At 58.1% G+C, this 56905-nt stretch carries 55 protein-coding genes and 1 rRNA gene; 13 read left to right on the top strand and 43 right to left on the bottom strand.

Annotated elements, in window-relative coordinates; genetic code table 11:
* The first annotated feature begins 56 nt into the window (after window positions 1-56).
* From hemN to bfr, 5 genes are all read left to right on the top strand, one after another.
* Window positions 57-1439 (top strand): oxygen-independent coproporphyrinogen III oxidase, encoded by a 1383-nt coding sequence (gene hemN / locus BMX80_RS05920; protein WP_074866250.1) that lies wholly within the window; start codon window positions 57-59, stop codon window positions 1437-1439.
* An 81-nt stretch (window positions 1440-1520) separates the two neighbouring features.
* Window positions 1521-2264 carry a fumarate/nitrate reduction transcriptional regulator Fnr gene (gene fnr / locus BMX80_RS05915; protein ID WP_074866247.1) on the top strand — a complete coding sequence of 248 codons (744 nt, stop codon included), beginning with the start codon at window positions 1521-1523 and terminating at the stop codon, window positions 2262-2264.
* 9 nt (window positions 2265-2273) lie between these two features.
* A complete protein-coding gene (locus BMX80_RS05910; RefSeq protein WP_074866243.1) occupies window positions 2274-2822 on the top strand; it encodes an adenine phosphoribosyltransferase in 549 nt (182 codons plus the stop codon).
* A gap of 21 nt (window positions 2823-2843) precedes the next feature.
* Window positions 2844-3965, top strand: a complete 1122-nt coding sequence (locus BMX80_RS05905) for an L-dopachrome tautomerase-related protein (RefSeq protein WP_074866240.1) — start codon at window positions 2844-2846, stop codon at window positions 3963-3965.
* 71 nt (window positions 3966-4036) lie between these two features.
* Window positions 4037-4501 carry a bacterioferritin gene (gene bfr / locus BMX80_RS05900; RefSeq protein ID WP_074866237.1) on the top strand — a complete coding sequence of 155 codons (465 nt, stop codon included), beginning with the start codon at window positions 4037-4039 and terminating at the stop codon, window positions 4499-4501.
* Here bfr and BMX80_RS05895 read toward each other — a convergent pair whose 3' ends face one another.
* Both BMX80_RS05895 and BMX80_RS05890 read right to left on the bottom strand, forming a co-directional pair.
* A complete protein-coding gene (locus BMX80_RS05895) occupies window positions 4502-4864 on the bottom strand; it encodes a hypothetical protein (RefSeq protein WP_074866233.1) in 363 nt (120 codons plus the stop codon).
* A complete protein-coding gene (locus BMX80_RS05890; protein WP_074866230.1) occupies window positions 4861-5241 on the bottom strand; it encodes a winged helix-turn-helix transcriptional regulator in 381 nt (126 codons plus the stop codon). Before BMX80_RS05890 ends, BMX80_RS05895 begins: the two co-directional genes overlap by 4 nt.
* Window positions 5242-5383: 142 nt before the next feature.
* Here BMX80_RS05890 and BMX80_RS05885 point away from each other — a divergent pair, with 142 nt between their 5' ends.
* On the top strand, window positions 5384-6487 hold the full coding sequence (locus tag BMX80_RS05885; RefSeq protein ID WP_074866227.1) for an alkene reductase: 1104 nt from the start codon (window positions 5384-5386) through the stop codon (window positions 6485-6487).
* Between the two features lie 115 nt (window positions 6488-6602).
* Window positions 6603-8081, top strand: coding sequence for a SulP family inorganic anion transporter (locus BMX80_RS05880; protein ID WP_074866224.1), 1479 nt, complete (start codon window positions 6603-6605; stop codon window positions 8079-8081).
* A 200-nt stretch (window positions 8082-8281) separates the two neighbouring features.
* Here BMX80_RS05880 and der read toward each other — a convergent pair whose 3' ends face one another.
* From der to BMX80_RS05785, 19 genes are all read right to left on the bottom strand, one after another.
* Window positions 8282-9754 carry a ribosome biogenesis GTPase Der gene (gene der, locus BMX80_RS05875; protein WP_074866222.1) on the bottom strand — a complete coding sequence of 491 codons (1473 nt, stop codon included), beginning with the start codon at window positions 9752-9754 and terminating at the stop codon, window positions 8282-8284.
* Window positions 9755-9833: 79 nt separating this feature from the next.
* Window positions 9834-10985: an outer membrane protein assembly factor BamB gene (bamB, locus tag BMX80_RS05870; protein ID WP_074866219.1), complete on the bottom strand. Its 1152-nt coding sequence runs from the start codon at window positions 10983-10985 to the stop codon at window positions 9834-9836.
* Window positions 10978-11613 carry a YfgM family protein gene (locus BMX80_RS05865; RefSeq protein ID WP_071870678.1) on the bottom strand — a complete coding sequence of 212 codons (636 nt, stop codon included), beginning with the start codon at window positions 11611-11613 and terminating at the stop codon, window positions 10978-10980. The genes bamB and BMX80_RS05865 overlap by 8 nt, the downstream gene beginning before the upstream one ends.
* An 18-nt stretch (window positions 11614-11631) precedes the next feature.
* Window positions 11632-12921, bottom strand: coding sequence for a histidine--tRNA ligase (hisS, locus tag BMX80_RS05860; protein WP_074866217.1), 1290 nt, complete (start codon window positions 12919-12921; stop codon window positions 11632-11634).
* A gap of 9 nt (window positions 12922-12930) precedes the next feature.
* Complete coding sequence (gene ispG / locus BMX80_RS05855) at window positions 12931-14043, bottom strand: flavodoxin-dependent (E)-4-hydroxy-3-methylbut-2-enyl-diphosphate synthase (protein ID WP_071870680.1); 1113 nt, start codon at window positions 14041-14043, stop codon at window positions 12931-12933.
* Between the two features lie 23 nt (window positions 14044-14066).
* Window positions 14067-15101: a RodZ domain-containing protein gene (locus BMX80_RS05850; RefSeq protein ID WP_074866214.1), complete on the bottom strand. Its 1035-nt coding sequence runs from the start codon at window positions 15099-15101 to the stop codon at window positions 14067-14069.
* Window positions 15098-15868, bottom strand: a complete 771-nt coding sequence (pilW, locus tag BMX80_RS05845) for a type IV pilus biogenesis/stability protein PilW (RefSeq protein WP_074866212.1) — start codon at window positions 15866-15868, stop codon at window positions 15098-15100. The genes BMX80_RS05850 and pilW overlap by 4 nt, the downstream gene beginning before the upstream one ends.
* 13 nt (window positions 15869-15881) lie before the next feature.
* Window positions 15882-17018: a dual-specificity RNA methyltransferase RlmN gene (gene rlmN / locus BMX80_RS05840; RefSeq protein WP_074866210.1), complete on the bottom strand. Its 1137-nt coding sequence runs from the start codon at window positions 17016-17018 to the stop codon at window positions 15882-15884.
* Between the two features lie 21 nt (window positions 17019-17039).
* Window positions 17040-17471, bottom strand: coding sequence for a nucleoside-diphosphate kinase (ndk, locus tag BMX80_RS05835; protein WP_071870684.1), 432 nt, complete (start codon window positions 17469-17471; stop codon window positions 17040-17042).
* Window positions 17472-17569: 98 nt separating this feature from the next.
* The gene (iscX, locus tag BMX80_RS05830; RefSeq protein WP_071870685.1) at window positions 17570-17770 is read right to left on the bottom strand and encodes a Fe-S cluster assembly protein IscX; all 201 of its coding nucleotides are present in this window, start codon (window positions 17768-17770) and stop codon (window positions 17570-17572) included.
* 3 nt (window positions 17771-17773) lie between these two features.
* A complete protein-coding gene (fdx, locus tag BMX80_RS05825; protein ID WP_071870686.1) occupies window positions 17774-18112 on the bottom strand; it encodes an ISC system 2Fe-2S type ferredoxin in 339 nt (112 codons plus the stop codon).
* A gap of 3 nt (window positions 18113-18115) precedes the next feature.
* Entirely contained in the window at window positions 18116-19978 is a 1863-nt protein-coding gene (hscA, locus tag BMX80_RS05820) for a Fe-S protein assembly chaperone HscA (RefSeq protein ID WP_074866207.1), read from the bottom strand.
* Window positions 19979-20017: 39 nt separating this feature from the next.
* Entirely contained in the window at window positions 20018-20527 is a 510-nt protein-coding gene (gene hscB / locus BMX80_RS05815) for a co-chaperone HscB (protein ID WP_074866204.1), read from the bottom strand.
* On the bottom strand, window positions 20520-20843 hold the full coding sequence (gene iscA / locus BMX80_RS05810; protein ID WP_071870689.1) for an iron-sulfur cluster assembly protein IscA: 324 nt from the start codon (window positions 20841-20843) through the stop codon (window positions 20520-20522). Before iscA ends, hscB begins: the two co-directional genes overlap by 8 nt.
* Before the next feature lie 10 nt (window positions 20844-20853).
* Complete coding sequence (iscU, locus tag BMX80_RS05805; protein ID WP_071870690.1) at window positions 20854-21240, bottom strand: Fe-S cluster assembly scaffold IscU; 387 nt, start codon at window positions 21238-21240, stop codon at window positions 20854-20856.
* Between the two features lie 28 nt (window positions 21241-21268).
* Complete coding sequence (locus BMX80_RS05800) at window positions 21269-22483, bottom strand: IscS subfamily cysteine desulfurase (RefSeq protein ID WP_074866202.1); 1215 nt, start codon at window positions 22481-22483, stop codon at window positions 21269-21271.
* Window positions 22484-22515: 32 nt separating this feature from the next.
* On the bottom strand, window positions 22516-23004 hold the full coding sequence (gene iscR / locus BMX80_RS05795; protein WP_071870692.1) for a Fe-S cluster assembly transcriptional regulator IscR: 489 nt from the start codon (window positions 23002-23004) through the stop codon (window positions 22516-22518).
* A 139-nt stretch (window positions 23005-23143) separates the two neighbouring features.
* Window positions 23144-23944 (bottom strand): serine O-acetyltransferase, encoded by an 801-nt coding sequence (cysE, locus tag BMX80_RS05790; protein ID WP_074866199.1) that lies wholly within the window; start codon window positions 23942-23944, stop codon window positions 23144-23146.
* Window positions 23937-24719, bottom strand: a complete 783-nt coding sequence (locus BMX80_RS05785) for an RNA methyltransferase (protein WP_071870694.1) — start codon at window positions 24717-24719, stop codon at window positions 23937-23939. The genes cysE and BMX80_RS05785 overlap by 8 nt, the downstream gene beginning before the upstream one ends.
* A 159-nt stretch (window positions 24720-24878) precedes the next feature.
* On the opposite strand from BMX80_RS05785, the gene suhB reads away from it, so the two are divergent.
* Window positions 24879-25694: a type III secretion system regulator SuhB gene (gene suhB, locus BMX80_RS05780; protein ID WP_074866196.1), complete on the top strand. Its 816-nt coding sequence runs from the start codon at window positions 24879-24881 to the stop codon at window positions 25692-25694.
* Window positions 25695-25760: 66 nt separating this feature from the next.
* Here the strand turns inward: suhB and BMX80_RS05775 are convergent, their stop codons facing one another.
* From BMX80_RS05775 to trhO, 5 genes are all read right to left on the bottom strand, one after another.
* Window positions 25761-25994: a hypothetical protein gene (locus BMX80_RS05775; protein ID WP_071870696.1), complete on the bottom strand. Its 234-nt coding sequence runs from the start codon at window positions 25992-25994 to the stop codon at window positions 25761-25763.
* 37 nt (window positions 25995-26031) lie between these two features.
* The gene (locus tag BMX80_RS05770) at window positions 26032-26550 is read right to left on the bottom strand and encodes a DUF6586 family protein (RefSeq protein WP_071870697.1); all 519 of its coding nucleotides are present in this window, start codon (window positions 26548-26550) and stop codon (window positions 26032-26034) included.
* Window positions 26551-26606: 56 nt separating this feature from the next.
* On the bottom strand, window positions 26607-29189 hold the full coding sequence (gene topA / locus BMX80_RS05765; protein WP_074866194.1) for a type I DNA topoisomerase: 2583 nt from the start codon (window positions 29187-29189) through the stop codon (window positions 26607-26609).
* A gap of 121 nt (window positions 29190-29310) precedes the next feature.
* Window positions 29311-29556: a DUF1653 domain-containing protein gene (locus BMX80_RS05760; RefSeq protein WP_071870699.1), complete on the bottom strand. Its 246-nt coding sequence runs from the start codon at window positions 29554-29556 to the stop codon at window positions 29311-29313.
* Window positions 29557-29679: 123 nt separating this feature from the next.
* Window positions 29680-30663 (bottom strand): oxygen-dependent tRNA uridine(34) hydroxylase TrhO, encoded by a 984-nt coding sequence (gene trhO / locus BMX80_RS05755; protein ID WP_074866191.1) that lies wholly within the window; start codon window positions 30661-30663, stop codon window positions 29680-29682.
* Window positions 30664-30920: 257 nt separating this feature from the next.
* On the opposite strand from trhO, the gene BMX80_RS05750 reads away from it, so the two are divergent.
* Entirely contained in the window at window positions 30921-31874 is a 954-nt protein-coding gene (locus tag BMX80_RS05750) for an alpha/beta fold hydrolase (protein ID WP_235821613.1), read from the top strand.
* A gap of 76 nt (window positions 31875-31950) precedes the next feature.
* On the opposite strand, the gene BMX80_RS05745 is transcribed toward BMX80_RS05750, so the two are convergent.
* The 4 genes from BMX80_RS05745 to zwf form a co-directional block, all read right to left on the bottom strand.
* A complete protein-coding gene (locus BMX80_RS05745; protein WP_074866639.1) occupies window positions 31951-33609 on the bottom strand; it encodes a glucan 1,4-alpha-maltotetraohydrolase domain-containing protein in 1659 nt (552 codons plus the stop codon).
* Window positions 33610-34020: 411 nt separating this feature from the next.
* A complete protein-coding gene (locus BMX80_RS05740; RefSeq protein ID WP_071870701.1) occupies window positions 34021-34665 on the bottom strand; it encodes a bifunctional 4-hydroxy-2-oxoglutarate aldolase/2-dehydro-3-deoxy-phosphogluconate aldolase in 645 nt (214 codons plus the stop codon).
* A 36-nt stretch (window positions 34666-34701) separates the two neighbouring features.
* On the bottom strand, window positions 34702-35406 hold the full coding sequence (gene pgl, locus BMX80_RS05735) for a 6-phosphogluconolactonase (protein WP_074866188.1): 705 nt from the start codon (window positions 35404-35406) through the stop codon (window positions 34702-34704).
* Window positions 35393-36862, bottom strand: a complete 1470-nt coding sequence (gene zwf / locus BMX80_RS05730; RefSeq protein ID WP_071870703.1) for a glucose-6-phosphate dehydrogenase — start codon at window positions 36860-36862, stop codon at window positions 35393-35395. The genes pgl and zwf overlap by 14 nt, the downstream gene beginning before the upstream one ends.
* Window positions 36863-37052: 190 nt before the next feature.
* On the opposite strand from zwf, the gene BMX80_RS05725 reads away from it, so the two are divergent.
* The 4 genes from BMX80_RS05725 (at window position 37053) to BMX80_RS05710 (ending at window position 41750) form a co-directional block, all read left to right on the top strand.
* Entirely contained in the window at window positions 37053-37934 is an 882-nt protein-coding gene (locus tag BMX80_RS05725) for a MurR/RpiR family transcriptional regulator (protein ID WP_074866185.1), read from the top strand.
* A 381-nt stretch (window positions 37935-38315) separates the two neighbouring features.
* Window positions 38316-39599, top strand: a complete 1284-nt coding sequence (locus BMX80_RS05720) for a maltoporin (protein WP_074866182.1) — start codon at window positions 38316-38318, stop codon at window positions 39597-39599.
* Between the two features lie 146 nt (window positions 39600-39745).
* The gene (locus BMX80_RS05715; RefSeq protein WP_071870706.1) at window positions 39746-40684 is read left to right on the top strand and encodes a MalM family protein; all 939 of its coding nucleotides are present in this window, start codon (window positions 39746-39748) and stop codon (window positions 40682-40684) included.
* Window positions 40685-41048: 364 nt separating this feature from the next.
* Window positions 41049-41750: a YebC/PmpR family DNA-binding transcriptional regulator gene (locus BMX80_RS05710; RefSeq protein WP_074866179.1), complete on the top strand. Its 702-nt coding sequence runs from the start codon at window positions 41049-41051 to the stop codon at window positions 41748-41750.
* A gap of 45 nt (window positions 41751-41795) precedes the next feature.
* Here BMX80_RS05710 and BMX80_RS05705 read toward each other — a convergent pair whose 3' ends face one another.
* The 13 genes from BMX80_RS05705 to rrf form a co-directional block, all read right to left on the bottom strand.
* Entirely contained in the window at window positions 41796-43805 is a 2010-nt protein-coding gene (locus tag BMX80_RS05705) for a transglutaminase TgpA family protein (protein WP_074866176.1), read from the bottom strand.
* Window positions 43802-44752 carry a DUF58 domain-containing protein gene (locus BMX80_RS05700; RefSeq protein ID WP_407922779.1) on the bottom strand — a complete coding sequence of 317 codons (951 nt, stop codon included), beginning with the start codon at window positions 44750-44752 and terminating at the stop codon, window positions 43802-43804. Before BMX80_RS05700 ends, BMX80_RS05705 begins: the two co-directional genes overlap by 4 nt.
* A gap of 11 nt (window positions 44753-44763) precedes the next feature.
* Window positions 44764-45681, bottom strand: a complete 918-nt coding sequence (locus BMX80_RS05695; protein WP_071870709.1) for an AAA family ATPase — start codon at window positions 45679-45681, stop codon at window positions 44764-44766.
* A gap of 37 nt (window positions 45682-45718) precedes the next feature.
* Window positions 45719-46411 (bottom strand): orotidine-5'-phosphate decarboxylase, encoded by a 693-nt coding sequence (pyrF, locus tag BMX80_RS05690; RefSeq protein WP_074866170.1) that lies wholly within the window; start codon window positions 46409-46411, stop codon window positions 45719-45721.
* A gap of 60 nt (window positions 46412-46471) precedes the next feature.
* The gene (locus BMX80_RS05685) at window positions 46472-47752 is read right to left on the bottom strand and encodes an MFS transporter (protein ID WP_074866167.1); all 1281 of its coding nucleotides are present in this window, start codon (window positions 47750-47752) and stop codon (window positions 46472-46474) included.
* Window positions 47753-47862: 110 nt separating this feature from the next.
* Window positions 47863-49209 carry a glutamine synthetase family protein gene (locus BMX80_RS05680; protein ID WP_074866164.1) on the bottom strand — a complete coding sequence of 449 codons (1347 nt, stop codon included), beginning with the start codon at window positions 49207-49209 and terminating at the stop codon, window positions 47863-47865.
* A 388-nt stretch (window positions 49210-49597) separates the two neighbouring features.
* Window positions 49598-51100: a lysine--tRNA ligase gene (gene lysS / locus BMX80_RS05675; protein WP_074866161.1), complete on the bottom strand. Its 1503-nt coding sequence runs from the start codon at window positions 51098-51100 to the stop codon at window positions 49598-49600.
* 29 nt (window positions 51101-51129) lie between these two features.
* Window positions 51130-52225, bottom strand: a protein-coding gene (prfB, locus tag BMX80_RS05670; RefSeq protein ID WP_139214028.1) for a peptide chain release factor 2 whose coding sequence is annotated in 2 segments (ribosomal slippage) — window positions 51130-52152 and window positions 52154-52225 — 1095 coding nt in all. Because the reading frame shifts where the segments join, the coding sequence is not laid out codon by codon here.
* Between the two features lie 83 nt (window positions 52226-52308).
* Window positions 52309-53085: a hypothetical protein gene (locus BMX80_RS05665; RefSeq protein ID WP_139214027.1), complete on the bottom strand. Its 777-nt coding sequence runs from the start codon at window positions 53083-53085 to the stop codon at window positions 52309-52311.
* A gap of 55 nt (window positions 53086-53140) precedes the next feature.
* A complete protein-coding gene (gene recJ / locus BMX80_RS05660; protein ID WP_074866156.1) occupies window positions 53141-54847 on the bottom strand; it encodes a single-stranded-DNA-specific exonuclease RecJ in 1707 nt (568 codons plus the stop codon).
* Window positions 54847-55389, bottom strand: a complete 543-nt coding sequence (locus BMX80_RS05655; RefSeq protein ID WP_074866153.1) for a YaeQ family protein — start codon at window positions 55387-55389, stop codon at window positions 54847-54849. The genes recJ and BMX80_RS05655 overlap by 1 nt, the downstream gene beginning before the upstream one ends.
* A 60-nt stretch (window positions 55390-55449) precedes the next feature.
* Window positions 55450-56454 (bottom strand): class 1 fructose-bisphosphatase, encoded by a 1005-nt coding sequence (locus tag BMX80_RS05650; RefSeq protein ID WP_071870718.1) that lies wholly within the window; start codon window positions 56452-56454, stop codon window positions 55450-55452.
* A 157-nt stretch (window positions 56455-56611) separates the two neighbouring features.
* Window positions 56612-56727, bottom strand: a 5S ribosomal RNA gene (rrf, locus tag BMX80_RS05645).
* Window positions 56728-56905: the final 178 nt, after the last annotated feature.

Below are 56905 nucleotides of genomic sequence, written 5' to 3'. Positions count from 1 at the left end.
AAAGCGATTGATTTTTACACTCGTTGGCAATCCTAGAGACTTCACTGGACTGCACAATGAACACCAATCCCCTGTGGAACACCGAGCTGATTCGCCGCTACGACGTTGCCGGGCCTCGCTACACCTCCTACCCCACTGCCGTGCAGTTCCATGATGGGGTCGGCTCATTTGACATCTACCAAGCCCTACGCGACAGCAAGCAGGCCATGCGCCCACTGTCGCTGTATGTGCACGTGCCGTTCTGCGCCAACATTTGCTACTACTGCGCATGTAATAAGGTCATCACCAAAGATCGTGGCCGCAGCCAGCCCTATCTAGAACGCCTCGAACGCGAAGCGGGCATGCTGGCCAAACACTTAGACAGCCGCCAGGTGGTCGAGCAGTTGCACTTTGGTGGCGGCACACCGACCTTTTTAAGCCACAGCGAACTGACGCAGCTAATGCAGCACCTGCGCCACTACTTCAACTTGCGCAGTGACGATAGCGGCGACTACAGCATCGAGATCGACCCCCGCGAAGCCGACTGGACCACCATGGGCGTGCTGCGCGACTTAGGCTTCAACCGTGTCAGCCTTGGCGTGCAAGACATCAACCCCGAGGTACAGCGCGCGGTTAACCGCCTGCAAAGCTTGGAAGAAACCCGCGCGGTGATGGATGCTGCACGCGCTTTGGCCTATCGTTCGATCAACGTCGATTTGATCTACGGCCTGCCGATGCAAACCGAGGCCAGCTTCCGCGATACCGTGAAAGCCATCATCGACATGCAGCCTAATCGCCTCTCGGTGTTTAACTACGCCCACCTGCCAGAGCGCTTTAAGCCGCAGCGACGCATTAACGCTGCCGACCTGCCCACCCCCGGCGAAAAACTTGGCATGCTGCACAGCACCATCGAGCTACTGAGCGAGGCCGGCTATCAATACATCGGCATGGACCACTTCGCCCTGCCCGATGACGAGCTGGCCATGGCCCAAGAAAACGGCACCCTGCATCGCAACTTCCAAGGCTATACCACCCACGGGCACTGTGACTTGGTGTCACTCGGGGTCTCCGCCATTAGCCAGATTGGTGGCTTGTACTGCCAAAACAGCGCCGATATCACCGAATACCAAGCGCGCATCGACAACGGCCAACTGGCGGTGGTGCGCGGGTTAAAAATGAATGATGACGACCACCTGCGCCGCTGGGTAATCCAACAGCTGGCGTGCCACTTCACGCTCGACTTTGCCGCCTTCCAGAAGCGCTTTAACGTGGCCTTCCACGACTACTTTGCCGCCGAAATGCCCGCTCTCATGCAGCAGGCGCAAGATCAGCTGATTAGCTTGGATAGCCACGGCATTAGCGTCAGCCCAGCCGGGCGCTTATTGGTGCGTAGCGTGTGCATGGTGTTTGACCTCTACTTGCCGCAGGTTAATACCCAGCGATTCTCACGGGTCATATAAGACTTTTTCGGCAAACTCAACGGTAGAGGCATAAGCAGGCTTCAGGTAACCTTGGCGGAAATTCTTTACCGGATATTACCTATGCCTGCCAGCACCTCCCAATGCGGCCACAAGCCCTCTGGTTTGCAGACGCATTGCAAAGATTGCAGTCTCGTTGGCCTGTGCCTGCCCCTGTCGCTCAACGTCGAAGACATCGACCAACTCGACGACATCATCAAACGTGGCCGCCCGTTAAAAAAAGGCGATCACCTGTTTCGCCAAGGCGAGCCGTTTCAGTCGGTGTACGCCATCCGTAGCGGTGCGATTAAAACCTATGTGGTCACTGATGCCGGCGAAGAGCAAATCACCGGCTTCCACCTACCCAGCGAAGTGGTCGGCATGGCCGGCATCGACAGCGACACCCATGCGGTCTCCGCCGTGGCGCTAGAAACCACCACCGTGTGCGAAATCCCCTACGAGCGCCTCGACGACTTGGCCATGGAGCTACCCCAGCTGCGCCGCCAACTGATGAACTTGATGAGCCGCGAAATTCGTGAAGACCAGCAGATGATGCTGCTGCTCTCGAAGAAAACCGCCGACGAGCGCATCGCCACCTTCTTGGTGAACATTTCTGGCCGCTACCGTTTGCGCGGTTTTTCCGCTCATCACTTCCGCCTGCCGATGTCGCGCAACGAGCTGGGTAATTACCTAGGCTTAGCGGTAGAAACCGTGTCGCGCGTGTTTACCCGCTTCCAAGAGCAAGGCCTGATCGAGGCCAACGGCAAAGAAGTCAGCCTAATTAACCCCAACGAGTTGTACGCCATGGCCGGTGGCCGTTGCGAGTGAGGCCCAGCGATGATTTTTGACGAGTGCTACATCAAATCGCAGATTCGTGCCGTTCCGGACTTCCCCAAAGCGGGGGTGATCTTCCGCGATATCGCGCCGCTGTTTCACTCGCCCAAAGCCACGCGCATGGTGGCCGACAGTTTTATTCAGCGCTATGTCGAGGCTGACTTCAGCCATATCGGCGCCATGGATGCGCGCGGCTTTATCATCGGCTCGATCATCGCTTACGAGCTGAACAAGCCGCTGGTGCTGTTCCGCAAAAAAGGCAAGCTGCCCGGCGATGTGATCACCGAGCCTTACGCCACCGAATACGGCACCGCGCACTTAGAGATCCACAGCGACAGCCTGTGTGAAGGCGACTCAGTGCTGATTTTCGATGACCTGATCGCCACCGGCGGCACCCTGCTGGCTGCCGCGCAATTGGTGCGCCGCTTAGGCGCTAGCCTGTATGAAGCCGCCGCGATCATCGACCTGCCGGAGCTTGGCGGCTCGCAAAAGCTGCAAGATGCAGGCATCCCCACCTACTGCTTAACCGCCTTCGCCCTCGACGAACAATAAAACGCGCCACTAGGAGCCCGCATGCGCTTAGCGATTCGTTGCCTATTCGTGCTGCTGGTGCTGCTTGCCGCTGCCGCCGTGTGGTTATTTAGCCGCTACGGCGGTGGCGAAGCCTATCCAGATTTAAGCGGCCCACCGCTCATCCCCGAAGACCAACTGGAAATCGCCGCCAGCTCTGCCGAGCCCATCGGCAATGTCGCGGTCGGCGCCGATGGCCGCTTGTTCTTCACTATCCACCCCGAATCACGCCCTAGCACCCGCCTCGTTGAGTGGCGTGATGGACAGGCGGTCCCTTTCCCCAATGCTGAGATTCAAAGCCAGTTAGGCGAGCTGTTGGGCATTGTTATCGACCGTAAAAACCAGCTGTGGGCGGTGGATCACGGCCTGCACGGAGTCAATGCCGCGCATATTTTAAAGTTCGACTTAACCAGCAATCGCTTGGTCGAGCGCTTTGCCCTGCCCAGCAGCGTGGCCGGTTTAGGCTCGTTTGTGCAGGACTTACAAGTCAGCAGCGACAGCCGCTGGGTGTATCTGGCCGATGCCAGCTTTGTCGGCCAGCGTGCCGGCATCATTGTCTTCGATACCCACACCCAACAAGCCCGTCGCGTACTGGATAACCACGACTCGGTGAGCACGCAAAACTGGTTAATCCAAACCCCAAGTAAAGCCATGCGCTTTCTTGGCGGGTTAGTGACGATGAAAGTCGGTGTCGACGGCATTGTGCTGTCCAACGACGATGCTTACTTGTATTACAGCGCCATGAGCCACGACGGCTTGTTCCGCGTGCCCACCAGCGCCCTGCAGGGCGGCGACGATGCGCTGATCGAAGCCAGCGTCGAGCGCCTCGGCAATAAACCGCTGGCTGATGGCTTATCCATCGACAACGCACACGGCGTGTACATCACCGATGTCGAGCACGGCGCGGTACTGCGTATGAAGCCCGACGGCAGCCTAACCACGCTGGTAAAAAGCGCGCAGATTCGCTGGGCCGACGCCTTAAGCTTTGGCCCCAACGGCTGGCTGTATCTGGCCGACAGCGCCATCCCCGATCAAGTGCTGCAAAGCAAAGCCCATATGGCCAGCCAAGCGCCGTACCACATCTTCCGTTTCCGCGCGCCCGTAAGTGGCGTACCGGGGCATTAATTCCACGTGGCCAGTCGCGCAGTAACCTCCTAAACTGTGTGGATTAGTCGCAAGCCAACAAGGACATCGACATGCAAGGGCACAGCGCCGTCATCGATTACTTCAAGCAACTGCTCAAGGGCGAGTTAGCGGCACGCGATCAGTACTTTATTCACTCGCGCATGTACGAAGACTGGGGCTTTACCAAGCTCTACGAACGCATCAACCACGAGATGGAAGAAGAAACCGAACACGCCGATGCCCTGCTTAAGCGCATTCTGTTTCTTGAAGGCACGCCAGACATGAGCCCCAACGCGGTGCGTGTGGGCAAAACCGTGCCGGAAATGCTCAAGATAGACCTAGCCCTTGAGTACGAAGTGCGCGCCGCGCTGGCTAAAGGCATTGAGCTGTGCGAGCAGCATCAGGACTACCAAAGCCGCGAGATTCTTGAGCTGCAGCTTAAAGACACCGAAGAAGACCACGCCCTGTGGTTAGAGATTCAGCTACAGCTGATCGACAAAGTGGGTCTTGAGCGCTACCTGCAAAGTCAGATGTAATCACTCTGCAGGTTTGCTGGGGCTAAGCGCCCAAGCACTCAGCGCACTGCTAAACACCATAACGCCGGCCAACCACGCCGGCGTTTGCAGTTCTGGGCTTAGGTTAAAACCGCCGCCTATCGTGGCTGCTAGCAACAACAGCAACACACCGACCGCCAACAAGCCCGCCTGCAACCATGCCAGCACACGCAGCAGCGGCGCCCAACTCAGCCGCCACGGCGCGATGGCAAAACACAGCGCTAAACCGACAAACGCTACGGCCAAGCCAAGCCCTTCTACCGCTTTTAACGGGTTTGCCCGCAACACCAACACCGCAAACGCAGCGCAAGTCACGGCATGCAACCAAAGAATCGCTGGTTTCATGGCGTGCGCTGCTGCCAGTGATGACGCCCCCAATGACACATCGCCTCCAGCACCGGCTTTAACGTGCGGCCATGCTCGGTGGCCACGTACTCCACCCGTGGCGGCACCTCAGGGAATACCGTGCGGCTAACAATGCCATCACGCTCCAGCTCGCGCAGTTGCTGGGTGAGCATCTTCTCGGTGATGCCTGGCACTTGCCGGCGCAGCTCAGAAAAACGCAGCGGCGCCTCCATCAGGTGATACACCAATAGGCTTTTCCACTTACCGCCGACCACCTCGAGGGTGAGCTCCATCGGCGAGCTGTAGGTTTTGTCCTGTGCCTTTAAGCGCTTGTCTTCAGCAGGCGCGGCGGCTTGATTGGCAGGCTGTTTGGTCATGGGCTCAGACACTTAAGACATCTCCATAACTTTCCAAAAGGTAAGTACATGACAAAATCGTGCGTACTTGTAAGTTTTATTGCTGCATCAATAATAGCCGTGTCTAGACGTTGTGTCTTTCTCACCTGTTATGAGGTTTCCCATGTCGCACGCCGCACTGTTACAGCCTTATCGCCTCGGTAGCCTTGAGCTACCCAACCGCATTGTGATGGCCCCGCTAACCCGCCAGCGCACCCAACCGGGCAATGTGCCTTATGCCCTCACCGCCACGTATTACGCGCAACGCGCCAGTGCCGGGCTAATCATCAGCGAAGCCAGCCAAGTGTGCCCCGAAGGCCAAGGCTATGCTTGGACGCCCGGCATCCACAGCCCTGCGCAAATTGCTGGCTGGCAAGGCGTTACCCAAGCGGTGCACAACGCCGGCGGGCGTATCTTCTTGCAGCTCTGGCATGTGGGCCGCATCTCGCACCCTGAGTTGCAACCCAACCAGCAAGCGCCCGTCGCACCCTCGGCTATTCAAGCCAAGGCGCAGTGCTATGTGCAGTACGCCGATGGCAGCCACGGCATGGCCGACACCGCCCTACCCCGCGCCTTAGAAACCGCCGAACTGCCGGGCATTGTGCAGGCCTATGCGCAAGGTGCGGCGAATGCCATCGAGGCCGGTTTTGACGGTGTAGAAGTCCACGCCGCTAACGGCTATCTACTCGATCAGTTCCTCTGTTCTGGCAGCAATCAACGCACCGACGCCTACGGCGGTAGTGCCGAGAATCGCGCCCGCTTAGTGCTGGAAGTGCTCGATGCGGTGGTCGCGCGCCTTGGCGACAGCGGCAAAGTGGGCATTCGCCTCTCGCCCTACGGCACGTTCAATGACATGCACGATGCCAACCCGGAAGAAACCTTCAGCTATTTAGTCGGCGAGCTGAACAGCCGCCACTTGGCTTACTTACATATCAACCGCCCCGACTGGACTGGCGCCGGCAGTGCCGAGGCAGAAGCCCTGCTCAATAACCTGCGCAAACTGTACCAACGCACCTTAATGGTCGCCGGGGGTTACGACGCAACCAGCGGCGCGCAAACGGTTCAAGATAACAGCGCCGACCTAGTCGCCTATGGTCGTCCGTATATTGCCAACCCCGACCTTGCCGAGCGCATTGCGCAAAACGCAGCATGGAATGAGCCCGATGTCAGCACCTTCTACGGTGGCGCCGAGCAAGGCTATACCGACTACCCTACACTGAGCGCGTAACGGCGCCGGTTAAGCCCCGTGCTTAACCCCTCAGCCAGCAGCGGGGACGCATCTGTGATAAGGTGCGCCCCCTTTTTGTTACAGGTTGTGTCGCAACCGCAGAGCCGAGAAGCTGATGTCTGAGTTAAGCCAAGCCCGTGTACCAAGTGTTAAAAACGATGTGCTGTCAGGCACTGTCGTCGCCATTGCGCTAATCCCCGAAGCCGTTGCCTTTTCATTAGTGGCTGGCCTGTCGCCGATTGTCGGTCTGCACACCGCCTTTATGCTCGGCCTAATCACCGCACTGCTGGGCGGCAAACCGGGGATGATCTCCGGCGCTACCGGCGCCATGGTCGTGGTGCTGGCCGGTTTGGCGGCCAGTCACGGCTTGGAGTACGTGCTGTGGGCGAGCATTCTCACCGGCTTAATCCAAATCGCCATCGGCGTAGGCGGGCTCGGTAAATTTATTCGTCTGGTGCCACAACCGGCGATTTTCGGTTTTGTGAATGGTCTGGCGATCGTCATCATGCTCGCGCAGTTTCCGCTGTTTGAGGGCGAAAACTGGATCATGTACGCCTTAGTGGGCGTGACCATGGCGATTGTTTGGCTATTCCCCAAGATGACTCGCGCTATCCCCAGCTCGCTGGCGGCGATTATCGCCATCAGCGCCGTGGTGATTGGTTTTGATCTGGACACCAAGCGCGTGGCTGACTTGGCCGATATCAGCGGCAGCCTGCCGAGCTTTCACATTCCCACCGCACCGCTGAACCTCGATACCCTGATGACCATCCTGCCCTACTCGGTGATTCTCGCCTTGGTGGGCCTGATTGAGTCGCTACTGACCTTAGCCGTGCTGGATGAAATGGGCGGCAAGCGTGGCGCGGGTAACCGCGAGTGCATCGCCCAAGGCATTGGCAATACCACCTGTGGCTTCTTCGGCGGCATGGCCGGTTGCGCCATGATTGGTCAGAGCATCATCAACTTCACCAGCGGTGGCCTAACGCACCTATCCGGTATTACCGCTTCGCTGCTGTTAATCATCTTCGTGGTTAGCTTGGCCGACTACATTGGCTTGCTGCCGGTGGCCGCGCTGGTGGGCATCATGTTTATGGTGTGCATCAACACCTTCGAGTGGGGCAGCTTCTCGCGCTTAAAGCGCATGCCCAAGGCCGATGCCGTGGTGCTGGTCGCCGTAACAGTAATCACCGTGTTTGCCGACTTAGCCGTAGCGGTGATCTGTGGGGTGATTCTCTCTGCGCTGGTATTTGCTTGGCAGCACGCGCGCATCCGCATTGAACAACGCTTAGAAGATGAAGACGTGGTGATCTACGAGCTGGAAGGCCCGCTGTTCTTCGGTTCTGCCACCGCCTTTGGCGAGATGTTCAACATCGAGCGCGACCCGCACCATGTGATTATCGACTTCGCCAAGACCCGGGTGATGGACTCCAGCGGCGTCGAAGCCATCGACAAGCTCAGCAAGCGCTACTCCGACGCTGGCAAAAAAGTAGTGCTGCGTCACCTGTCGGAAGACTGCATCGCCCTGCTCAAGCAGGCTGGCCCCTTCTGCACCCATGAGTTGGATAGCCCGACGTACAAAGTGGCTGCTGAAAGCTAAGAAAACGCTGATTTAATGGCTGCACACCTCAATCACTACGTTCCGCGGTGCTCGCAAGTTCGCCTACCAGGCGGTATGCCTCACTTGCTGCGCTCCGTGCGCCTTGTGCTTGAGGCGTTCGCCGATTAAATAAGCGCTTCCCTAAATTAAAAAAACGGCAGTCCTAGGGCTGCCGTTTTTATTGGTGCGAAAAAAAGAGCTTATTTCTTACTTTTCTTACGCTTTTCTGCCTTCTTAATGTGCGACAGCATGCGCTTACGCTTGTACTCCTGACGCGGCGTCAGGGTGTTGCGTTTGTCGGCATAAGGGTTGTCGCTGCCTTTGTACTCGATACGGATCGGCGTACCGATCAGCTTAAGCACGCGGCGGTAGGTGTTTTCTAAGTAGCGCGTGTAAGAGCGCGGCACCGCGTCCACTTGGTTTCCGTGAATCACCAAAATCGGCGGGTTCACGCCACCTAAGTGTGCGTAACGCAGTTTAATGCGACGACCATTAACCAGCGGCGGCTGGTGTACTTGCACGGCGTCTTCAAGAATCTGCGTGAGCTTGTTGGTCGGGTAGCGGCGCGTAGCCGACTCGTAAGCCTGGCGCACCGAGCCATACAAATTACCGACGTTCGACCCGTGCAGCGCGGAGATAAAGTGAATGTCGGAGAAGTTCACAAACATCAAACGGCGTTCAAGCTCGGTTTTCACGTATTGCTTGTGGCTGTCTTCCAGACCGTCCCATTTGTTCAGAGCAATCACCAACGAGCGGCCGGTTTCCAGCACAAAACCCAGCAGGTGCAGGTCTTGCTCAACGATGCCTTCGCTGGCATCCATGACGAAGATCACCACGTTACAGTCTTGAATCGCCTGCAGGGTTTTCACCACCGAGAACTTCTCGACCGCTTCAAACACCTTGCCGCGCCGCCGCACGCCGGCGGTGTCGATCAAGGTGTAGCGTTCTTCGTTGCGCTCAAACGGGATGTACACGCTGTCACGCGTGGTACCGGCTTGGTCAAACACCACCACGCGCTCTTCACCGAGCATGCGGTTAACCAAGGTCGACTTACCCACGTTGGGGCGGCCGATAATGGCGATCTTGATACCGTGCTCTTCACGGCTGGCTTTGGCCTCGGCTTCGGCGCGCGCGAGCTGGTCTTCCTCACCCTCTTCGCCTTCCACCACAACCACTTCAGGCACTTCGATATGCCCAAGCACGGCCTCCAAGAGGTTATTCACCCCGCGACCATGCGCGGCGGCAATCGGCTGCAACTCGCCCATGCCCACGGGCGCAAACTCAGCGCGCGCCACGTCAGGGTCGATGGTGTCGATCTTATTCGCCACCAAGAAGCTGGTCTTATTCCGCTTACGCAGATGCTCGGCAATCATCTGGTCGGCGGCAGTTAAACCGGCACGCGCATCCACCAGAAACAGCACAATATCGGCTTCCTCAATGGCGAGCAGCGACTGCTCAGCCATTTTCGCGTCGATGCCCTCTTCATCGCCGCTGATACCGCCGGTATCGATGACGATGTAGTTACGTCCCTGCCAACGGGCTTCGCCGTATTTACGGTCACGGGTCAGGCCCGCGAAGTCTGCCACCAAGGCGTCACGCGATCGGGTCAGACGATTAAACAAAGTGGACTTGCCGACATTGGGCCGCCCCACTAAGGCGATTACAGGAACCATGAACACCGGGCCTCAAACTAAAAATGGCAACGGCCGCTGCCCAAAACGAGCAGCGGCCGCGCAATACAACAGCGCTTTATCAGCGTAGGGTCAGAGCGACGAGCTCGCCACCGTTGCCGAAAGCATATAACCAGTCGCCTTTAACCAGCGCACGAACACGCAGGCCATCGCCGTCGATTTTAGTACGACCAACGAAGCGACCATCCACCTGACTGATCAGGTGCAAATAACCTTCAAAATCACCTACGGCTAAGTAGGTAGAGAACGGCGTCGGTGCGCTCAGCTGGCGACGGGCCAGTGCGTCCTGACTCCACAGCGCGGTGGCGGTGCGATCATCAATCGCTTCCACAGTGCCGTTGGCTTGGCTAACGAAGATCGAGCCTAAGTCTTCACCCAGACCGGAGTAGCTCGACGCTTCACGCTGCCAGCGAATTTGACCGGTGCGCAAATCCAGGGCAGCCACACGGCCCTGATAGCTGACCACATACAAGGTGCTGCCAGAAACCACCAAGTTGCCGTCAATATCGACCACACGCTCCAGCTCGGAACGGCCTTGCGGAATCGCTACGCGCTGTTCCCACAACGGCAGACCACGATCGACATCCAACGCGACCACTTTGCCGCTGGCCAAGCCCGCGATCACTAAGTTGCGGGTGATTACCGGATCACTGGTACCGCGCAGGGTCAGCACCGGCAGGCTGTTTTCGTAAATCCAGCGTTGCTCGCCGGTAGTGGCGTCCAAGGCAACCAAGTTGTCGTCTTGGGTTTGCACCACCACAGTACGGCCATTGGTCACCGGGGCGGACAAAACTTCGCTCTTCAGGCGCTTTTTCCAACGGCGCTCGCCGCTAGCCGCATCCAGAGCAATCACGTCGCCACGCAGGGTACCGACCAGCACCAGGCCTTCGCCGGCACCAACGCCGCCGCTGACGGGCTTATCGAGTTCTTTCTTCCACAGTACCTTGCCAGTAAAGCGGTCCATGGCGACCACGTCGCCATCGCTATCAGCAGCGAAAATACGATCGCCATCAATCGCCGGTACCAGCAGGTTGTACAAGTCGCCCTGACCAGAGCCAATGCCACGGCTCCACTCTTTTTTCAGGCCAACTTCTTCTTCAAAATCAGGCAGGTCAGCCGGCGGCAGTTCTTTTTTGCTGTTGCTCGAACAACCCACCACCAACAGCGACAGCGCCATAACACCAAGCAGTTTGCTACGCATCACCTTAGACATCCTCCTTGGCTAAATCATCCAGTTTCAGCTGTACGCTGGCGCCTTCGCTACCCGCTTCCAGCGCTTGCTGATAAGCAGTGCGGGCTTCATCGACGCGCCCCAGTTGCTTGAGCAAGTCACCACGAATCTCGGCGCGCACAGCAGCGTAAGCACTGTCGGCTTCGCCTTCTAGCAGAGCCAAACCCTCTTCAGCTTTGTCTTGCGCACCTTTGACACGCGCCAAACGCTGACGGGCAATTTCTTTAATTTGCTCATCGGCTTTGCTGTTGATCAGCTTGTCCAACTCCGCAGCGGCGTCATCCAGCTTGTCTTCTTCAACGGCCAACTTGGCCACGAACAGGCTGGCAAACGCGGCATAGGCGCTATCTGCATGCTCGGTTTTCAGGGTTTCAGCCAGTTTCAGTACCTTGTCGGTATCGGGCTTCTCGCCACTGGCCAGCATAGCCTGCATCAGTTGCTCGAAGTTGACCGAAGCTTGCTGGTTAGTCACCTGCGTATGCTCTTGCCAAGCCTGCCAACCAAACACACCGGCCAAGGCTAAAACGGCACCGGTCACAATCGGCATGCCGTTTTCTTTCCACCAGTTTTTTAGCAGAGCAATCTGTTCTTCTTCGGTCTGCGGGGCCACGCTGTCACTCCTTAAGTGTTAGGCCAGCTCGAAACGTGCGGCTAAAAATGCAGCCAGCTCGTTCCAGCTCATGGTTTGTTGGGCGCTGTCATCACGCAGCGGTTTGACCGCCACTTGCTCGTTGGCCAGCTCATCATCCCCCAGAATCAGAGCCAACTCGGCGCCACTTTTGTCAGCTTTTTTCAGCTGACTCTTAAAACTGCCACCGCCTGCATTAACCATCAGGCGCAAAGACGGCAGAGTATCCCGCAAACGCTCGGCCAAGGCGAGCCCTGCCAACTCTGCCGGCTCACCAAAGGCGGCCAGATACACATCGACATTGCGCTGCAATTCAGCCGGGATCAGCTCAAGGGTCTCCAGTAGCAGCACCAGGCGCTCCACGCCCATGGCAAAACCCACCGCCGGTGCAGGCTTGCCGCCGAGCTGCTCAACCAAGCCATCATAACGACCGCCAGCACACACAGTACCTTGGGCGCCGAGCTTGTCGGTGACCCACTCGAACACGGTTTTGCCGTAGTAATCCAAACCGCGCACCAACTTGGTATTGATCACAAAGGGCACGCCGGCGGCAGTCAGACGCGCCTTTAGGCCTTCGAAATGCTCGCGGGATTCGTCATCGAGGTATTCGTCCAGCTTAGGCGCATCCACCAGCAGCGCTTGGGTATCTGGATTTTTGCTATCCAGAATACGCAGCGGGTTGCTGGTTAAGCGGCGCTGGCTGTCTTCATCCAGCTGCTCGCGACGCACTTCCAGATAGGCCACCAAGGCATCGCGGTAACGTGCACGGGCTTCGCTGGTGCCGAGGGTGTTCAGCTCTAGGGTCACTGCATCACGCAGGCCCAGCGCGCCCCATAGGCGCCAGGTAAGAATAATCAGCTCAGCATCGATATCCGGACCGGCGAGGTTAAACACCTCGACACCGATCTGATGAAACTGGCGATAGCGGCCTTTTTGTGGGCGCTCGTGGCGGAACATCGGGCCGTTGTACCAAACCTTCTGCACTTGACCGCCGCCAATTAAGCCGTGCTCCAGCATGGCACGCACGCAGCCAGCGGTGCCTTCGGGGCGCAAGGTCAGCAGATCGCCATTGCGGTCGGCGAAGGTGTACATCTCTTTCTCAACGATGTCGGTGACTTCACCAATCGAGCGCTTGAACAGCTCGGTGAACTCGACAATCGGCAGACGCACTTGGTTGTAGCCATAGGTGTCTAACAGGCGGCTGACTTGCCCTTCCAGATAGCGCCACAGCGGCGATTCGGTGGGGCGAATGTCGTTCATGCCACGAATGGCTTGTAAATTCTTGCTCACAAAAGGTCCTTAACTGCGCACGATAACACTGGCGTCTTGAGCTTGTTTCTCGGCCGCTTTATCGCGGATCAAGCGCTCAAGGTCATCCACCAAGGTGTCGTTGCTCAGCTTGCTCGACGGCTTGCCGTCGATGTACACGAGGTTACTGGGCGTGCCGCCGGTGAGGCCCACGTCCACTTCTTTAGCTTCGCCGGGGCCGTTGACCACACAGCCGATCACCGCCACATTGAGCGGCACAAGCAGGTCTTCGAGGCGGCCTTCTAGCTCGTTCATGGTTTTCACCACATCGAAATTCTGCCGCGAGCAGCTCGGGCAGGCGATGAAGTTAATCCCGCGCGAGCGCAGATGCAGCGATTTCAAAATATCGAAACCGACTTTGATTTCTTCTACTGGGTCTGCCGCCAGCGACACGCGAATGGTGTCGCCGATACCTTCGGCCAGCAGCATGCCTAAACCCACCGCCGACTTAACCGTGCCGGAGCGCAAGCCACCGGCTTCGGTGATGCCCAGGTGCAGCGGCTGATCGATTTTGTTCGCCAGCAAGCGATAGGCATTCACCGCCATGAACACGTCGGAAGCCTTCACGCTGACTTTGAAGTCCGGGAAGTCCAGTTTGTCGAGGTAATCAACATGGCGCATGGCTGACTCGACCAGCGCTTCTGGGGTCGGCTCGCCGTATTTTTTCTGCAGGTCTTTTTCCAATGAGCCAGCATTCACGCCGATGCGAATCGGAATATTGCGCTCACGTGCGGCATCGACCACGGCTTTAACCCGGTCTTCACGACCGATATTGCCGGGGTTAATGCGCAAACAATCGACACCCAGCTCGGCCACCCGCAAGGCAATCTTGTAGTCGAAGTGAATGTCAGCCACCAAGGGCACTTGCACGAGCTTTTTGATCTGCCCGAAAGCTTCGGCGGCCTCCATGCTCGGCACCGAAACGCGCACGATATCGGCGCCGGCCTGCTCAAGACGCTGGATTTGCCCAACCGTGGCAGCTACATCGCAGGTCTCGGTATTGGTCATGCTCTGCACCGCGATGGGCGCATCGCCACCCACCGGAACTGAGCCTACCCAGATCTTGCGCGACACACGGCGCTTGATCGGTGATTCACCATGCATGGGGTTCTATCCTGCTTACGTACTTATTCGCCCACTTTAAGACGGGCGACGTTACCGCGGCTGTAGCCGCTCAAATCGACAGCGTTGCCGTTATAGCTCACCGTAGCGGCACTGGCATCGCCCAGAATCAGCGACAGCGGCGCAAGGCCCGCCACATCCAGCTGCTCGCCTTGGCGCTTTAACGTACTGACCAAGACTTTACCTTTGGCATCGGCCACTTGGGTCCAGCAGTCACCACTAAAACGGATTTGCACACGGCCTTCACCAGCTGCCAAAACGGGCGGCTCAGTTGCTGCCTCTTCGCTCACCTCAGTCGATGCAGGCTCAGCCGCTGCAAGCAGTGCGGGGGCGCTCTGTGCCGTTGTCGGCGACGCACTTTCAGCAGCTGTTTGCACCGTTTGCTCAGTATCAGTAGCTACTAAACTTTCGCTCGTCAGCTCAGCGCTTGCTTCTGGCGTTTGCTCGGCAACTTGCGGGGTTTCAAGCTCACTGGCCGTATCCGCCAGCTCATCAACATTGCCCGCCTCGGCCATTTCAGACACTGGCTCGCCAAGGCTCTCCGCATCGAAGCGGTGCACTTCGGTCGTGCCATCGACAGAGTCGACTTCGACTTTATCCAGACTTAGCCCGCCGATATCCACCGGTAAGCGCTGGGTTTCTTGCCACCACATAAAAGTACCGACGCCCAGCAGCAAAAACACCAGCAAGGTCAGCATGCGCATGACCGAACGAGAGGTGCGTACAGGCTCTTTGACTTTACCCAGCGTCTTCACCGCTGCTGCCCCTGCCGTGGTGCCGGTGAACTGATCAAACTCGACAATGACTCGATTCTGATCAAGGCCTAGGAGGCGTGCATAAGCGCGCACATAGCCACGCGCAAATGTCAGACCCGGCAAGCGCTCAAAGGCGCCGTCTTCGATCAGCCGTACATTAAATTCACTCAAGTTCAGCGACTGCGCCACGCTGGCCGGCGATAAGCCCTTGGCCTCGCGTGCTAAGCGTAAGGTTTCACCCGGATTAACCGACGGGGCGGGAGTTTCAGGTACTGCGGTGCTCATCGACCACCTGTTTGACGGTATTGCTGATATTCGTTGGATGCCGGGAATAAGCGTTTCAGCTGCAGGCCATAGCTGGCTTCAGTATCGCGGTCATCAAAAACACGCGCCAGTTGGATGCCGAGCCACAGGCTACGGGCGTCTTGTTGATCTGTCAGACGTGTATAAAGCTTGTAGTAATCACGCGCGGGCAAATAGTCTTTAGCCGCGACAGAAAGCTCTGTTAACTCAAGCAAGGCGCGCGGCTGATTACGATTCAAACGCAAGGACTTTTTAAGAAGCTTCTTTGCCTCATCGGTATTCCCCATCCTTAATGCGGTAATACCTAAACTTTCAAATACTGCAGAGCGACCGGAATATAGAGTATCGGCTGAAGCCTTAAGAAACTGAGCATACGCCTCACTAAAGCGCTTTTGCTCATAGAGAAAACCGCCATAGTTATACAAAATTCTAGGCTCAGAACTCTTAGATAAAGCCCGCCGATAGTATCCTTCCGCCAGCTCAGGCTCTTGCTCAAACTGAAACACCAGGGCCAGCGCTTCAAGAGCCTCAGGGTGATCGGGGGCTATTTCCAAAGCACTCCTTAGCGGCTCTTTAGCACGCTCGGGGTTGCCACTTCGCAAGTACCCCTTACCCAAATCAACATATGCCAGAACCGCCTGCTCACGCCCTTCGGAAGTTTTTAATGGATCGCGCTTTGCTGTGTTTGAAACACAGCCTGTGATTAGTAATGCTGATATCAACAAAAGCAATGCACTACGGCGGAACATGGCCTACTCCCTGTTAATTTCGATTTGAAGCAGCCTCATCGTTTAGCTGCCGTACTGCGATATAACGCTCACTGCGCCGGGTACGATCCATCACTTGGCCAACTAGCTGACCACAGGCGGCGTCGATATCTTCACCGCGCGTGGTGCGCACGGTGACGTTATAGCCAGCCTGATGCAGACGATCTTGGAAGCGGCGAATCGCATTATTGCTCGGCCGCTCGTACCCCGAGTGGGGGAAAGGATTAAACGGAATTAGATTGATCTTGCAAGGCACATCGCGCAGTAATGCGATCATCTGCTCAGCGTGCTCGGGTTGATCGTTCACATCTTTGAGTAAGGTGTACTCAATGGTCAGCACCCGCTTCTCGCCCAAGCGCGATACATAACGCTTGCAGGTTTCCAGCAGCACATCCAGCGGGTACTTCTTGTTCAGCGGCACTAGCACATTGCGCAGCTCGTCATTCGGCGCGTGCAACGACAGCGCCAGCGACACATCGATGTGCTCGGCCAGCTTATCGATCATCGGCACCACGCCGGAAGTCGACAGCGTTACCTTACGCTTGGAAATGCCATAGCCCAGATCTTCCATCATGATTTGCATGGCGGGAACGACATTGTCGAAGTTCAGCAGCGGCTCGCCCATGCCCATCATCACCACATTGGTGATGGCACGGTCGATTTTCGCCGGCACAGTGCCGAACGACTGATTAGCGATCCACACCTGGCCGATAATTTCGGCGCTGGTCAAATCGCTATTGAAACCTTGCTTACCGGTGGAGCAAAAACTGCAATCCAGCGCGCAACCGGCCTGCGACGACACACACAAGGTGCCGCGGCCGTTCTGCGGGATATACACAGTCTCCACACAGCTGCCCGAAGCGACGCGCACAACCCACTTACGCGTACCGTCGGCAGAAATATCTTCACTGACCACTTCCGGCGGGCGGATTTCCGCACGCGCCTCAAGCTTGGCGCGCAGCGCCTTGCCAACGTTGGTCATTTGCGCGAAATCCGTCACTCCAAAGTGATGGATCCACTGCATGACCTGACCACCCCGAAAGCGCTTTTCGCCGATGGACTCAAAGAAATCTTCAATTTGTGGCTTGGTCAAGCCGAGCAAATTGACTTTAGGGGCGGCCTGGTCAGTCATCACTCTACTACTCGCTAAAACTTAGCGGATGCGTGCGCACACTTCGGTGGCAGCAAAGAAGTAGGCGATTTCACGTGCAGCCGAGGCTTCCGAGTCAGAGCCGTGCACAGCGTTTTCGTCGATAGACACGGCGAAATCAGCGCGGATGGTGCCAGCGTCAGCTTTCTTCGGGTCGGTAGCGCCCATCAGCTCACGATTCTTAGCGATAGCGCCTTCACCTTCCAGCACTTGCACAACCACCGGACCGGAAGTCATGAAAGACACCAGGTCTTTGAAGAAAGGACGCTCTTTGTGCTCAGCGTAGAAACCGCCAGCTTCGCGCTCAGACAGCTGAACCATCTTAGACGCCACAACGCGCAGGCCAGCCTTTTCGAAACGGCTCAGGACTTCGCCGATTACGTTCTTGGCAACAGCATCGGGCTTAATGATGGACAGGGTGCGTTCAACAGCCATGGATCACTCCAATTAAGAAAACAAAATAAAACAACGGATTAAACCCGCGGATTATACGCGGGTTAGCGGTAATAACGTAAGGGCCGACGACCGCTGGTTCAGTCGAGCTCGTCGATCCACGCTTGCTGGATGGCTTCGAGCACTTTCTCGCCGCCGCGCTGCGGGTCATCGGCAAAATCCGGCAGAGCCACAACCCAGTTATGTAAATCGACAAAATTCACATAACGCGGATCAACCTCAGGCTTGCTTTCGCAGAGCTCGATGGCGATATCCAGCACATCTACCCATTTCATAGCCAATCCTCAGTGACGCTCGGAGACTTGGTTGATGGTGTATTTCGGGATCTCCACCACCAGATCGCTATCAGCCACCACAGCCTGACACGACAGACGCGAGTCGGGCTCTAAACCCCAAGCCTTATCGAGCATGTCGTCCTCTAGCTCGTCAGACGGCTCCATAGAATTAAAGCCCTCGCGCACCACCACATGGCACGTGGTGCAGGCGCAAGACTTCTCACAAGCGTGCTCGATATCGATGCCGTTACGCAGCGCTGCATCGCAAATGGTTTCGCCACGCTCCGCTTCGATCACGGCGCCCTCAGGGCAATGCTCGGGGTGCGGTAAGAAAACGATCTGGGGCATCAATTATTCCTCAATCTCTTGCAGGTTACGCCCGGCCAGCGCGGCGCGGATGCCTGCATCCATACGTCGCGCAGCAAATTCGTCGGTAACCTCAGTCAAATATTTTACCGCAGCACTCAGCTCTGCCGGGCTTTGGCTAGCGCCACGCACCGTGATCAGCTTGGCAATGGCCTCATCAATATCGCGGCGCTCACCTTCCGAGAGCAGCGCCAAGCCATCGGCCGCCAGGGCAACCTGCACGGCTTCCAGCAAGCGATCAGCCTCGACCTGCTCTTCAGCCAGTGCGCGGGCATCTTTATCGGCGCCGGCATGCTGCATCGACTCGGTGAGCATGCGGGCAATTTCGTCATCGCTTAAGCCGTAAGACGGCTTGACCTGAATGCTGGCCTCAACGCCGGAGTTGAGCTCCTGCGCGGTGACATTCAGCAAGCCGTCGGCATCCACCTGAAAGGTCACGCGAATCTTCGCTGCACCGGCGGGCATCGGCGGAATACCGCGTAATTCAAAGCGCGCCAGCGAGCGGCAGTCTTTAATCAGCTCACGCTCGCCTTGCAGCACATGAATCAGCATGGCCGTCTGGCCATCTTTATAAGTGGTGAATTCTTGTGCGCGCGCCGAAGGAATCGTGGTGTTGCGGTTGATGACTTTCTCCATCAAGCCGCCCATGGTTTCTAAACCTAGCGACAGCGGAATCACATCCAGCAGGAGCAAATCATCACCCGAGCGATTGCCCGCCAGCACATCAGCCTGAATCGCCGCACCGATAGCTACTACTTGATCGGGATCTATATCGGTCATCGGCTCACGAGCAAATAAACGGCCCACTGACTCACGCACACGCGGCACGCGCGTCGAGCCGCCGACCATCACCACGGCATCGACTTCTTCAATCTCGACCTGCGCATCGCGCAGGGCGCGGCGGCAGGCTTTCAGCGTGCGCTCGACTAACGGATCGATCAGCTCAACAAACTGCTCGCGCGTCAGCACGCCTTGCCATGCGCCGTAGCTCATCGTCACAGAAGACACTTGCGACAAGGCTTCTTTGGCGGCGCACGCTTGCGCTAACAGTTCGCGCTGCTGCGAGGGGGTTAAATCGGTCGAGGCCTGCGCCTGTGCCAGCACCCAATGGGCGATGGCCAAATCCAAATCATCGCCACCCAAAGCGCTATCGCCGCCGGTGGCCAGCACCTCAAACACACCACGCGTCAGGCGCAGAATCGACACATCAAAGGTGCCGCCGCCTAAGTCGTAAATCGCCACTACGCCTTCGGCCTGCTTATCTAAACCGTAGGCAACGGCGGCCGCAGTGGGCTCGTTTAACAAGCGCAAGACGTTAATGCCTGCCAAACGCGCGGCATCTTTGGTGGCTTGACGCTGTGCATCATCGAAATAGGCCGGCACGGTAATCACCGCGCCCACTAAGTCACCACCTAACGCCGCTTCACCGCGAGCGCGCAGGCTTTTGAGAATTTCCGCCGAGACTTCAACCGGGCTTTTCGCCCCTTGGCGGGTTTGCAGATAAGGCATCTGCGAATCGCCCTGCACAAAGGCATAGGGCAGCTGCTCACCAAGCTGGTGGATATCGCTCAAGCCACGCCCCATCAGGCGCTTGACCGACACGATGGCATTCAACGGATCTTCAATCGCCGCTGCTTTGGCAGCCCGGCCGACCACCACATCCGCCTCGCGGTAGTGCACCGCCGACGGCAGAATCACCTCACCTTGGGCATCTTTCAGCGGCTCAGCCACACCGCTGCGCACACTGGCGACCAGCGAGTTAGTAGTACCAAGATCGATGCCCACCGCCAAACGGCGCTCGTGCGGCTTGGGGCTCTGCCCGGGTTCTGCAATCTGTAATAAGGCCATGCTGTCGTCTTAAGCCAGCAACGCCGGCTGATATCAGGTTCAGTCGTCCAGACGCTCTTCCAGCTGGCGCACTTCCCTGGCCAACTTGTCGAGAAACTGCAAACGGCGCACTAAACGCTCGGCCTCTTCACGCTGCTCAGGCACCTGCCAGCAAGCAGCAAACTGCCCTTCTTGCTGGGCTTGCGCCTGCTTTAAGCGCTGCTTAAAGGCGGCCACGGCGTCGAGCCGATCCAGCTCTTCGAGTTCTTCACGCAACAGCATTTGCTGCATCAAGAACTCGGGGTCTTTCACGGTCGCTTCCAGCGGCAGTTCATGGCCTTCCAAGCGCAGCAGATACAGCGCGCGTTGCGCCGGGTTCTTCAGCACTTGGTAGGCATCATTGAGATTAGCCGAGCGCTCAATCGCCAGCCGCTGCTCACGCGCATCGGCGTCGGCGAAGCGATCCGGGTGCATGGCGCGAGCCAGTTCGCGATAACGGCTGGCCAGCTCAGTCAAATCCAGCTCGAAAGCGGGCTTTAGGCCAAACAGGCCGAAATGGCACTCAGACATTGAAGCTTTCGCCGCAACCGCATTCACCGCGCACGTTGGGGTTGTTGAACTTGAAGCCTTCGTTTAAGCCTTCTTTGACGAAGTCCAGCTCTGTGCCGTCGATGTACACCAAGCTTTTTGCATCGACGAACACCTTAGTGCCGAAACTTTCGAACACTTGGTCTTCGCCGACCACTTCGTCAACAAACTCCAACACATACGCCATTCCGGAGCAGCCGGTCGTCCGCACACCCACGCGAATCCCCTCGCCTTTACCGCGCCCATCCAGTGAGCGCTGTACATGCTTGGCTGCCGCTTCGGTCATGGTGACTGCCATGGCTGACTCCTCAGGAAATACCGTTTTTCTGCTTGTAGTCTTGGACTGCTGCCTTGATGGCATCTTCAGCCAGAACCGAGCAGTGAATTTTGACCGGCGGCAAGGCCAACTCTTCGGCCAACTGGGTATTTTTGATCTGCGCTGCTTCGTCCAGCGTCTTGCCTTTCATCCACTCAGTGGCGAGCGAGCTAGAAGCAATCGCCGAGCCGCAACCGTAGGTTTTGAACTTGGCGTCTTCGATCACGCCGTCGGCGCTGACCTTGATTTGCAGGCGCATTACGTCGCCGCACGCGGGCGCGCCGACCATGCCAGTACCAACAGCCTGATCGTGATCGTCGAGCTTGCCGACGTTACGCGGGTTTTCGTAGTGGTCGATGACCTTTTCGCTGTATGCCATGACTATATCCTCGCTAATCGTTTGGGGCTCAGTGGGCTTGCCACTGCACCTTGGACAGGTCTACGCCGTCCTTATACATATCCCACAGGGGCGACAGCTCACGCAGCTTGTCCACCGCTTTGCGCACTTGCGCCGCGGCGTAGTCGACCTCTTCGTCGGTGGTAAAACGGCCAAAGCTGAAGCGGATCGAGCTGTGTGCCAGCTCGTCGCTGCGGCCCAGCGCGCGCAAGACATAAGAAGGCTCCAGCGATGCCGAGGTACAGGCCGAGCCAGACGACACGGCGAGGTCTTTCAGCGACATCAATAGAGATTCGCCTTCGACAAAGTTGAAGCTGACGTTCATGTTCTGCGCCACGCGCGCGGTCGCCGAGCCGTTGAGGTATACCTCTTCGATATCGCTCAGCTGATCCCAGAAACGCTTCGCCAGCGCTTGCGCGTGGGCGCGGTCTTTAGACAATTCTTCTTTGGCCAAGCGGAAGGCTTCGCCCATACCAACCAGCTGGTGGGTCGCCAGTGTGCCGGAGCGCATGCCACGCTCATGGCCGCCACCGTGCATTTGCGCTTCGATGCGTACGCGCGGCTTACGACGCACATACAAGGCGCCAACGCCCTTAGGGCCGTAAGTTTTGTGCGCTGAGAACGACATCAGATCGACTTTAAGCGTGTCCAAGTCGATTTCCACCTTGCCGGTAGACTGCGCCGCATCGACGTGGAACAACACGCCGCGCGAACGGGTCAGCTCGCCAATGGCAGCGATATCGGTGATGGTGCCGATCTCGTTATTCACGTGCATGAGGCTGACCAAGATGGTGTCTTCACGCAGCGCTGCTTCGACTTGCGCGGCGGTGATGATGCCGTCGCTATCGGGCTCTAAATAGGTCACTTCGAAGCCTTCACGCTCCAACTGGCGCGTGGTGTCGAGCACGGCTTTGTGCTCAATCTTCGAGGTAATGATGTGCTTACCTTTGCTCTGGTAAAAGTGCGCCACACCTTTAATAGCCAGGTTGTCAGATTCGGTCGCGCCGCTGGTCCAGACGATTTCACGCGGATCAGCATTGACCAGCTCGGCCACTTGGCGACGCGCGTTTTCTACCGCCTCTTCGGCCTTCCAGCCAAACAAGTGCGAGCGCGATGCCGGATTGCCGAAATTCCCTTCCAAGGTCAGGCATTCGATCATCTTCTGCGCTACGCGCGGATCCACCGGAGTGGTCGCTGAGTAGTCAAGATAAATCGGCAATTTCATGGTGCAATTCCCCTCAGGCTTGGGCGCGTCGGTCAGTCAACTGCCGACGTCAGAATAGTTTCTAGCGCGCGACGCGATTCGCCGGCTCGGCGATCCTGACGCGCTGCGACTTCCTGGACTTCGCGGCGGCTAACCAGGTCCGCCAGGCTAATATCGCTGAGAAAATCGTGAATCTGTTGACTCAAATCACACCACAGGTGATGGGTCAGACAGGTTCCGCCGGGATGGCACGTGCCATGCCCACCGCAACGGGTGGCATCGACAGACTCATTCACGGCATCAATCACTTCCGCCACGTGAATGCCTTGCATCTCACGCGACAGCTGATAACCACCGCCCGGACCGCGCACACTGGAAACCAGATCGCGTCGCCGCAGCTTGGCAAAGAGCTGTTCAAGATAGGACAGGGAAATACCCTGGCGCTCGGAGATATCGGCCAGAGATACGGGGCCCGCTTGCGCATGCAGCGCTAAATCGAGCATGGCGGTAACCGCGTAACGGCCCTTAGTGGTCAGACGCATGACATATCACGTATGGCTGGAACGTGGCGTCAGTATGCTAATCCCGACTATTTTAGTCAAGCTTTTACCTGACTAATTTACTCAGGTAAGACACCAAAGCCGGGCGCACTATAGCAGAACGCCCGACCTGATTCAGCCCCTAGTCTTTACTGGTAGGCGCTGCCGCCTCAGGCTCCGCCACACTGACATCTGCCACGCCAGCAAAGCTTTCCGGGTTCAACTCAGGCAGCGCCTTGGCGCAGTAATCGCTGCCCAGCGCCGTCAGTGCCTTGCACATGCCCTGCAAACGATCGTCAACCGCTTGCATGTGATCGAGCAGCTGTCCAATGGCCTGCGCCACCGGGTCGGGCATGTCTTGGCTCATACCGTAGGCATCGAAGCCAATTTTCTCCGCCATCGCCTGACGGCGTGCCGTTTGCTCATCAGTCGCCTTAGCGATAATGCGCCCAGGAATACCCACCGCCGTTGCACCTGCCGGCACTTCTTTGGTGACCACGGCATTGGAGCCAATTTTAGCCCCCGCGCCCACGGTGAACGGGCCCAGCACTTTCGCGCCAGCACCGACCACCACGCCATCTTCCAACGTGGGGTGGCGCTTGCCTTTATTCCAGCTGGTGCCGCCCAAGGTCACGCCCTGGTAGAGGGTGACGTCATTGCCGATTTCAGCGGTTTCACCAATCACCACACCCATGCCGTGGTCGATGAAGAAGCGCTGACCGACTTTGGCGCCCGGGTGAATCTCGATCCCAGTCAACAGCCGCCCCAGGTTAGACACCATGCGCGCCAGCCATTTCCAGCCACGCAACCACAGTGCATGAGCAATACGATGCAACCAAATAGCATGCAGACCCGGATAACAGGTCAGGACTTCCCAGGTATTACGCGCCGCAGGATCGCGGCGAAATACGCTCTGGATATCGTCCTTCATGCCTTTAAACATCGTCATTGCTCCTGGTTGGATTTTCGCCGCGCAAGCTGCGCTGCGTCTCGGTGAGTATGCCACGCAGAATATTCATCTCTAGCTTGCTGACCCCCGCGCGACCGTACAAACGGCGCAAACGCGCCATCAGATGACGAGGTTTATTGGGGTCGTGGAAGCCAACTTCAATCAACACTTGCTCAAGATGCTCAAAATAACGCTCCATCTCATCGGCGCTGGCCGGCTGCTCATTGAGCATCGAGGACGCTTCAAACTTGCGCATCTTGGTTGGCTCGCCAGCACGCTGCAGCTGCGCCATACGCAGCTCATAGACCAGCACCTGCACCGCTGCCGCCAAATTCAGCGAGCTGAATTCAGGGTTCGACGGAATATGAATATGAAACTGGCAACGCTGCAGCTCTTCGTTGGTCAGCCCCGAATGCTCGCGCCCAAACACCAAGGCAATATCGCCTTCAATGTTGTCATCCAACTGGGTGAAGGCTTTTTCTGCCGCCTCACGCGGATCGAGCAGCGACAGCGGAATACGCCGATCGCGCGCACTGGTGCCCATCACTAACGAGCAGCCAGCCAGCGCCTCATCCAGCGACGCCACCACAATGGCGCCCTCCAGTACATCATCGGCGCCAGAAGCCCGCGCACGCGCCTCACCACTGGGGAAATCTTCCGGCTCGACCAAATACAAATGCGCCAAACCCATGTTCTTCATCGCGCGAGCGGCGCCGCCGATATTGCCGGGATGGCTGGTATTGACCAGCACAATACGAATCTTATCCAACGCTTATCTCTTCAAGACTGGGGAAGCGACCAACGCACGGCAACTTCCAGAGCAAAAAACGCATGGTACAAAAGCACCACCGATGCCGCCATCACACCTTCAAGTCGCGCGCATTTCTGCTAGAATTGCCGGCTTTCTTTAACAGTCCAGGTATCCGTCATGCAACCCATGTTGAACATTGCCCTGCGCGCTGCTCGCGCGGCGGGCGAACTGATCATCCGCTCTACCGATCGCTTGGATGCCATCAGCGTCAACGAAAAGGATGCCAAGGACTACGTCACCGAGATCGACCGCTCGGCTGAACGCCTGATTATCTCCACCTTACAGAAAGCCTACCCGGACCACGGTTTCTTCGGCGAAGAAAGCGGCTTTAAAGAAGGCAAAGGCGAAGGCAAGGACTACATCTGGATTATCGATCCGCTGGACGGCACCACTAACTTCATCCGCGGCCTGCCGCACTATGCCGTAAGCATCGCCTGCAAATACAAGGGCCGCCTTGAGCATGCCGTGGTACTCGACCCGTCACGCCAAGAAGAATTCACCGCCAGCCGTGGCCGTGGCGCTGCGTTAAACGGTAAGCGCATTCGCGTGACCAATCGCAAGAGCTTGGAAGGCGCCCTGCTCGGCACCGGCTTCCCGTTCCGTGACGAGCAACTGGATCACCTCGACAGCTACTTGGGCATGTTCCGCAGCCTGGCCGGCGAAACCGCCGGCATTCGCCGCGCCGGCGCCGCCAGCCTGGACTTGGCCTATGTCGCCGCTGGTCGCTTCGATGCCTTCTGGGAGTTTGGCCTGTCGGAGTGGGACATGGCCGCAGGCGCCCTGCTGATTCAAGAAGCTGGCGGTTTAGTCAGCGACTTCACCGGCAGCCACGACTATTTGGCCAAGGGCCATATCGTGGCCGGCAACACTAAGTGCTTTAAAGCCGTGCTGACTGCGATTCAGCCGCACCTGCCGCCAGCCCTTAAGCGCTAAGCGTTTAATCGGCGCAATAAAGAATCCCCGGCACAGACCGGGGATTTTTTATTGCCGCGCAAACACTTAATGCAGCACGCGCGGGCCTTCTTCGATTTTCTCGCCTTCCGCCATGCGCGCCGCCATTTGCACACCGACATTGAGCATGGCCTTAGCCACCTCAACTTGCTGGCCGTGTAAAAAGCCTTTGGCATCGCCAGAGAACTCGATAATCACCAGCGGTTCGTTTTCTTCTTCCGAGCGGCGCAAAGCAATGCGGCCATCAGGCAGCTCGACGATTTCTAAAAAGGATGTCGACATTGGGACTCCAGTCTTGCACCCGCAGCTGGCGCGGGTTTTACCATTCATTCAGGCCTTCGCGTAGGCGCATGATCAGCTGCTTCAGCTGCTCACGCCATTCGCTTAAGGTTTCGCGGGCCAGCGGCGCAGCGTCTTCTTGTTCGCTACTGCGGCCAATTAACTGCACGGCCGGATCAATCTTATTCAGCGCACTGGGCTGCACCGGACGCTGTAACGCCTCGTAATGCGTAACCAGCGCCTTAAGCCAACTGTCCTCGGCATAGAGGATTTCCACCAACTCGGCCAGCTCAGCGCCGGGGTGCTGCTCAAGATTGTGCTTGCTGACTAAGCTGCTGACGCGATCAGCGGTCGCAATCGGCAGACGGTAATACGAGGCAATCTCCTGCCCCAAGGCCAACGCCGCGCCGTGCAAATGAAACAACGCCGCTTCGCGCAGCGATTGCTCTAAGGCGGGTTGATTCGGTGCAGGTTTGGCTTCGCTCTGGCGCCACTGCTCCAGCACTAGGCCAGCAAAGTACATCTTCTGATTCGTGCGGGTGTAGGGTTCGTTAGCCATAAGCGATCCTCCGGCGGGGCACACAGTATACCCCGCCGAAGTCTCAAGAGAGGGGCTTACTTACTACTGGTCACCCACTTGCCATTCTGGAAAAACGCTTTCCAGCCGGTGGGCTTGCCGTTTTCCTCGGTCTGCACGTACTGCTCTTTGCTCTTACGGCTAAAGCGCACCACGGTCGGGCGGCCTTGGTCGTCCGCCACAGGGGCATCGCAGAGGAAGTGGTATTTAGGGTCGATTTCGCTGCGATGCGGAAGCAACTCTTTCACCAGCGGCGCACGGGTTTCGCGGTTCTTCGGGAAGCCCTTAGCGGCCAAGAACAAGCCCGAAGCGCCATCGCGCAGCACGTAAGTGTCGTCGACTTTTTCGCACTTCAGCTCTGGCATCGGCACGGCATCCATTTTCGGCGGCGCCGGCTCGCCATTTTTCAACAGCTTACGGGTGTTCTTACAGCTGGCATTGGTACAGCCGAAGAACTTGCCGAAACGGCCGGTTTTCAGCTGCATTTCGCTGCCGCACTTGTCGCACTCAAGGCTGGGACCTTCGTAGCCTTTGATGCGGAACTTACCGGCTTCGATCTCAAACCCCGAGCAATCCGGGTTATTACCACAGATGTGCAGTTTGCGCTGCTCATCCACTAAGTACGAATCCATGGCGGTGGAGCAAATCGGGCAACGACGCTTGCCACGCAGCACGCGCGACTCAGACTCACCCTCGTCATCCTCAGCAATTTCGTTGCCGGGAATCAGGTTGATGGTCGACTTGCAGCGCTCTTTCGGCGGCAAGGCATAACCCGAGCAGCCCAAGAATACGCCCGTCGAAGCGGTGCGAATCATCATTGGCCGCGCACACTCGCGGCAGGCAATATCGGTCAGCGTCGGCTGGTTAGCGCGCATGCCGCCATCGCTATTGGCAGCGGTTTCGAGCTTGTTGCGGAAATCGCTGTAGAAGTCATCCAGCAGCGCTTTCCACTGCACACTGCCGTGCGCCACTTGGTCGAGGGACTCTTCCATGTTGGCGGTGAAGCTGTAATCCATCAGATTGGCGAAACTTTCCACCAAACGCTCGGTGACGATATCGCCCATTTTTTCCGCGTAGAAACGGCGGTTATGCAGCACCACATAGCCGCGCTCTTGAATGGTCGAGATGATCGCCGCGTAGGTGGACGGGCGGCCAATGCCGCGCTTTTCCAACTCCTTCACCAAGCTCGCTTCGTTAAAACGCGCGGGCGGCTTAGTGAAGTGCTGGCTGGGGTCGAGCTTTTGCAAATCCAGCGCTTCGCCTTTCTGCATATCGGGCAGCACTTGGTCTTCGCTGCTTTTGCCGACGGGCGGCTGCACGCGGGTGAAACCGTCAAACTTTAAGATGCGACCACGGGCACGCAGCTCGAAATCACCAGCAGCCACCACCAAGCTGGTGGACAGGTATTTGGCCGGCGGCATTTGACAGGCCACAAACTGACGCCAGATCAGCTCGTACAGACGCTCGGCATCGCGCTCCATACCCGACAACGCGGTGGCTTTGACGCGCACATCCGAAGGACGAATCGCTTCGTGCGCCTCTTGCGCGCCTTCTTTACTGGAGTAGAAATTCGGTTTTTCCGGCAGGTACTGCTTGCCGAACTCGTCCTCGATAAAGTCGCGCGCCATGCTGATGGCATCGGCCGACAAGTTAGTCGAGTCGGTACGCATATAGGTGATGTAGCCGGCCTCATAGAGGCGCTGCGCCATCATCATGGTTTTCTTCACCGAGAAGCCCAAACGGTTACTCGCCGCCTGCTGCAAGGTGGAGGTGATATACGGTGCACTCGGCTTGCTTGAGGTCGGCTTGTCTTCGCGACTGGCCACCTTGTAGCTGGAGCTTTTAAGCGCGTTAACCGCTGCCATCGCCTGCGCTTCATTGAGCGGGCGGAAGGCTTCACCGGCTTGCTTGAACACTTCAAAACGCACGGTGCTGCCGGCTTTGGCGAGATCGGCGTGCAACTCCCAGAACTCTTCCGGCACAAAGGCGCGAATCTCGCGTTCGCGATCGACAATCAAACGCACCGCGACCGACTGCACACGACCGGCCGACAAACCACGAGCAATCTTCGCCCACAGCAAGGGCGAAACCATGTAGCCGACCACGCGATCAAGAAAACGCCGTGCTTGCTGGGCATTAACACGGTTGATATCCAGCTCGCCGGGCTCGGAGAAGGCCTCTTGAATGGCCTTCTTGGTGATTTCGTTGAACACCACGCGCTTGTAGCGGCTGTCATCGCCGCCAATGGCTTCGCGCAGGTGCCAAGCGATGGCTTCCCCTTCGCGGTCCAAGTCCGTTGCCAGATAAATAGTGTCGGCGTCTTTGGCGAGCGCTTTCAGCTCGTTGACCACCTTCTCTTTACCGGGGAGGATTTCGTAGTGCGCAGCCCAGCCTTTGTCCGGGTCGATGCCCATGCGCGACACCAACTGGCGGCGGGCTTTTTCTTCGGCAGAGAGTTTTTTATCGGTAGCCGCGGTTTTGCTCTTCCCACTGGCCGAACCGCTGGTAGGCAGGTCGCGAATATGACCAATACTGGACTTCACCACAAACTGGTTGCCCAAGTACTTATTAATGGTCTTGGCCTTGGCCGGCGACTCCACAATAACCAGAGATTTACCCATAGTTCTCTCTTTTTAGCTCCATCAAGAAAAAGCTGCTTGCGCGGCTTTATAGTTGCCAGCGGGCGGCAAGGTCAAGGACGAGGCCGGATTAATCCGCACCGATTCCCCCCTGCCGAGTGGCTTAACGCGCCTCGGCAAACAGGCTTTCCTGCGCCTCGACCAGCACAAAGCGCGGCACGGTTTCACCGCCCACACGCACGTGCTCAATAAACATAGACAACGGACGCACCCATAACCCGTGCGCGCCGTATAACGCCTGATACACCACCACGGCTTCTTCGGTTTCCGAGTGCCGAGCCACGCCCACCACACGGTAGCGGCGGCCTTTGTAATGCTGATAAATGCCAGGTTCAATCACGCCCTGCATAACCACTCCCCATAAGCCTTGTGGGCCTTGATTTTTATTGAGCCAGCACAGCGGATGGGCTGTTGGCTTATCGAACAAAAATGCCTGCCGCAAGCGACAGGCACCGGATGACAGAAAGCGGCGTCAGTCGTGCTGACGACGCTGCTCGGCCTTAAACTGCTCTTTTTCTGCACGGCGACGATCGATGATCTGGGTCGCCGCCCCGCCAATGTGCTGTTCGCCACGACGCTGGGCCAGCTTGACCTGCTTTTCGCGTTCGCGAAAACGCGCGCGGTCTTGCTCGTCGAACTTATCGATGCAGTGCGGGCAACTCACGCCCTGCACGTAGGCGGGGCTTTGCTTGTCGTCTTCGGTGATCGGATAACGACAGGCATGGCACTGATCGTACTGACCTTTTTCCAGCGCGTGATTGACCGCCACGCGACCATCAAACACAAAGCACTCGCCCTGCCAGAGGCTGTCTTGCTCAGGCACTTCTTCGAGGTACTTAAGAATGCCGCCCTTAAGGTGATACACCTCGTCAAAGCCCTGCTCTTTTAAGTACGCGGTGGACTTTTCGCAGCGAATGCCGCCGGTGCAGAACATCGCCACTTTTTTGTGCTTGGCCGGGTCTAGCTGCTCTTGCACATAAGCGGGAAATTCGCGGAATGTCTCGGTTTGTGGATTGATTGCGCCTTTAAAAGTGCCGATCTGCACTTCGTAATCATTGCGCGTATCGACCAGCAAAACCTCTGGGTCGCTGATCAGCGCGTTCCAGTCTTTGGCATCCACATAGGTGCCCACCACTTTGCGCGGGTCGATGCCTTCCACGCCCATGGTGACGATTTCGCGCTTGAGTTTGACCTTAGTGCGATTAAACGGCTGGCTGCTGTCGTAGGACAGCTTGTAATCCAGCTCGCTCAAGCGCGGATCACGCTTGAGCCATGCCAGCACCGCGTTGATACCGGCCTCAGGGCCGGCGATGGTGCCATTAATGCCTTCGGCGGCGAGCAACAAGGTGCCACGCACCTGCTGGGCATTCATTTCGGCGAGCAGCGGCTCGCGCAGCGCTTCAAAGTCTTCTAAAGAAACAAACTTATACAGCGCACAAACAACAACTTGCGACATAACAAACCTTTTTAAGCAGCGAACTGGAACGTAAAACCAGGGCTAACAGCCGGTGCCATGCACCCGCTGTGGGCGCGCATTCTAACCAGCCTCCCCCGCGCAAGAAAGCGCCACGGGTCGCAGCACAGGCCAGCCAGTCGGTTAAGCCCAACTTTTTGCCAGAAATTGTTCGACAAACCCCTACCCCACCCTAGGTTGGTCGGTTTACCCACTGGGTTTTGGCACGCTGGGCACACAATAAAAAGCTGGAGTGCCCCATGCGCCGTTATATTTTTCCGCTGTTGTTTCCCGTGATGGTTCTGCCGGGCTGCCAAAGCCTTGGCTTTGGCTCGCTGCCCATGGAGGAACTGACCGCCCGCTACGCCAGCGCCGAAAGCGGCTCAAAGTTCCTCGAAATCGACGGTGTGCGCCTGCACTACCGCGACGAAGGCAGCCACGACAAGCCCACCCTGCTACTGCTGCACGGCGTGGTGTCGTCACTGCACACCTGGGATGGCTGGGTGGCCGAGCTGAAAAACGACTACCGGATTATTCGCATCGACGTGCCCGGCTTTGGCCTAACCGGACCGCTACCCGATGGGCAATACCAGCCAGAACGCATTGTCGGCATGATCGACCAACTGCTGGATAAGCTAGAAGTTCAAGAGCTGTCGATTGCTGGCAACTCTCTAGGCGGCTACATGGCGTGGAACTACGCGCTAAAACGCCCCGACCGTGTCGAGAAACTGGTACTGATCGACCCCGCCGCCTACCCGATGGAAAAAGCCCCCTGGGTGATTGCCATTGCAGACCTGCCGGGCGCGCGCGAGCTGGCGCCGCTGTGGATCCCCAAGAGTGTGATCAGCATGAACGTCAGTGAGGTGTACGGACAAAGCTGGCGGATTCGTGACGGCGTGATCGACCGCTACTACGACATCAACCGCCGCCCCGGCAATCGCGCTGCGATGATCGATATCTTCCGCATGATCAACAACCTCAACGACCCCGCGCAGGACCCCAGCGAGCAAATCGCTCAGATCAGCACGCCGACGTTGCTGATGTGGGGCGACAAAGACCGTTGGATTCCGCCCAGTCAAGCCCAGCAATGGCAACGCGATCTGCCCAGCCTGACGCTAAAAATGTACCCCGACATCGGCCATGTGCCGATGGAGGAAATCCCCGTGCAGAGCGCCTGGGATGCCAAGCGTTTCTTAACCACGGGCAAGCTGTAAGCCAACCAGAAAGCCCGTCAGAAAGCCCGCCAGCGCTGACTGGCGGGCTTTTTTACGCGCGCTTTAGCGTGCCTGCTTAGAAGCGCCCGGTCGTCGTCACCCCCGCTGCTGTGGTGACCTTGTTATTAGCGCCCGGCTGCCACTGTTTAACTTGGCTTGGGTTCGCTTCGTTTCGGATGATGCACTTCCACTCCAGCGCTTGATTGGCGGGCAGTTGCAGTGTGCCTTTCCAGGTTGGGTAGGCGGAGGTATCGGTCAGGCGCACCGCACTGGCAGCGTTCCAGTTACCCAAGTCGGCGCTATTACCCACCGCATACACGCTATCGCCCAATTGAGTAACGCCGTTTTCACAGCGGAAATTCACCGCCACTGTGCTGCCGCCCGAGCTCCCGGTGCGCCACACGCGAATCTGTCCGTTGTCGCTGTTCAGCGCTTGGGTAAAGCTGCCGGAAGCAACCTGATTGGGGTTTGCCAAATTCGAGTTCAGCGCCAGCACCAAGGTTTGCGTGCTGCCGCTAATGCTCGCCACTAAGCCGGAAAAACCGTTATGGAAGGTAATCGCCGAAGCCGCCTTAACCCCAGCCGCCTTACGGATTTGCATCAGCTGGCGAATAAAGCCATCCAGCCCCCAGTCGTACATGTGCGACCAATACACCACCGGGGTGCCCGGCGTGGTGAGGATGTAGGCATAGGCTTGCTTGCGCAGGCTATCTGGCAATGCCCAGTGGTGTTGACCGCCGTTGGGGCCGGGTGAATAGCCGGTGTCGTGGTTATCGACAAAGGTCACTGCGGTTTCGCGCCAGCGCACATCGGGGTTGCCGTTTAAGCCGTTGCGCCAATCACTAATCGAGCCGTTCTGCATGCGCTCTTTCAAGGCGAAGTCGAACACGCTGCACTTACCGCGATCGGACCAGTCTTTGATGATCTCCTGCCAGCTGGCGTTACGCCGCCAATCGGAGGCGGGGTACTCGCCCGGTGACTTCCACAACTCGCCCACGCAATAACCGCTGTCGTAGGCGTCTTTCATCCAGGCATCGACACGCTCACCGGCGTAGCCGCGCACAAAGTCGAAACGGAAACCTTTAGCACCGTAGTTATTTTTCAGGTTTTTCAGCTCATCGCGGAACATGGCGTAGTTCTGCGCATGGGCGGTGTTGAGATCCGCCTCACCGCCGATAAAACGATCGCCATCGTCACAGCCATTGGGGCCGTTGCCGTTGTCGGCGCAATCGTTACGCCATAGGCCTTGGCCGGCGGGCAGGTTGATTTCTTTTTGCGGGTAACCACGGTTCATGTGGTTAGGCACGATGTCGTACACCACCTTCACCCCGGCGTTATTCAGCGCCGTGGCGGCGCCCTTTAGCTGCGCATCGCTGCCGTAGCGGCCATTCTTGTTAAAGTCGTGCCAAAAGTAGCCTTCGCCACCGCCGCTGGTGCCGTTGCTGGAGTCGCTCCAGCTCGAAAAATCGCGCCACGGCACCGGCATCCAGATGCTGGTAAAGCCATCGGCGGCAATCGTCGGGGCTTTGTCTTTGAGGATGTTGTACCAGTTGTTGGGCGCCGTGCGCACCACGTTCCAGTGAAAGCCTTGCAGGATAATCTCGTCACCGCCGTGGTTACGCACGCCGCTAGCGGTTTTGCCGCTGGCATCGGCGGCATGCACCAGACTGTCGAGGGGGTACGCCAGCGGCACCATAGCCGCAGTGAGGCAAGCGATACGCAGGTATCGGTTCATCGGGTTGAGCTCCATTGTTGTATTTGTTGTGAGCATCCGACCGCCAGAGCTCCCTCTCTGCGGATGGGGAAGTTGCCGCATTTTCACGCAGGCACTGGCAGGCTGCGCCGCGCGGTCGTAGTCGCACAGTGCCTTAAGCGAAAAAAAGCAGGCGTAATAGCCAGGCGTAGAACGTGGCGCCGCTCACCACGCCGGCAGTGACAGGTGTGCCGCGCACTGTTTTAATGGCCAGCGCCAAGCAGACGCAGGCTACTGCGCAAAAAAAACCGCCCGCTCCGGGGCCGTGATCCGGAGAAGGCGGTGGCGTGATACACCAATACACGGACGGAGAGGATCACTCTCCACGCTGGCCCGGGAGGAATCGGCCCAGCGATTTACCCAGCGGCCCCTTGCTCCGCTGGGTAAATGCGGTCAGTCGAGGGCGCTTAGCGCCCCACGACTCAAACGTTGCACTTCAGCCCAATTACCCGCAGCAATCTCGGCATCCGGCAGCATCCACGTGCCGCCAATACACATCACATTGGGTAGGCTTAGATAGGCTTTGGCGTTATCCGGTTTAACCCCGCCGGTGGGGCAGAATTTCACATCGCGGAACGGCCCGGCGAAGGCTTTCAAGGCAGACTGCCCGCCCACTACCTCAGCGGGGAATAACTTAAAGCGGCGGTAGCCCAAGGCGTAGCCCTGCATTAATTCCGACGCGGTGCTAATGCCCGGCAGCAAAGCCGCCTTACTGTTTAGGCCATGCTGCAGCAGTGCCTCGGTGCAGCCAGGGGTGACAATAAACTGCGCACCAGCTTCTTCTGCCGCGCGGTACATCTCAACATTCAGCACAGTGCCGGCACCGACACACAGCTCGGGGCGCTCTTTGCGCAGCAGGGCGATGGCGGTTAAACCCAGCTCTGAACGCAGGGTGATTTCTAAGGTACGCAAACCGCCGGCGGCCAAGGCATCGGCCAGCGGCAAAATATCGCTTTCGCGCTGAATCACGATCACCGGCATGATGCGCGCAGCGTTGCAGATCTCATCTAAACGCGCGGTGTTGTCTGCCAAACTCATAAGCGTGTCTCTCAAGTAATAAATACGGGCGGGCGTTTACGGGCACCAATAAATAGTCAGCGGTGCGCGCAAAAAGGCTTTGATCGGTTTATCCAGGGCATCGCCGACAACGGCTTCACGCAGCGCAGCGAGCTTGTCTTGCCCGGCAATGGCCAGCAGCTGCACCGGCGCCCGACGCAGCAATGCCGCGGTAAAGCTCAGTCGCGCCGTTGGCGCTGCGCTGGCTTGCATGGGCAAACACAGCGGGCCGTCAGCGGCCAAGCCTTGCGCTAAGCCTTCAGCACGCGGAAATAAAGACGCAGTGTGCGCATCGCCACCCATGCCCAGCACCACCACATCCGGCGCACGGCGACTTTGCCAACGCTCGGCCACCGTTTGTGCATCCGCACTCTGGCTCACGCCCAAATACAGCGGCTCAAACTGCGCCACAGCGGCGGCGTCTTGCAGCAGGTGCTGCTTGACTAGCGCCGCATTGCTAGCCGGATCACTCTCAGGCACCCAGCGCTCATCCACTAACGACACACGCACCTTGGCCCAATTCAGCGGTGCGTTACGCAGCGCCTGAAAAAACGCCACGGGGCTACGCCCGCCGCTGACCAATAAGCTGGCATCGCCATATTCAGCAATGGTGTGCTCTAGCGCCACCGCCACGCGCCGCGCCAGCACTTGCGCGTGCACACTGGCATCGGCCAGCGCATGCGCCTGTACGCCGGCGGGCAAAAAATCGTCAAAGATCGCCATACCAAGACCTGCCGTCACGGGTGATCATGGCAATCGAAGCCACCGGCCCCCAGCTGCCTGCGGGGTATTTTTTCGGTGCCGAGCCATCTTGGCGCCAGCTGGCTAGCAGCTGATCGCACCAGCGCCAGGCGGCTTCCACTTCGTCCTTACGCACGAACAGGTATTGATTGCCCTGCATCACTTCCAGCAGCAAACGCTCATAGGCATCGGGGATGCGCTTAGCGCTAAAAGCGTCGGAGAAACTCAGCTGCAGCGGGCCGCTGCGCAGGTGCATGCCTTTATCCAAGCCCTGCTCTTTGGTCATTACTTGCAGCGAAATACCTTCGTCGGGCTGCAGGCGAATGATCAGCTTATTGCTGACTTGGTCGCGCTGCTCTTCGGCAAAGATGTAATGCGACGACTCTTTAAAGTGGATCACGATCTGCGACAGCTTCTGCTGCATGCGCTTGCCGGTACGCAGATAGAAAGGCACGCCGCTCCAACGCCAGTTGCGAATCTCGCAGCGCAGGCTGACAAATGTTTCGGTATTACTCTGCTGGTTGGCGTTGTCTTCTTCTAGATAACCCGGCACCGGCTGGCCGTCGATGCTGCCGGCGGCATACTGCCCGCGCACCACATGGGTACCGAGCAAATCAGGGGTAATCGGCGCCAGCGCCTTGAGCACTTTGACCTTTTCGTCACGAATGCTGTCGGCCGACAAATCGCTCGGCGGCTCCATCGCGGTTAAGCAAAGCAACTGCAATAAGTGGTTTTGCACCATGTCGCGCAGCTGACCGGCCTGATCGAAATAACCCCAGCGACCTTCGATGCCCACCTTTTCAGCCACGGTAATTTCGACGTGGGAGATATAGCGGCTGTTCCATTGGTTCTCGAACAGGCTATTGGCAAAACGCAGAGCAATCAGGTTCTGTACCGTTTCTTTACCCAAGTAATGGTCGATACGGTAGATGGCATTTTCTGGGAAGTACTGCGCCACCGCCTCGTTAACCTCACGCGAGGACTCCAGCGAATGACCGATGGGCTTTTCCAGCACCACGCGGGTGTTGTCGATCAGCTGTAGATGCGCCAGCTCGCGGCAGATATCGCCATACACCGACGCCGGCGTGGCGAAATACGCCACCAGCGGGATACCGGCGGGCAACAAGTCAGGCAGCGCTTGGTAATCCTCGCGCTTACGAAAATCCATGCGCAGGTAGCAGCAGCGACTGATAAAGCGATCGATCACCGCTGGGTCTTGCTCATCAGCGGCGACAAAGCGCTTTAACGAGGCGCGCAACTGTTTATGCAAGGCGGCGTCATCACCTTCGTCACGCGCCAAGGCGACTAGGCGGGTATCCAGATGCAGCAGACCGGCACGATCCAGCTGGTACAACGCAGGAAACAATTTGCGCAGCGCCAAGTCACCCAACGCACCAAACAGGGCTAGCGAGCAGGGCTCAACACGAATGATGGGCATAAAAGTTCACCGTTATCCAAACACTGGCGCACTCAGCACAAGCCGCGCCATCGCATTGACGTTATAAAAACTCAAAAGTAGTAAAAAAACAACATTTCTTTTCAGAAAGCGTTTTCCTCTTGGTAGATTAGCCGTGTCGCACTAGCATCAACTCAGCCTGCGCCCTTTTTCGCGCACACAAGGACTTCGTATGGAACGCGCACAGAACCTGCTGGACACCATCAGCGATAACGTTGCCGAACTGAACAAAGCTGAGCGCAAGGTCGCCGAAGCCATTCTCGCCAACCCCGAGCAAGCCACCCGCTTCAGCATTGCCGCCCTCGCCCAAGCCGCCGGCGTTAGCGAGCCGACGGTCAATCGCTTCTGCCGCAGCTTTAATATTCAGGGCTATCCGGAGCTAAAAATTCAGCTCGCGCAAAGCTTAGCCAGCGGTGCCACCTACGTTAGCCGTGCGGTCGAAGCTGATGACAGCGTGGAGGATTACACGCAAAAGATCTTCGCCAGCACCATTGCCTCACTGGAGTCGGCCCTGCAAAGCTGCGACACCAAGCAGATCAGCAAAGCCGTAGACCTGCTGATTCAGGCACGGCAAATCCACTTCTTTGGCCTAGGCGCCTCGGCCTCCGTGGCGCTGGATGCGCAGCACAAGTTCTTCCGCTTTAACCTCGCGGTTAGCGCACAGGTCGATGTTCTGATGCAACGGATGATCACCGCCGTGGCGCACACCGGCGATGTGTTTGTGATTCTTTCTTACACCGGGCGCACCCGCGACCTGGTGGAAGTCGCCCGCGAAGCGCGCGAAAATGGCGCCTCGGTGATTGGCATCACCGCCGCCGGCTCGCCGCTGGCGCAGGTGTGCAGTGTGTGTTTGGCGATTCCCGACCAAGAAGACACCGACATCTACATGCCCATGACCTCGCGCCTGATTCAGCTCACCGTACTCGATGTGCTCGCCACCGGCGTAACGCTGCGGCGCGGCAGCGATTTTCAACCGCACCTGCGCAAAATCAAAGAGAGCCTACTGCCGACCCGTTACCAACCCGGCAGCGACAGCGACGACGACGCGCAATAACGGCCAATCACCCCGCGAGCAGCTGCACTGGCAAAACGCCATAAGCGTGCACTGACGCACAAAACCACCGCACTAAAGCCGCCACCCACCCTACTACTCCCCCCTCATCCCTGAAAAACTACGCCGGGGATGAGGCCTCACTTCCGTACTTCACCGATTCTGCACTACGCCGGCAAACCTGATTGCACGGCAAGGCGTAACACCCACACGCTGTATAGCGAAAACAACAACGGGCGCCGCAAGCATCACTGGGCAGGTATCAAACACGTTACTTTTACCCGATTGCACAGCACCTTTCGTTGTTTTATTACTACGCAGCGTCCAAGGGGGATTGCCCTCTGGCCACCTGATAGAGCCAACAAAAACAACAAAGGACCCGCCATGAACACGAAAAAACCTGCCTTCCTGCTCAAGCCCAGCGCAGCCCTCGCTGCTCTGTTAGTGGCTGCGCCGGCAATGGCTGTCGACTTCCACGGCTACATGCGCTCAGGCATCGGCGCCACCGGCGGCGGTGGTGATCAAGCCTGCTTCCAAGCCAAAGGCGCTGGCGCCAAGTACCGCCTAGGTAACGAGTGCGAAACCTACGCCGAAGTCGGCCTCGGCCAAGAGCTGTGGAAAGAAGGCGACCAGAGCTTCTACGTCGACAGCATGATTGCCTACAAGTCCAATCAGGCCAACGACTGGGAAGCCACCGACAGCAAAAACGGCAACAGCGACAACCCCTACGAGAACGGCACCAGCTCGATTCGCCAGTTCAACGTGCAGGGTAAAAACGTGCTGAGCATGCTGCCGGGCGCCACCTTGTGGGCAGGTAAGCGCTATTACAAACGCCATGACGTGCATATCAACGACTACTACTACTGGGACGTATCAGGCCCAGGCGCGGGTATCGAAGATATTGATCTAGGTTTTGCTAAAGCCCACGTGGCGTGGATGCGTAACACCGACGGTAACTGGACTTACAACGGCGCCGGCACTGGGACTAACGTCGCCAACGACACCTTCGACTTCCGCCTGACCGACATTAACGTCAACACCGACGGCAAGCTAGAAGTCGGCTACGACTACGGCAAAGCCAACCTGACCGACGAGCAGGAAAAAGACCCCGGCTACACCGACAACAAAGGCCATTTGGTCACCTTGGAACACACCCAAGGCAACTGGTTTGGCGGCTTTAACAAGCTAGCCCTGCAATACGGCACCGACGGTATCATCGGCTCTACCGGCCGCAACAACACCGGCAACAGCGACGGCAAGATGATCCGCTTGGTTAACCAAGGCGTGATTGGCCTGACCGACGACATCGAAATGATGTACGTGCAGATCTACGAAGACAAAGACTTGGACAACAACGACGGCCAAGAGTGGCTCTCCCTCGGCGTGCGTCCGGTGTACAAGTGGGACAACGTGATGTCCACCGCCTTCGAATTCGGCTACGACCAAGTCGACCCGCAAGCCGACGGCAAAGAAACCATCGACCTGAAGAAATTCACCATTGCCCAGCAGTGGTCAGCCGGTCGTAGCTTCTGGGCACGCCCGCAGATCCGCGTATTCGCCACCTACGCCATGTGGGACGGTGATGAGTACAACGCCGCTAGCGAGTCGATCGAAACCGGCGAAGACGACGGCCTAACCTTTGGTGTACAAGCCGAAGCATGGTGGTAATCGGCTGCCCCTTAACACCACCGTGAGGTGTTAAGGGGCGCTTTAACGCTGCTCCTGAACTTACCCCGCAGTGCGCAAACGCAGGCCCTATCGTTACCGGCCACGGCTGCGGGGGCTTTCCCCGAATGTGAGTCTTCGAGGACACCATGAAACAACACTTCAGCCGCCTCCCCTTGCTCTTGGCTGCCTGCACCGCCCTACTCGCCGGCTGCGCCAGCGAACCGACCAACCTGCGCCAAGTGGATGCCTTTAATAAGGCGCCTGCGCCGTTGGCAGTCAGCGCACAATCAGCACAAGACGCCCTGCGCGCCGCTAGCGTGTGCTGTGACAGCCTGCAAAGCCTGCCGTTTACCCAAATCGCCCCCGATTTCAGCGGCAATGTAATCATCGACCGCAGCGCACCGGCGTTTAACTTCGACAGCGGGAAAAGCTTTTTCCGCGCCTTTGCCCTGCCGCAAAACAGCCGCTCTTTCGAGATTCGCCTGTACAGCCAAGCCGGCGATACTGTCTTGGCACCCAACGCCATGCTGCTTAACGGCAACTTGCAAATCACCCGCCTGCTGGGCAAAGACGACTTCCAGTTCGTACCCGCGCAAGGCTTAAAAGGCGACAGCTTGGACGCCCGTCTGCGCGTTGACCGCCTGTATCTGGATAACGCCGGCAACGAAGCCTATTTAGTGCTCTACACCAGCGATGCACAGATGGCCGGCAAGACCATCATCGAGCACCCGGCCAAGTCGTATGCCAAAGCCCGTGGCACCGAGCCGCCCAACATTGCCGATCTGGAAGCCAAGCATGTGCCGGAAGGCATCATCAAAATGGTGGTGATTGAAGACAAGGTAGCCGGCCAGATCGCCAACACTTATGTTCCACCGCGCAGCATTGGCCAAGAGATGGGCAACACAGTACCCAGCCTGCCGCCGCCACCGGTGCAGCCAGAAACCAAAGCCTTCTACCGCCAAGCCATCGATGCGGCACTGGCCAATCGCGATCTGGAAAAAGCCCTGCGCCTAGCCGACGAAGCTGCGCGCGTGGGTGATGACAGCGCCAAGCCTTACTTGCTGGAAAAGGTTCAGATTAAATAAACACACGCAGAATTCTGAAGGTGTTCTAGGGGCTGATGCCGTTTCGGCGCAGCCCGCGTTGCTGCGAAAAATCGCGTCATGTTAGGCGTGGGGCGCTGGCAATGGTTGACTCCCTTGCCAAGCTCCGCAACAACACATGGCGCGATTTTGCGCGCAACCCTTCGGGACGGGCTTGTTTTTGCTCACTGCGTCGTTGCTCAGCGCTTATTTGAAACACCAAACCTCACGCTTCACGCCTAGCTGTGTGCAAAAACAAGCACCGTCGAGCGCGCGCCGAAACGGCATCAGCCCCTAAGACGACCAATGGTCGCCCTTTTTTGTTTTACAATCGCCGCTTCGTTTTTTCGTTAAAGAGATGATCGCCATGGGCGCCCAATGGAAAGCCAAACATAAAGAAGCCGCCGCCAACGCCAAAGGCAAACTGTTCGGCCGTCTGGTTAAGGAAATCATGGTTGCCGCACGCAACGGCGCCGACCCGGAGATGAACGCCAAGCTGCGTCTGGCTATTCACCAAGCTAAAAAGCTGTCGATGCCCAAAGACACCCTCGACCGCGCAATTAAAAAAGGCGCGGGCCTGTCGGGTGAAGTGGTCAACTTCGAACACCCGATGTACGAAGGTTTTGCCCCGCACCGCGTGCCGGTGATCGTCGAATGCCTGACCGACAACGTCAACCGCACCGTGGCCGAGATTCGCGTGTTGTTCCGTAAGGGCCAGCTGGGCACCTCTGGCTCCGTTGCTTGGGACTTCGACCACGTTGGCCTGATCGAAGCCAGCCCTGAAGGCGATGCCGATGCGGAACTCGCGGCCATCGAAGCCGGCGCACAAGATTTTGAAGACGGTGATGAAGAAGGCAGCGCCCTGTTTATTACCGACCCAACCGATCTGGACACCGTCAGCCGCGCCCTGCCTGAGCATGGCTTTATCGTCGACTCCGCCAAACTGGGCTATCGCGCCAAAAACCCGGTGAGTTTGTCTGGCGACGAGCTGGACGAAGTGCTGGCCTTCTTAGAAGCGCTGGATAACCACGACGACGTGCAGAACGTCTATGTGGGCCTCGCCGAGTAACCCCCCATCAATGGCTGCGCAGCACCACTGAGAAAAAACGCCGAATTAATCGGCGTTTTTTTTGCCCCGCCAGCGCTGCCACCACGGCAGCGCTTGGCGCAAGCGCAGATAGCGCAGCTTCAACGCCGCTTCATCCACCGACTCGGCGGCAAACACTTGTTGCTCATACTCGCGATAAAACGCCTTAATCGCCGCTGCCTGTGCCGGCAGGCTGACTTGCGCACGCTGACTAAAACGCCGCACGCCTTCGCCTGAATCACGCACTAAGCCTTGGGTCGCTAGCAAGCGCTCAGCGGCCAGTAAATAACGCTGCTGCGCTACCGGGCGTGCCTGCCACGGCTTCACCAGCCAGACGCCTAGCAGCACTAACAAGACGGCAATCACCGCCACAAGCGTGAGCCCCAGCTGCTGCCAATCCACCGTACCCAGCCAACTGGCCAGCCACTGCATTTGCTGCTCGCCCTGATAGCCCAACACCAAGCGCTGCCAACTGTAATTGAGGTCATCCCAAGCCAGGCGCAGTTGATTCAGCCAAGCCAATTTCCGCAGCTGCGCACCGGCCAGCAGATCGCCTTCCAGAAAGCTGCCTTCTTCGGCCAAAGCCTGCTCAATGCCTTGTTCAATGCGCTCGGGGGCTACTTGATAGGTGGGGTCGACACTCTGCCAACCTGTGCCCGGCTGCCAATATTCGACCCACGCATGGGCGTCAAACTGGTGAATCAACAGATAGTTGCCGGCCTCGTTAACCTCGCCACCTTGGTAGCCGGCCACCACCCGCGCCGGAATACCCGCCGCGCGCAGCACCACCACCATGGCGCCGGCATAGTGGGCACAGAAACCGCGCCGACCATCGAACAAAAACTCATCGACACTGTGCTGACCATACAGCGGCGGACGCAGCGTGTAGTGAAACGGTTGCTGATTAAAGTGCTTGAGCACCTCATTCACCAAACCTTGCTGGTCGCTACCAAAACGCTGGCTCAGCTCGGCAGCCCAAGCGCGCGTGCGTGGGTCAAAGCCGCGTGGCAAACGTAAGTTCAAGCGATATTGCAGGCTCGGCAACTGAGCTTGGCGCACTGCCTCAGGCCACGAGCGCATGCGATACAACAGCGCCTGCTCAATCGGCCTGCCGCGCTGCACGCGAAAATCCACTGCTTGCCGGCCAGCGCTGTCGGGCGGTGCTGCGGTGTCCAGAGCAAATAACCACGGCTGCCCGGTGGGCTGCATCAGTACTTGGTAATCGAGCGGTTCGCCTTGTGCTTGCCAGTCCGGCAAGGGCGCACGAGCTTGTCGGGTGAACTCGGCTTGCGACCAGCGCCGGCCATCGAAGTCTTCCAGCGTCAGCGCCCGCCAGTAGCGCTGCGCATTCGGCGGAATGGCTTGGTCAAACTCGACGCGAAACGCCAACTCGCCGGAGCGCGATAGCTCCGCCACATCCGCCGGACTCATGCTTTCGGCAAGGCCGGTGCGGGCCTTATCGGCCGTCGGCATCGTCCACAACGGGCCAATCCGCGGGAAGAACACAAACAGCAGCAACATCAGCGGCAAGGCTTGCAGCAACAAGCCCGCCGCCAAACGCCAGGTGGCCCACGGGCGCTGGTTAAAACTGCTTTGCTGCATACCGATCAGCGCCGCTATCAAGGCAGAAATCGGCAGCAAGCTGTAGGCAAAGCTAAGCAGACTGTCCTCGAATAAATAACTGGTCACCACGGCGAAAAGGCCCATGGTAATCAGCACCTGCGCATCGCGCGCTTTGCGCATCTCCACCAGCTTGAGCACAAAGGTGCACAGCAGCAGGGTAACGCCGGCGTCCAAGCCCAACAGCGTGCCATGCGACAGCAGCACCCCAGCGGTCACGCCGAGTAGCAATAAACCCTTGAGCCATGCGGGCGGGAAATCCGCACGCTGGCGAAAAATCTGCACGCGCCACACGGCACACAACAGCCACAGCGGGATCAGCCAACTGGGCACATGCAGCAGGTGCGGAATAATCACCAGCGCCTGCGCTACCAATAGCCAAGTCAGGCTGATGCGCGGAATCAAGCTGGCACTCATGCTTTCACCCCGTACAAAGCCAAGGCACGCAGGCAGGCATCGCGGTGCGCCGCCGAGCACTCAGGGGCTAACTCTAAACCCGGTAAGCGCAGGCCAAAGGGCTGGCTTTGGGCATACAGGCTGAGCACGGCATGGGTTAAGCGCGACAGGCGCTGCTCCACCCCGCCGCCCACTTGGGCGAAATCCAGCCAGATATCGCGCCCGGCCAAGCCGGCAAAGTCTTTCACCAACAAGCCTTGGCCGCGCGAGAAGGCCTTCCAATGCAGACGGCGCTTGTTGTCGCCGGGCTGGTAGCTGCGCAAGCCTTGGTAGTCATCCACGCCACCGGGAATCACCCGAACGCCTTCGTCATCGTCTTGACTGCCGGCATCGGCCAGCGGTAAGTCGCCGGCCTGTGGTGCGGGGTAAACCAACACGCGCTGGTCTAAATCCAGCCAGCTCCACGCCACAAACAAACCCAGCGGAAAGCGCGTTTCCACCCGTAAACGCCCCGGCACTAACCAGCCGCGCTGACTGGCATGCGCGAATAGCTCGACCTGCGTGCTGCCGTTGGCGGGCACATCGGCCATCTGCAGTGGCTGCGGTGGCCAGCCAAGCGCTAAGGCTTGATAGGCGCGGCGTTCGCCGACCAACTCCACCGGCAAGCAAGCCTCTTCCCCGGCAAACACCGGCACGCTGACTTGGCGACGCACCAACAAGCCGGACAAGCTGCGATAGGTATGCAGAATGGCCACTAAGAACAACGACAGCAGCCAGAAGGTTAAGAAGTACGCGAGGTTATTTTGGTAGTTGATCGCGCCAATCAGCAGCAAGGCGATCAGCAGCAGAAAGCCTAAGCCTTGGCGGGTGGGAATAATAAAAATGCGCCGCTGATTAAGGCGCACCTCGCTTTGCGCGGGAATGCGCCGGTCTAGCCACCGCTGCCAGCGCGCGCGCCAAAGGCTCATCACGCTGCGCATCAGAGCGCCGGCACTTCTCGCAGCAGCCACTGCACCAGCGCAGCGCCGCCATGCCCGCCGGCATCGGCTTGCTGGCGCAAGCGGTGCCCAGCCACGGCTGGCAGCACCGCTTGCACATCTTCAGGAATCACATAGGCGCGGCCTGCCAACAAGGCCCAGGCTTTTGCTGCGGCTAACAAGGCCAACGCACCGCGTGGCGATAAACCGTAAGCAAACTGCGGCTGACTGCGGGTGGCTTCAGCAATGCGCAGCACGTAATCGACCACCGCTTCGCGGGCCTGCACCTTGGGCACTTCAGCTTGCAGGGCGGCCAGCTGAGCGTGATTAAGCACCGGCTCGAGGCTTTGCATCAGCTCGCGACGGGTGATGCCCATCAGCAAGTTTTTCTCCGCTGCCGGCGCCGGATAGCCCAGCGATAAGCGCATCAAGAAACGGTCGAGCTGCGATTCCGGCAAGGCAAAAGTGCCGCTAGAGCTGACTGGGTTTTGCGTGGCAATCACGAAGAATGGCTCAGGCAGCGGGCGGGTTTGCCCTTCGATGGTCACCTGCCCTTCTTCCATGGCCTCCAGCAAAGCGCTTTGGCTTTTTGGCGTGGCGCGGTTGATTTCATCCGCCAGCACCAGCTCGGCAAAAATCGGCCCGGGATGAAAAACAAACTGGCCGCTGTTTTTATCGAACACTGAAGTGCCGAGAATATCCCCCGGCAGCAGATCGCTGGTGAACTGAATGCGCTGAAACGACAAGCCCATCACCCGCGCCAAGGCATGGCTTAGGGTGGTTTTGCCCATGCCGGGCAAGTCTTCAATCAGCAAATGGCCGCGCGCCAGCAGGCAGGCCACGGCCAAACGCACTTGCTGCTCTTTACCCAAGACCACTTGGTTGATTGAGGCAATCGCGCGGTTAAGGGTATCGAGCATGGGTGGTCCTAATTCAGTGAAGGGCTTTCTCAGCTATTTACAGGCTAGAGACAATCTCACGCAATGCCGCTGCCGGGTCTGCCGCTTGGGTGATCGGCCGACCGATGACCAAGTAATCGGAACCAGCGGCCAAAGCCTGTTGCGGGGTAAGAATGCGGCGCTGGTCATCTGCCGCGCTGCCGGCCGGGCGAATGCCGGGGGTGACCAACTGCAACGCAGGCTGCGCGGCTTTCAAGGCTGGGGCTTCTTGCGCCGAGCAAACAAGGCCATCTAAACCAGCTTCGGCGGCTAAACCTGCCAAACGCAGCACTTGGCTTTGCGGCGCGACATCCAGGCCAATCCCGGCCAAGTCGCTTTGCTCCATGCTGGTCAGCACAGTCACGCCGATCAGCAGCGGCTTAGTGCCGTTGTGCTGATCCAACACCTCGCGGCAAGCGGCCATCATGCGCAGGCCGCCGGAACAATGCACGTTAACCATCCACACGCCCAACTCGGCGGCGGCTTTCACGGCCATGGCAGTGGTGTTGGGAATGTCGTGGAATTTCAGGTCGAGAAACACCTCGAAGCCTTGCGCTTGCAGCGCCTCGACCACTTGCGGGCCAGAGCGGGTGAACAGCTCTTTGCCCACCTTTAAGCGGCACAGGCTAGGGTCTAGCTGCTGGGCCAGCGCCAAGGCTTGCGCTTGGCTGGGGTAATCGAGGGCAACAAGGATCGGGGACTGACAGGCCATCGGGCACTCACTTACGGCAAAACAAAACAGCCGCCATTGTCGCAGAAAGCCCCGCGCCCGTCAGGACGCCGGGGGTTGCTGATCGACCATTTGCTCCTGCACCACGGCTTCGTCAACACGTGGGTCGAGCGCCGCCACCAAGGGCGAGCTGCCGATCAGCGGTGGCATGCCTTGGTGCTGCAACGGAGCCTCGGCCACTTGGTGCTCGCCCGTTACCGCCTGCGGACGAATCAACAGCGCGAGCAAGGCCGCACACACCAGCGAGAAACCATACAAGGTGTTATTACCGAAGAAGGCCATTAAGCCGCCAACCAACAGCGGCCCCACGCACGCACCCAAGGCGAAGGTGACCAACAGCATGGCGGTCAGCGACACGCGACGCTCTGCCTCCACATGGTCATTGGCCAGCGCCACGGCTAGCGGATAGAGGGTGAATTGCAGCAAGCCGATGGCAAAGGCCATCAGCAGCAACAATAAGAAACCGGGTTCTTTAATCAGCAATAACGGCACACAGGCCAGCAATAACAGCAGCGCGTTGTAACGGATTAAGCGAGCGCGATCGATGCGATCCGACAGCTTGCCCAACGGCCACTGCGCCACCAGGCCAGCCAAAATGCACACGCCCATAAACTGACCGACCTGTGCAGTATCCAGCCCCGCCGCACTGGCATACACAGGCCCCAAGCCATAGAAGGCGCCAGTGACTAAACCGCTGACCGCCACGGTAATCAGTGATTGCGGAATGCGCTTAACGAAAAACAGCGGCTCCAAGGGTGCCGGCACTAATGGCGCCGGATGCATGCGCCGGGTAACAGCCACCGGCACTAAGGCCAAGGCAAAGCAAATAGCTACCCACAGCAGCACTTCGATACCCAAGCCAGACTCCAGTCCCAACGCCAGCTGGCCGAGCACTAAACCCAAGTACACCGCTGCCATGTAACCGGAGAACACCATGCCACGCTGTTGGCTATCGGCCTGCTCGTTAAGCCAGCTTTCGATCACCATGTATTGGCACATCATGCACAGGCCTACTAACAGGCGCAGCACGAACCAAGCGCCCAGGTTGTCGATCAGACCATGCAATAACACCGCTGCCGTCACTAAGCCGCCGCAGGCCACATAAGCGCGCACATGCCCCACACGGGCAATCAACTTGTGGCCCAATTTGCCGCCAATCACCAAACCCAAATAGTTCGCCGCCATCAGGCTACCGATCCAGATATCGGCCACTTCATTAGCAGACAGGCGCAGCGCCAGATACGTGCTGAGCAAACCACTGCCCAGCAGCATTAATAAGGTGGCGGCATATAACGAGGTAAATGAGACCAGCGCGCGCGGCATGGCGAAGGCTCCAACAGCGAACAGGAGCGCTCCACCCTAACGGATTAACCCACCCCTAGGCCAGCGCCTGAGCCTTAGAGGTCGCCCAAGGCAAGCTTGGGGTCGCCTGTTTATACCTGCATGGCGAGAAAGCGCCGCTCCCACGCAGTGATCTCGCTTAAGAAGTCTTCCAGCTCGATGTACTTGGAGGCCAAGAAGCCCTCGATAAACTCCTCCCCCAGCAGCTCACGCGCCAAGCTGCTGCGTTTTAAGCGGCGCATGGCTTCTTGCATCGAGGTCGGCAGGCGCATGTTCTCCGGCGCGGTGAAGTCGCCAGCAATCGGCTCGGTCGGCTCAAGCTTTTGCTCAATGCCGCGCAGGCCGGCGGCTAAGCTCACCGCCAAGAGTAAATACGGGTTGGCATCGCAACCGGCTACGCGGTTTTCCACCCGCCGCGCTTCCGGCACGCTCGGCGGAATACGCAGGCCGGAAGCGCGATTATCATGCGCCCAGCAAAAGTTATTCGGCGAGGCATACGGATGGAACAAGCGCTGATAGGAGTTGATATTCGGCGCTAACAGCAAGGTTAAATCTGCCAAGGCATCTTGCAGGCCGCCCAGATAATGGAAGAACTCCGGGGTCGCCTCGTCTTGCGCATCGTTAAAGATATTCTTGCCCGCGCCATCCACCACGCTCTGATGTAGATGCATCGAGCTACCCGCCACCTTGGCCAAAGGCTTGGCCATAAACACAGCGATCAACCCGTGCTTAAGCGCCACCTCTTTAACCATGTGCTTAAACAGGAAGGTCTGATCGGCAATTTTTAGCGCATCGCCGTGGTGGAAGTTGATCTCAAACTGCGACACGCCCATCTCGTGCATAAAGGTATCGCGCGGCATGCCCATGGCCTCCATGCAGCGATACACCTCAACCCAAAACGGCCGCAGGCCGTTATTGGAGGCCACACTAAAGGCCGAATAGCCCTCTTCACGGCGTCCATCCAAGCCCACCGGCGGCTGAAACGGCAAATACGGATCAGCATGCGGCGCGAAGATAAAGAACTCCAGCTCAGTAGCCACCACTGGCGACCAACCCTTGGCGGCATAACGCTCGACGATGCGCTTAAGCAGAGTGCGGCTGGATAACCCCGAAGACTGACCTTCAATCTCCACGCAGTCACACACCGTCAGCGCGCGCGGCTGCTCGGCCCATGGCAGCTGGTAAGACTGGCTCAGCACGGGCTCCAGCACTAAGTCGCCATCATCGCTGCCGTAATACTGCGCATCGGGGTAATGCCCCACGAGGCTTTGCAGCAGCACGCCACGCGCCATCTGCAAATTACGCCCGCTGGCGAAGCCCTCCAGCGTCATGACCTTGCCACGCGGCACGCCGTTTAAGTCGGGGGTGACACATTCCACTTCGCTAACACCGGCTTGTTGCCAAGCCTCTACCAGCGATGAGCGCGCTTCGCGGGACATATTCTCTTCCTTATCGTTATCGGCTGCGTGCAACTTGGTGCACAGCGTGTGCGGAATATAAACCACCCGCACGTAGACAGCCACGCAAAGCGTGCGCCGTGGGTGTATGGGAAGGCGACATGACCTTCACGCACTACCGATCAATACGAGCGAACGATGCATCTAGCGATGCTTAAAAAGAGGCAAAGGGTAAAAATGGCGCATAAAAAACCCCGGCATGCCGGGGTTTCTCTTTAGACAACGTCTGGGAAGCGCTGAGTTAATCGGCGAACGGGCCAAGCGCAAGGCGCCCGGAGCGCAGCAACCGAGACATACTGACGGGTAAGCGAGGTTGTGAGCACCGTGTAACGCCGCGATTGGGCTGTGCAGCCATTAAATCAGTGCTTCCTTAGTGCTCTGGGCGCATATGCGGGAAGAGAATCACATCGCGAATCGACGGTGAGTTGGTCAGCAACATCACCAAACGGTCGATACCGATACCTTCCCCGGCGGTCGGCGGCATGCCGTATTCCAGAGCACGCACGAAGTCGGCGTCGAAGTGCATGGCTTCGTCGTCGCCGGCGTCTTTGTCTTTGACCTGCTGCATAAAGCGCTCGGCCTGATCTTCGGCGTCGTTAAGCTCGGAGTAGGCGTTAGCGATTTCACGGCCACCGATAAACAGCTCGAAGCGATCGGTCACACTCGGGTCATTATCGTTGCGACGTGCCAGCGGCGACACTTCAAACGGGTACTCGGTGATAAAGGTCGGCTGCTCCAGCTTATGCTCGACCAGCTCCTCGAAGATCATGGTTTGCAGCTTGCCGAGGCCTTCAAAACCTTTCACATCGGCACCGGCTTTCTTGGCAATCGCACGGGCTTTGTCGAGGTCTTTCAGGTCTTCAGCGCTGATCTCGAGGTTGTACTTGAGAATCGAGTCAAACACCGACAGACGCGCAAACGGCTCGCCGAAGTGGAACAGCTTGTCGCCGTAGGGCACGTCGGTGCTGCCCAGTACCAGCTGCGCCAGCTCGCGGAACAGCTGCTCGGTGAGGTCCATGTTGTCTTCGTAATCGGCGTAGGCCTGATAGAACTCCAACATGGTGAATTCGGGGTTGTGACGGGTCGAGACACCTTCGTTACGGAAGTTCCGGTTGATCTCGAAAACCTTCTCGAAACCACCGACCACCAAGCGCTTCAAGTACAGCTCGGGGGCGATACGCAGGAACATGTCCATGTCCAGCGCGTTGTGGTGGGTTTCAAACGGCTTGGCCGCGGCGCCACCAGGGATGCTTTGCAGCATCGGAGTTTCCACTTCCAAGAAGCCGCGCGCCGCCAAGAACTGGCGAATGTGCGCGATCACTTGCGAGCGCACTTGGAAGGTGTGGCGGGTTTCTTCGTTAACGATCAGATCGACATAACGCTGGCGGTAGCGCATTTCCATGTCGGTCAGGCCGTGGTGCTTGTCCGGCAGCGGGCGCAACGACTTGGTCAGCAAGCGCACGTCGCTCATGTCGACATACAAATCACCTTTACCGGAGCGCGCCAAGGTGCCTTCGGCGGCGATGATGTCGCCCAAGTCGAAATGCTTCACCGCTTCAAGCTGCTCTGCCGGCAGGCCTTTGCGGTTGACGTACAGCTGAATGCGCCCACTGACGTCTTGCAGCACCATGAACGCGCCACGGTTAAGCATCAAGCGACCAGCCACCTTAACCTTGATTTGCTCGCCTTCCAGCGCTTCTTTGCTGTGCTCGACGTACTGTTTCTGCAGGTCGGCGCAGAAGCTGTCGCGGCGGAAATCATTGGGGAAGGCATTGCCCTGCTCACGCACTGCGGCCAGCTTTTCTTTACGCTGGGCAATCAGTTTGTTTTCTTCGTGCTGCAGGTCGCTGGTGACGTTTTGTTGGTCGCTCATGGTCGTTGGTTCCACGGTTATCGGGCCGCTTACAGGCCCTGCTTCAAACTGGCTTCAATAAATTGGTCGAGATCGCCGTCGAGCACGGCATCGCAGTTGCTGGTTTCAATGCTGGTACGCAAGTCTTTGATGCGCGAAGCATCCAGCACGTAGGAGCGAATCTGGTGCCCCCAGCCGATGTCCGACTTGGTGTCTTCCAGTGCTTGCGCGGCAGCGCTGCGCTTTTGCATCTCCAGCTCATACAACTTGGCGCGCAGCATTTTCATCGCGCGGTCACGGTTCTGGTGCTGCGAACGCTCGGTCTGGCACGAGGCCACCACGCCCGTCGGTACGTGGGTAATCCGCACGGCCGAGTCGGTGGTGTTAACGTGCTGACCACCGGCGCCGGAGGAGCGGTAGGTGTCGGTACGCAGATCAGCCGGGTTGATATCGATTTCGATGTTGTCGTCGATTTCTGGCGAGGCAAACACCGCCGAGAACGAGGTGTGGCGACGGTTGCCGGAGTCAAACGGGCTCTTACGCACCAAGCGGTGCACGCCAATTTCGGTGCGCAGCCAACCGAAGGCGTATTCGCCACGGATGTGCACCGAGGCACTCTTGATACCGGCCACTTCACCGGCCGAGAGTTCGACGATTTCGGTGTCGAAACCGTGTTGATCGGCCCAGCGCAGGTACATGCGCAGCAGAATATTGGCCCAATCTTGCGCTTCGGTGCCGCCGGAGCCGGCTTGGATATCCAGATAGCAGTTGTTGGCGTCCATTTCGCCGCTGAACATGCGGCGGAATTCGAGCTTTTCCAGCGCGTCGCGCAGGCGAGCAACTTCAGCCTCGACGTCGGCCACGGCGCTTTCGTCATCTTCTTCAGCAGCCATCTCCAACAGGTCTGAGCAATCACTCAGGCCGCCGGTCAGCTCGTCGAGGGTTTCGATAATGGCAGCTAACTGGGCGCGTTCGCGGCCCAAGTTTTGTGCGTTTTCCGGGTTGTTCCAGACTTCCGGGTCTTCCAGCTCGCGCTCGACCTCGGTTAAACGATCACGCTTGTGATCGTAGTCAAAGATACCCCCTGATGGTCTCGGTGCGGCCAGTCAGGTCTTTGATGGCGTTCTGGATTGGATTGATTTCCACAGGACAGCGCCTCTTTTAAATCGGTGTGCAAAAAAGGCGCTTATGTTACCTCAAGAAACGGGCCACTGACGACCAACGCCGCATCACAAGCTGCGTTGCAAAGCCTGTAAATGCGTAACGATGTCGCGACAGCTGCGCTCGACAATCAGCGGCGCCATGTCGTCGTTGTAATTGAGCAAGCGCCCGTGGATAAAGCGCCAACGGATTTGCACGTCACGCAGGCGGCTGGCGACATCCGCGCGGCCTTCTAATGCAACAGCCAGCGCTTTCAGATCGTTATCCAGCGCGGCAGTTTGCTGGTCGAGGTCTTGCGCTAAGAAGCTGTTGGCATCTTCGCTGAGCGGCTCAAGGTCACCAATATAGGCGCGCGCCGTGTACCGGGTAGCCAAATACTGAAAGCGCGCGGGTAGGTCCCACAACAGCGTCTGCTCGGCGCTTAACGTTGGCTGCGCCTTGGCGGCAATGGCGTTTTGCTGCAAACCCTGCAGCACACTGCTTAGCGCATTGCTGAAGTTTAAGTTGAAGTCCCACGGCAAATCCGGCGAGCTGAGGTCGTAGACCAGCGCCTGTTGCACCTGCTGTCGATAGGCTGGCACGCTGGCCTGCAAGTCACCCACAGCCAACCCTTGGCTGTGCTGTTGCAAGCGACCTAAAGCGGCTTCGGCAAGTTCTGCCTGCGCAGGCTGGCGCCCTTCCCCGCGGTGCATAAATAGCTGGGTGGCGGCCTGCAAAGCCGCCACTTGGGCATCTTGCGTTTGCTGCTGCTGTGACGACAAGGCCGCCAACAACGGCGAACTGACACACAAGCAATACACCCCAACCATGCCCAGCAGGCTGCGTAACTTATTGTTTAGCTTCACGAAATACATCACTCCCTAATGCAAAGCGCGCAGTGTAGGGGCTTACCCGGCAGAATCAACACGCCTCAAGATGGGTGATGAGCAACTGCACCGATTCGCGCCCACGGTATTCATTGACCTCGAGCTTATAGACAAGCCGCGCCCATTGCCGTGTGGGATTCGGCCATTGTTCACGCTCGACATTAAAGGCAATGCCATCTACCTGCACCCGACCGCACTCACTTTGCAGCTGCAGCTTGAGGTGCTTGTCTTTCAGCAAGCGCTGATCCAGCAAACGGAACACGCCATGAAACAGCGGCTCAGGAAAGCCCTGCCCCCAAGGCCCGGCCTGACGCAAAGCATGCGCCACCGGCAAACACACATCGGCGTGGGTTAGCTCACCATCGCTGAGCACGCGCCCGGTGAGATCCTCCGCACTTAACTGGCGGCGCACTTGCGCATCGAAGGCTTGGCTAAAACGGTCAAAATCGCCTTCATGCAGGGTTAAACCCGCTGCCATGGCATGCCCGCCAAACTTGATGATCAGCCCCGGATGCAGCGCAGCAACCGCCTCTAGCGCATCACGCACATGCAAGCCCTGAATCGAACGCGCCGAGCCTTTTAGCGTGCCATCACCGGCGGCGGCAAAGGCAATGGTTGGGCGGTGATAGCGCTCTTTCAGGCGCGACGCCAAGATGCCGATCACGCCTTGGTGCCAGTCGGGCTCATACAAGCACAAACCAAACGGCAGGCTTTGCTCGTCCAGCGCTTTCAGCTGCGCCAAAGCCTCACGCTGCATGCCTTGCTCGATGCTTTTGCGTTCTTGGTTTTTTTCATCCAGCTCCAACGCCATCTCGCGGGCCAGCTGCGGGTCGTCACAGAGCAAACACTCAATGCCGTAGGACATATCATCCAAACGGCCGGCAGCATTTAAACGCGGCCCTAAGATAAACCCCAAGTCGGTTGAGCCAACCGAGGCCAGATTACGCCCAGCAATTTCCAACAGCGCGCGAATACCTGGCCGGCAATGCCCGGCGCGAATCCGTAGCAAACCTTGATGCACCAAGATGCGATTGTTGGCATCCAGCGGCACCACATCCGCCACGCTACCCAGGGCGACCAAATCCAGCAGCTCAGCCAAATTCGGCTCGCTGCGCCCAGCAAACCAGCCTTGCTCCCGCAACTGCGCACGCAGACCGAGCAAGACATAAAACATCACCCCAACACCCGCCAGCGCCTTACTAGGGAAAGCGCAACCGGGTTGATTGGGGTTCACAATGGCGTCCGCCTCGGGCAGCTGAGCGCCGGGTAAATGGTGATCCGTCACCAGCACACGCATGCCTTGCGCTTTGGCCGCCGCCACGCCGTCGACACTGGAGATACCGTTATCCACCGTCACCAACAGCTGTGGCCGGCGCTCTGCGGCAACCGCAACAATCTCCGGGGTCAAACCATAGCCGTAGTCGAAACGACTGGGCACCAGATAATCCACCTGCGCCGCACCCAACGCTCGCAAGCCCAGCACAGCGACGCTACTCGCGGTAGCGCCATCGGCGTCGTAATCGCCCACCACCAAAATCGACCAACGCTCGCGCAAGGCTTGTTGCAAAAGTGCCAGCGCTGCATCGATGTCTTTGAGCGATTGCCAAGGCAGCAGGTGCTTTAGGCCTCGCTCCAACTCATCAGCATGGCGCACACCGCGCGCCGCATAGATGCGCGACAACAGTGGCAACTCGGTGAGCGGCGGAATTTCACCCGGCACACCACGAAGATCAATCTGCATTAGCGATGCGCGCCTTTCAGCCACTCCAGCGGCAACTCGGTTTGGCCGTGCTCGTCCGAGACAAACATCACGCCATCGCTGATCATCACGCCCCAACTAATCGTGCGCGGCAAGTTCTCGCTCAGCGCAGCCAACGGCTCTTGCGGTAATGCCACGATATCGACGTTATTTAACGCGCCGATATTGCCCACCACTTTCGTCGTCCACTGTTTGAGGTTGCCGTATGCCATCAGGCTCACCCGCTCGGCGCGGCGACTGGACCAGGTCAAACGCTCGGCATCCGGCTGGCCCACTTCAATCCAGTGCGCTACACGACCATCGAGGGTTTTACTCCACAGCGCCGGCTCATCGACATCCGACAAGCCACGGCCAAAGGCTAGCGCTTCGTCGTACCACAAGGCATACGACAGCAAACGCACCGCCATGCGCTCTTCAGTTTCTGAAGGATGGCGGGCAATGGTCATGCGCACGGTCGCATACACGTTGCGATCCATGTCGGTGATATTCAGCTCAGCCTTATAGGGGGTCGCTTGCAGCGCCATAATCTCTCCGGAGAAAAACGACAGGGGCCGTAAACGGCCCCTGAGCGATAAAAATACGCGTTACTGCTGTTCGCGGTGATAGCGCGTAGCGCGCTCCACTTCTTCTTTAGAACCTAGGAATACGGCGACACGCTCATGCAGCGAGGTCGGCTGCAAATCCATAATGCGCTCTAGGCCGTTAGTCGCAGCACCACCGGCTTGCTCGATGATGAAGGACATCGGGTTGGCTTCGTACATCAAGCGCAGCTTGCCGGGCTTCTCCGGCTCACGTGCATCACGCGGGTACATAAAGATACCGCCACGGGTGAGGATACGGTGCACATCGGCCACCATCGAAGCAATCCAGCGCATGTTGTAGTTTTTACCCAGCGGCCCCGTCTCACCAGCGAGCATTTCGTCCACATAGCGTTTAACCGGCGCTTCCCAATGACGCTGGTTAGAGGCATTAATGGCGAACTCTTTGGTTTGCTCAGGCACACGGATGTCATCGTGAGTCATCACAAACGAGCCAACTTCGCGATCCAAGGTAAACCCTTTTACCCCGTGACCTAAGGTCAGCATCAGCATGGTCTGTGGGCCGTAAATCGCATAACCGGCTGCGACTTGCTCGACGCCTGGCTGCAAGAAAGCCTTTTCGCACGGCGCATCGATGCCTTCCGGGCAACGCAGTACCGAAAAAATAGTGCCTACCGAAACGTTTACATCAATGTTCGACGAGCCATCCAGTGGATCAAACAACAGCAGGTACTTGCCCTTCGGGAACTCGCCAGGAATCTGGTAAGCCTTTTCCATTTCCTCAGAAGCCATCGCCGCCAAGTGGCCGCCCCATTCGTTGGCTTCCAGCAGGATGTCGTTAGAAATCACATCCAGCTTTTTCTGCGCCTCACCCTGCACATTATCGCTACCGGCATTACCCAGCACGCCGCCGAGCGCGCCCTTAGACACAGCATGGCTGATCGCTTTACAGGCACGCGCTACCACTTCAATCAGAAAACGCAGGTCAGCCGGCGTTTCCTGACTGCGCGTTTGCTCAATCAGGTAGCGACTCAGAGTAATACGGGACATGGAATATGAGCTCCAGAAAAATTCGCTGGCGATTTTACCGCGAAACCCCCCTCAGCGCTAAATCGGCTTAGACCGCTGGCAAAGGTTTATTTCGCGTATTTTTTACGCTTAAAAGACAAAGCCCCTGAGCTTTTGCTCAGGGGCTTTGGTTTTAGGTGCTTGACGATGACCTACTCTCACATGGGGAGACCCCACACTACCATCGGCGATGCACCGTTTCACTGCTGAGTTCGGAAAGGGATCAGGTGGTTCCAGTGCTCTATGGTCGTCAAGCAATTCGGTTGGATATCCGTATTGCGTACGTCTATCCGAATTGGGTATGTGATTGGTATTACGAGTTCAACAAGCTTTCGGCTTTGTTTCGTTTACCACTGCAATCTCAGATTGCTTGGGTGTTATATGGTCAAGCCTCACGGGCAATTAGTACTGGTTAGCTCAACGCCTCACAACG

The sequence above is a fragment of the Atopomonas hussainii genome (genome assembly GCF_900109735.1).
GTDB classification, from domain to species: domain Bacteria; phylum Pseudomonadota; class Gammaproteobacteria; order Pseudomonadales; family Pseudomonadaceae; genus Atopomonas; species Atopomonas hussainii.
The sequence above is the reverse complement of the archived record's forward strand: the minus strand, read 5'-3'. Positions and strand labels throughout refer to the sequence as shown.

What these genes read in the sequence shown, in the direction of transcription:
- hemN (WP_074866250.1), top strand. Translation starts at nt 57, where the DNA reads ATGAACACCAATCCCCTGTGGAACACCGAGCTGATTCGCCGCTACGAC.
- fnr (WP_074866247.1), top strand. Translation starts at nt 1,521, where the DNA reads ATGCCTGCCAGCACCTCCCAATGCGGCCACAAGCCCTCTGGTTTGCAG.
- BMX80_RS05910 (WP_074866243.1), top strand. Translation starts at nt 2,274, where the DNA reads ATGATTTTTGACGAGTGCTACATCAAATCGCAGATTCGTGCCGTTCCG.
- BMX80_RS05905 (WP_074866240.1), top strand. Translation starts at nt 2,844, where the DNA reads ATGCGCTTAGCGATTCGTTGCCTATTCGTGCTGCTGGTGCTGCTTGCC.
- bfr (WP_074866237.1), top strand. Translation starts at nt 4,037, where the DNA reads ATGCAAGGGCACAGCGCCGTCATCGATTACTTCAAGCAACTGCTCAAG.
- BMX80_RS05895 (WP_074866233.1), bottom strand. Translation starts at nt 4,864, where the DNA reads ATGAAACCAGCGATTCTTTGGTTGCATGCCGTGACTTGCGCTGCGTTT.
- BMX80_RS05890 (WP_074866230.1), bottom strand. Translation starts at nt 5,241, where the DNA reads ATGACCAAACAGCCTGCCAATCAAGCCGCCGCGCCTGCTGAAGACAAG.
- BMX80_RS05885 (WP_074866227.1), top strand. Translation starts at nt 5,384, where the DNA reads ATGTCGCACGCCGCACTGTTACAGCCTTATCGCCTCGGTAGCCTTGAG.
- BMX80_RS05880 (WP_074866224.1), top strand. Translation starts at nt 6,603, where the DNA reads ATGTCTGAGTTAAGCCAAGCCCGTGTACCAAGTGTTAAAAACGATGTG.
- der (WP_074866222.1), bottom strand. Translation starts at nt 9,754, where the DNA reads ATGGTTCCTGTAATCGCCTTAGTGGGGCGGCCCAATGTCGGCAAGTCC.
- bamB (WP_074866219.1), bottom strand. Translation starts at nt 10,985, where the DNA reads ATGTCTAAGGTGATGCGTAGCAAACTGCTTGGTGTTATGGCGCTGTCG.
- ispG (WP_071870680.1), bottom strand. Translation starts at nt 14,043, where the DNA reads ATGCATGGTGAATCACCGATCAAGCGCCGTGTGTCGCGCAAGATCTGG.
- BMX80_RS05850 (WP_074866214.1), bottom strand. Translation starts at nt 15,101, where the DNA reads ATGAGCACCGCAGTACCTGAAACTCCCGCCCCGTCGGTTAATCCGGGT.
- pilW (WP_074866212.1), bottom strand. Translation starts at nt 15,868, where the DNA reads ATGTTCCGCCGTAGTGCATTGCTTTTGTTGATATCAGCATTACTAATC.
- rlmN (WP_074866210.1), bottom strand. Translation starts at nt 17,018, where the DNA reads ATGACTGACCAGGCCGCCCCTAAAGTCAATTTGCTCGGCTTGACCAAG.
- ndk (WP_071870684.1), bottom strand. Translation starts at nt 17,471, where the DNA reads ATGGCTGTTGAACGCACCCTGTCCATCATTAAGCCCGATGCTGTTGCC.
- fdx (WP_071870686.1), bottom strand. Translation starts at nt 18,112, where the DNA reads ATGCCCCAGATCGTTTTCTTACCGCACCCCGAGCATTGCCCTGAGGGC.
- hscA (WP_074866207.1), bottom strand. Translation starts at nt 19,978, where the DNA reads ATGGCCTTATTACAGATTGCAGAACCCGGGCAGAGCCCCAAGCCGCAC.
- hscB (WP_074866204.1), bottom strand. Translation starts at nt 20,527, where the DNA reads ATGTCTGAGTGCCATTTCGGCCTGTTTGGCCTAAAGCCCGCTTTCGAG.
- iscA (WP_071870689.1), bottom strand. Translation starts at nt 20,843, where the DNA reads ATGGCAGTCACCATGACCGAAGCGGCAGCCAAGCATGTACAGCGCTCA.
- iscU (WP_071870690.1), bottom strand. Translation starts at nt 21,240, where the DNA reads ATGGCATACAGCGAAAAGGTCATCGACCACTACGAAAACCCGCGTAAC.
- BMX80_RS05800 (WP_074866202.1), bottom strand. Translation starts at nt 22,483, where the DNA reads ATGAAATTGCCGATTTATCTTGACTACTCAGCGACCACTCCGGTGGAT.
- iscR (WP_071870692.1), bottom strand. Translation starts at nt 23,004, where the DNA reads ATGCGTCTGACCACTAAGGGCCGTTACGCGGTTACCGCCATGCTCGAT.
- cysE (WP_074866199.1), bottom strand. Translation starts at nt 23,944, where the DNA reads ATGTTTAAAGGCATGAAGGACGATATCCAGAGCGTATTTCGCCGCGAT.
- suhB (WP_074866196.1), top strand. Translation starts at nt 24,879, where the DNA reads ATGCAACCCATGTTGAACATTGCCCTGCGCGCTGCTCGCGCGGCGGGC.
- BMX80_RS05775 (WP_071870696.1), bottom strand. Translation starts at nt 25,994, where the DNA reads ATGTCGACATCCTTTTTAGAAATCGTCGAGCTGCCTGATGGCCGCATT.
- BMX80_RS05770 (WP_071870697.1), bottom strand. Translation starts at nt 26,550, where the DNA reads ATGGCTAACGAACCCTACACCCGCACGAATCAGAAGATGTACTTTGCT.
- topA (WP_074866194.1), bottom strand. Translation starts at nt 29,189, where the DNA reads ATGGGTAAATCTCTGGTTATTGTGGAGTCGCCGGCCAAGGCCAAGACC.
- BMX80_RS05760 (WP_071870699.1), bottom strand. Translation starts at nt 29,556, where the DNA reads ATGCAGGGCGTGATTGAACCTGGCATTTATCAGCATTACAAAGGCCGC.
- trhO (WP_074866191.1), bottom strand. Translation starts at nt 30,663, where the DNA reads ATGTCGCAAGTTGTTGTTTGTGCGCTGTATAAGTTTGTTTCTTTAGAA.
- BMX80_RS05750 (WP_235821613.1), top strand. Translation starts at nt 30,921, where the DNA reads ATGCGCCGTTATATTTTTCCGCTGTTGTTTCCCGTGATGGTTCTGCCG.
- BMX80_RS05745 (WP_074866639.1), bottom strand. Translation starts at nt 33,609, where the DNA reads ATGAACCGATACCTGCGTATCGCTTGCCTCACTGCGGCTATGGTGCCG.
- BMX80_RS05740 (WP_071870701.1), bottom strand. Translation starts at nt 34,665, where the DNA reads ATGAGTTTGGCAGACAACACCGCGCGTTTAGATGAGATCTGCAACGCT.
- pgl (WP_074866188.1), bottom strand. Translation starts at nt 35,406, where the DNA reads ATGGCGATCTTTGACGATTTTTTGCCCGCCGGCGTACAGGCGCATGCG.
- zwf (WP_071870703.1), bottom strand. Translation starts at nt 36,862, where the DNA reads ATGCCCATCATTCGTGTTGAGCCCTGCTCGCTAGCCCTGTTTGGTGCG.
- BMX80_RS05725 (WP_074866185.1), top strand. Translation starts at nt 37,053, where the DNA reads ATGGAACGCGCACAGAACCTGCTGGACACCATCAGCGATAACGTTGCC.
- BMX80_RS05720 (WP_074866182.1), top strand. Translation starts at nt 38,316, where the DNA reads ATGAACACGAAAAAACCTGCCTTCCTGCTCAAGCCCAGCGCAGCCCTC.
- BMX80_RS05715 (WP_071870706.1), top strand. Translation starts at nt 39,746, where the DNA reads ATGAAACAACACTTCAGCCGCCTCCCCTTGCTCTTGGCTGCCTGCACC.
- BMX80_RS05710 (WP_074866179.1), top strand. Translation starts at nt 41,049, where the DNA reads ATGGGCGCCCAATGGAAAGCCAAACATAAAGAAGCCGCCGCCAACGCC.
- BMX80_RS05705 (WP_074866176.1), bottom strand. Translation starts at nt 43,805, where the DNA reads ATGAGTGCCAGCTTGATTCCGCGCATCAGCCTGACTTGGCTATTGGTA.
- BMX80_RS05700 (WP_407922779.1), bottom strand. Translation starts at nt 44,752, where the DNA reads ATGAGCCTTTGGCGCGCGCGCTGGCAGCGGTGGCTAGACCGGCGCATT.
- BMX80_RS05695 (WP_071870709.1), bottom strand. Translation starts at nt 45,681, where the DNA reads ATGCTCGATACCCTTAACCGCGCGATTGCCTCAATCAACCAAGTGGTC.
- pyrF (WP_074866170.1), bottom strand. Translation starts at nt 46,411, where the DNA reads ATGGCCTGTCAGTCCCCGATCCTTGTTGCCCTCGATTACCCCAGCCAA.
- BMX80_RS05685 (WP_074866167.1), bottom strand. Translation starts at nt 47,752, where the DNA reads ATGCCGCGCGCGCTGGTCTCATTTACCTCGTTATATGCCGCCACCTTA.
- BMX80_RS05680 (WP_074866164.1), bottom strand. Translation starts at nt 49,209, where the DNA reads ATGTCCCGCGAAGCGCGCTCATCGCTGGTAGAGGCTTGGCAACAAGCC.
- lysS (WP_074866161.1), bottom strand. Translation starts at nt 51,100, where the DNA reads ATGAGCGACCAACAAAACGTCACCAGCGACCTGCAGCACGAAGAAAAC.
- recJ (WP_074866156.1), bottom strand. Translation starts at nt 54,847, where the DNA reads ATGCAGATTGATCTTCGTGGTGTGCCGGGTGAAATTCCGCCGCTCACC.
- BMX80_RS05655 (WP_074866153.1), bottom strand. Translation starts at nt 55,389, where the DNA reads ATGGCGCTGCAAGCGACCCCCTATAAGGCTGAGCTGAATATCACCGAC.
- BMX80_RS05650 (WP_071870718.1), bottom strand. Translation starts at nt 56,454, where the DNA reads ATGTCCCGTATTACTCTGAGTCGCTACCTGATTGAGCAAACGCGCAGT.